Annotated in this window: 47 protein-coding genes (2 of these 47 running past the window's edge); 23 read left to right on the top strand and 24 right to left on the bottom strand. The window is 66.0% G+C overall.

Annotation, left to right across the window (positions count from 1 at the left end; all coding sequences use genetic code 11):
* Positions 1-2,576, bottom strand: the 5' portion of a protein-coding gene (gene polA, locus U5A52_RS02760; protein WP_321934165.1) for a DNA polymerase I. The gene continues 226 nt to the left of window position 1, outside the view; 2,576 of the gene's 2,802 nt are visible here — the first part of the coding sequence; it begins with the start codon at positions 2,574-2,576; its stop codon lies beyond the left edge, outside the window.
* Between the two features lies 1 nt (position 2,577).
* Between polA and U5A52_RS02765 the strand changes: the two genes are divergently transcribed.
* Positions 2,578-3,351, top strand: a complete 774-nt coding sequence (locus U5A52_RS02765; RefSeq protein WP_321909716.1) for a TIGR00730 family Rossman fold protein — start codon at positions 2,578-2,580, stop codon at positions 3,349-3,351.
* Between the two features lie 89 nt (positions 3,352-3,440).
* Here U5A52_RS02765 and U5A52_RS02770 read toward each other — a convergent pair whose 3' ends face one another.
* Complete coding sequence (locus tag U5A52_RS02770) at positions 3,441-4,367, bottom strand: transcriptional regulator GcvA (RefSeq protein ID WP_321933819.1); 927 nt, start codon at positions 4,365-4,367, stop codon at positions 3,441-3,443.
* Between the two features lie 100 nt (positions 4,368-4,467).
* On the opposite strand from U5A52_RS02770, the gene U5A52_RS02775 reads away from it, so the two are divergent.
* Entirely contained in the window at positions 4,468-5,079 is a 612-nt protein-coding gene (locus tag U5A52_RS02775) for a chromate transporter (RefSeq protein WP_321909721.1), read from the top strand.
* Entirely contained in the window at positions 5,076-5,603 is a 528-nt protein-coding gene (locus tag U5A52_RS02780; RefSeq protein WP_321909723.1) for a chromate transporter, read from the top strand. The genes U5A52_RS02775 and U5A52_RS02780 overlap by 4 nt, the downstream gene beginning before the upstream one ends.
* A 30-nt stretch (positions 5,604-5,633) precedes the next feature.
* Here U5A52_RS02780 and U5A52_RS02785 read toward each other — a convergent pair whose 3' ends face one another.
* Both U5A52_RS02785 and U5A52_RS02790 read right to left on the bottom strand, forming a co-directional pair.
* Positions 5,634-6,848 carry an MFS transporter gene (locus U5A52_RS02785; protein WP_321933821.1) on the bottom strand — a complete coding sequence of 405 codons (1,215 nt, stop codon included), beginning with the start codon at positions 6,846-6,848 and terminating at the stop codon, positions 5,634-5,636.
* A gap of 83 nt (positions 6,849-6,931) precedes the next feature.
* The gene (locus U5A52_RS02790; RefSeq protein ID WP_321909727.1) at positions 6,932-8,455 is read right to left on the bottom strand and encodes an AMP nucleosidase; all 1,524 of its coding nucleotides are present in this window, start codon (positions 8,453-8,455) and stop codon (positions 6,932-6,934) included.
* A gap of 215 nt (positions 8,456-8,670) precedes the next feature.
* Between U5A52_RS02790 and U5A52_RS02795 the strand changes: the two genes are divergently transcribed.
* From U5A52_RS02795 to U5A52_RS02805, 3 genes are all read left to right on the top strand, one after another.
* The gene (locus tag U5A52_RS02795; protein WP_321909728.1) at positions 8,671-9,078 is read left to right on the top strand and encodes a hypothetical protein; all 408 of its coding nucleotides are present in this window, start codon (positions 8,671-8,673) and stop codon (positions 9,076-9,078) included.
* A 173-nt stretch (positions 9,079-9,251) separates the two neighbouring features.
* Positions 9,252-10,259, top strand: coding sequence for a homoserine kinase (locus U5A52_RS02800; protein WP_321909729.1), 1,008 nt, complete (start codon positions 9,252-9,254; stop codon positions 10,257-10,259).
* On the top strand, positions 10,250-11,053 hold the full coding sequence (locus U5A52_RS02805) for a BPSS1780 family membrane protein (RefSeq protein ID WP_321909730.1): 804 nt from the start codon (positions 10,250-10,252) through the stop codon (positions 11,051-11,053). Before U5A52_RS02800 ends, U5A52_RS02805 begins: the two co-directional genes overlap by 10 nt.
* Positions 11,054-11,162: 109 nt before the next feature.
* Here the strand turns inward: U5A52_RS02805 and U5A52_RS02810 are convergent, their stop codons facing one another.
* Both U5A52_RS02810 and U5A52_RS02815 read right to left on the bottom strand, forming a co-directional pair.
* Positions 11,163-11,342, bottom strand: coding sequence for a DUF3563 family protein (locus U5A52_RS02810; RefSeq protein WP_321909732.1), 180 nt, complete (start codon positions 11,340-11,342; stop codon positions 11,163-11,165).
* A 101-nt stretch (positions 11,343-11,443) separates the two neighbouring features.
* Positions 11,444-12,625, bottom strand: a complete 1,182-nt coding sequence (locus U5A52_RS02815; protein WP_321933823.1) for a PHB depolymerase family esterase — start codon at positions 12,623-12,625, stop codon at positions 11,444-11,446.
* Between the two features lie 287 nt (positions 12,626-12,912).
* Here U5A52_RS02815 and U5A52_RS02820 point away from each other — a divergent pair, with 287 nt between their 5' ends.
* Entirely contained in the window at positions 12,913-13,614 is a 702-nt protein-coding gene (locus U5A52_RS02820) for a phosphatase PAP2 family protein (protein ID WP_321909735.1), read from the top strand.
* Between the two features lie 47 nt (positions 13,615-13,661).
* On the opposite strand, the gene U5A52_RS02825 is transcribed toward U5A52_RS02820, so the two are convergent.
* The gene (locus U5A52_RS02825) at positions 13,662-14,585 is read right to left on the bottom strand and encodes a TOBE domain-containing protein (protein WP_415773531.1); all 924 of its coding nucleotides are present in this window, start codon (positions 14,583-14,585) and stop codon (positions 13,662-13,664) included.
* Positions 14,586-14,671: 86 nt separating this feature from the next.
* Positions 14,672-16,327, bottom strand: a complete 1,656-nt coding sequence (locus tag U5A52_RS02830) for a CHAD domain-containing protein (protein WP_321933827.1) — start codon at positions 16,325-16,327, stop codon at positions 14,672-14,674.
* A gap of 236 nt (positions 16,328-16,563) precedes the next feature.
* Here U5A52_RS02830 and U5A52_RS02835 point away from each other — a divergent pair, with 236 nt between their 5' ends.
* Positions 16,564-16,782 (top strand): YdcH family protein, encoded by a 219-nt coding sequence (locus U5A52_RS02835; RefSeq protein WP_158760529.1) that lies wholly within the window; start codon positions 16,564-16,566, stop codon positions 16,780-16,782.
* A gap of 202 nt (positions 16,783-16,984) precedes the next feature.
* On the top strand, positions 16,985-18,076 hold the full coding sequence (gene ppk2, locus U5A52_RS02840) for a polyphosphate kinase 2 (RefSeq protein ID WP_415764510.1): 1,092 nt from the start codon (positions 16,985-16,987) through the stop codon (positions 18,074-18,076).
* Between the two features lie 45 nt (positions 18,077-18,121).
* On the opposite strand, the gene U5A52_RS02845 is transcribed toward ppk2, so the two are convergent.
* Positions 18,122-19,612, bottom strand: coding sequence for an intermembrane transport protein PqiB (locus U5A52_RS02845; protein ID WP_321933829.1), 1,491 nt, complete (start codon positions 19,610-19,612; stop codon positions 18,122-18,124).
* A gap of 96 nt (positions 19,613-19,708) precedes the next feature.
* Positions 19,709-20,347, bottom strand: coding sequence for a DUF3313 domain-containing protein (locus tag U5A52_RS02850; RefSeq protein ID WP_321934166.1), 639 nt, complete (start codon positions 20,345-20,347; stop codon positions 19,709-19,711).
* 166 nt (positions 20,348-20,513) lie between these two features.
* Here U5A52_RS02850 and U5A52_RS02855 point away from each other — a divergent pair, with 166 nt between their 5' ends.
* Positions 20,514-21,065 (top strand): TetR/AcrR family transcriptional regulator, encoded by a 552-nt coding sequence (locus tag U5A52_RS02855; RefSeq protein ID WP_321909742.1) that lies wholly within the window; start codon positions 20,514-20,516, stop codon positions 21,063-21,065.
* Between the two features lie 62 nt (positions 21,066-21,127).
* On the opposite strand, the gene U5A52_RS02860 is transcribed toward U5A52_RS02855, so the two are convergent.
* Positions 21,128-21,511: a tautomerase family protein gene (locus U5A52_RS02860; protein ID WP_321909743.1), complete on the bottom strand. Its 384-nt coding sequence runs from the start codon at positions 21,509-21,511 to the stop codon at positions 21,128-21,130.
* Positions 21,512-21,611: 100 nt separating this feature from the next.
* Between U5A52_RS02860 and U5A52_RS02865 the strand changes: the two genes are divergently transcribed.
* A complete protein-coding gene (locus U5A52_RS02865; protein WP_321933831.1) occupies positions 21,612-22,463 on the top strand; it encodes a LysR family transcriptional regulator in 852 nt (283 codons plus the stop codon).
* Between the two features lie 7 nt (positions 22,464-22,470).
* Here U5A52_RS02865 and U5A52_RS02870 read toward each other — a convergent pair whose 3' ends face one another.
* The gene (locus U5A52_RS02870) at positions 22,471-22,947 is read right to left on the bottom strand and encodes a hypothetical protein (RefSeq protein WP_321909747.1); all 477 of its coding nucleotides are present in this window, start codon (positions 22,945-22,947) and stop codon (positions 22,471-22,473) included.
* A 102-nt stretch (positions 22,948-23,049) separates the two neighbouring features.
* On the opposite strand from U5A52_RS02870, the gene U5A52_RS02875 reads away from it, so the two are divergent.
* Together U5A52_RS02875 and U5A52_RS02880 are read left to right on the top strand one after the other, a co-directional pair.
* Positions 23,050-23,478, top strand: a complete 429-nt coding sequence (locus U5A52_RS02875) for an MbcA/ParS/Xre antitoxin family protein (protein ID WP_321933833.1) — start codon at positions 23,050-23,052, stop codon at positions 23,476-23,478.
* Positions 23,475-24,176, top strand: coding sequence for an RES family NAD+ phosphorylase (locus U5A52_RS02880; RefSeq protein ID WP_321909752.1), 702 nt, complete (start codon positions 23,475-23,477; stop codon positions 24,174-24,176). Before U5A52_RS02875 ends, U5A52_RS02880 begins: the two co-directional genes overlap by 4 nt.
* Before the next feature lie 14 nt (positions 24,177-24,190).
* Here the strand turns inward: U5A52_RS02880 and U5A52_RS02885 are convergent, their stop codons facing one another.
* From U5A52_RS02885 to U5A52_RS02895, 3 genes are all read right to left on the bottom strand, one after another.
* Entirely contained in the window at positions 24,191-24,931 is a 741-nt protein-coding gene (locus tag U5A52_RS02885; protein ID WP_321909753.1) for a metallophosphoesterase, read from the bottom strand.
* Between the two features lie 191 nt (positions 24,932-25,122).
* Positions 25,123-26,526, bottom strand: coding sequence for a c-type cytochrome (locus U5A52_RS02890; protein WP_415773533.1), 1,404 nt, complete (start codon positions 26,524-26,526; stop codon positions 25,123-25,125).
* A gap of 212 nt (positions 26,527-26,738) precedes the next feature.
* Positions 26,739-27,044: a sugar dehydrogenase complex small subunit gene (locus U5A52_RS02895; protein WP_415773423.1), complete on the bottom strand. Its 306-nt coding sequence runs from the start codon at positions 27,042-27,044 to the stop codon at positions 26,739-26,741.
* A 206-nt stretch (positions 27,045-27,250) separates the two neighbouring features.
* Here U5A52_RS02895 and U5A52_RS02900 point away from each other — a divergent pair, with 206 nt between their 5' ends.
* The 8 genes from U5A52_RS02900 to treY all read left to right on the top strand — a co-directional run bounded on the left by U5A52_RS02900 (position 27,251) and on the right by treY (position 46,785).
* Entirely contained in the window at positions 27,251-27,907 is a 657-nt protein-coding gene (locus U5A52_RS02900) for a DUF1345 domain-containing protein (protein WP_321909759.1), read from the top strand.
* A 340-nt stretch (positions 27,908-28,247) separates the two neighbouring features.
* Positions 28,248-31,751, top strand: coding sequence for a maltotransferase domain-containing protein (locus U5A52_RS02905; RefSeq protein WP_321933837.1), 3,504 nt, complete (start codon positions 28,248-28,250; stop codon positions 31,749-31,751).
* Positions 31,748-35,212, top strand: coding sequence for a maltose alpha-D-glucosyltransferase (gene treS, locus U5A52_RS02910; RefSeq protein ID WP_415773425.1), 3,465 nt, complete (start codon positions 31,748-31,750; stop codon positions 35,210-35,212). The genes U5A52_RS02905 and treS overlap by 4 nt, the downstream gene beginning before the upstream one ends.
* Positions 35,205-37,421, top strand: a complete 2,217-nt coding sequence (gene glgB, locus U5A52_RS02915; protein WP_321933839.1) for a 1,4-alpha-glucan branching protein GlgB — start codon at positions 35,205-35,207, stop codon at positions 37,419-37,421. The genes treS and glgB overlap by 8 nt, the downstream gene beginning before the upstream one ends.
* Before the next feature lie 68 nt (positions 37,422-37,489).
* A complete protein-coding gene (glgX, locus tag U5A52_RS02920; protein ID WP_321933841.1) occupies positions 37,490-39,709 on the top strand; it encodes a glycogen debranching protein GlgX in 2,220 nt (739 codons plus the stop codon).
* 49 nt (positions 39,710-39,758) lie between these two features.
* Positions 39,759-41,660, top strand: coding sequence for a malto-oligosyltrehalose trehalohydrolase (gene treZ / locus U5A52_RS02925; protein ID WP_321933843.1), 1,902 nt, complete (start codon positions 39,759-39,761; stop codon positions 41,658-41,660).
* Positions 41,657-43,900: a 4-alpha-glucanotransferase gene (gene malQ, locus U5A52_RS02930; protein WP_321933845.1), complete on the top strand. Its 2,244-nt coding sequence runs from the start codon at positions 41,657-41,659 to the stop codon at positions 43,898-43,900. The genes treZ and malQ overlap by 4 nt, the downstream gene beginning before the upstream one ends.
* Complete coding sequence (gene treY, locus U5A52_RS02935) at positions 43,897-46,785, top strand: malto-oligosyltrehalose synthase (protein ID WP_321933847.1); 2,889 nt, start codon at positions 43,897-43,899, stop codon at positions 46,783-46,785. The genes malQ and treY overlap by 4 nt, the downstream gene beginning before the upstream one ends.
* A gap of 20 nt (positions 46,786-46,805) precedes the next feature.
* Here the strand turns inward: treY and U5A52_RS02940 are convergent, their stop codons facing one another.
* Both U5A52_RS02940 and U5A52_RS02945 read right to left on the bottom strand, forming a co-directional pair.
* Positions 46,806-48,212 (bottom strand): hemolysin family protein, encoded by a 1,407-nt coding sequence (locus U5A52_RS02940; protein ID WP_321909771.1) that lies wholly within the window; start codon positions 48,210-48,212, stop codon positions 46,806-46,808.
* A gap of 85 nt (positions 48,213-48,297) precedes the next feature.
* On the bottom strand, positions 48,298-49,065 hold the full coding sequence (locus tag U5A52_RS02945; protein ID WP_321933849.1) for a HAMP domain-containing sensor histidine kinase: 768 nt from the start codon (positions 49,063-49,065) through the stop codon (positions 48,298-48,300).
* A gap of 154 nt (positions 49,066-49,219) precedes the next feature.
* Between U5A52_RS02945 and U5A52_RS02950 the strand changes: the two genes are divergently transcribed.
* Both U5A52_RS02950 and U5A52_RS02955 read left to right on the top strand, forming a co-directional pair.
* Entirely contained in the window at positions 49,220-49,561 is a 342-nt protein-coding gene (locus tag U5A52_RS02950) for an FKBP-type peptidyl-prolyl cis-trans isomerase (protein WP_321909774.1), read from the top strand.
* Between the two features lie 54 nt (positions 49,562-49,615).
* Entirely contained in the window at positions 49,616-50,419 is an 804-nt protein-coding gene (locus U5A52_RS02955) for an AraC family transcriptional regulator (RefSeq protein ID WP_321933851.1), read from the top strand.
* A 15-nt stretch (positions 50,420-50,434) separates the two neighbouring features.
* On the opposite strand, the gene U5A52_RS02960 is transcribed toward U5A52_RS02955, so the two are convergent.
* The 7 genes from U5A52_RS02960 to accD all read right to left on the bottom strand — a co-directional run.
* Positions 50,435-51,310: an MOSC domain-containing protein gene (locus U5A52_RS02960; RefSeq protein WP_321909778.1), complete on the bottom strand. Its 876-nt coding sequence runs from the start codon at positions 51,308-51,310 to the stop codon at positions 50,435-50,437.
* Between the two features lie 80 nt (positions 51,311-51,390).
* The gene (locus U5A52_RS02965) at positions 51,391-52,587 is read right to left on the bottom strand and encodes an O-succinylhomoserine sulfhydrylase (RefSeq protein ID WP_321933853.1); all 1,197 of its coding nucleotides are present in this window, start codon (positions 52,585-52,587) and stop codon (positions 51,391-51,393) included.
* Between the two features lie 138 nt (positions 52,588-52,725).
* On the bottom strand, positions 52,726-54,270 hold the full coding sequence (gene purF, locus U5A52_RS02970) for an amidophosphoribosyltransferase (RefSeq protein ID WP_321933855.1): 1,545 nt from the start codon (positions 54,268-54,270) through the stop codon (positions 52,726-52,728).
* Positions 54,271-54,394: 124 nt separating this feature from the next.
* A complete protein-coding gene (locus U5A52_RS02975) occupies positions 54,395-54,889 on the bottom strand; it encodes a CvpA family protein (RefSeq protein ID WP_201696134.1) in 495 nt (164 codons plus the stop codon).
* 7 nt (positions 54,890-54,896) lie between these two features.
* Positions 54,897-55,823, bottom strand: coding sequence for an SPOR domain-containing protein (locus U5A52_RS02980; protein ID WP_321933857.1), 927 nt, complete (start codon positions 55,821-55,823; stop codon positions 54,897-54,899).
* Positions 55,824-55,885: 62 nt separating this feature from the next.
* Positions 55,886-57,196: a bifunctional tetrahydrofolate synthase/dihydrofolate synthase gene (gene folC, locus U5A52_RS02985; RefSeq protein WP_321933859.1), complete on the bottom strand. Its 1,311-nt coding sequence runs from the start codon at positions 57,194-57,196 to the stop codon at positions 55,886-55,888.
* A 189-nt stretch (positions 57,197-57,385) separates the two neighbouring features.
* Positions 57,386-57,671 carry the end of an acetyl-CoA carboxylase, carboxyltransferase subunit beta gene (accD, locus tag U5A52_RS02990; RefSeq protein WP_321909788.1) on the bottom strand. The gene runs 587 nt beyond the window's last position, so 286 of the gene's 873 nt are visible here — the last part of the coding sequence; its start codon lies beyond the right edge, outside the window; the stop codon is at positions 57,386-57,388.

Genomic DNA, 57,671 nt, shown 5'->3' on the forward strand with positions numbered 1-57,671 from the left:
TCGGCAGCCGTGCCCTGCATGGGCGCGTTGATGGCGGCGCGCTCGGCGGCCTGGCGGCGCGGGCCGTTGCCGCCATTGATCTCGGGCAGCCACAGACGGCGGCCGAACACGGTCTCCACATAGCCGCGCGACTTCGCATCCATGCGCGTTTCGTCCATGTAGCGCGCCACGCCCGGATAGCGCGCGAAATAGCGGTCGATATAAAGCTTCGCCGCGTCGCGCGTAATGCCGAGATTCGATGCGAGCCCGAACGCGCTCATGCCGTAAATCAGGCCGAAATTGATGACCTTCGCGATGCGCCGCTGGTCCGAGCTCACTTCGAGCGGCGTGACGCCGAACACCTCGGCGGCCGTGGCGCGGTGAATGTCGTCGCCGCGTGCGAACGCCGCGAGCAGCGACTCGTCGCCCGAGATATGCGCCATGATGCGCAGTTCGATCTGCGAGTAGTCGGCGGACACGATCTTGTGACCCGGCGGCGCGATGAACGCTTCGCGAATGCGGCGCCCTTCGCCCGTGCGCACGGGGATGTTCTGCAGATTCGGATCGTTCGACGCAAGCCGGCCGGTGACCGCCACGGCCTGCGCGTAGTTCGTGTGCACGCGGCCCGTTTGCGCATTGACCATGCGCGGCAGCTTGTCGGTGTACGTCGACTTGAGCTTGGCAAGACCGCGATGCTCGAGCAGGATCTTGGGCAGCGGGTAATCTTCGGCGAGCTTTTGCAGCACTTCTTCGTCGGTGGAAGGCGCGCCGCTAGGCGTTTTCTTCACAACCGGCAGTTGCAGCTTCTCGAAGAAGATCTGGCCAATCTGCTTGGGCGAACCGAGGTTGAATTCGCCGCCCGCGAGCGCATACGCTTCCTGTTCGAGCGCAATGAGCCGCACGGCGATCTCGGCGCTCTGCTTCTCGAGCCGTTCGGTGTCGATGAGCACACCGTTGCGCTCCATCTTGCGCAGCACGCGCGACGTAGGCAATTCGATGTTGCGATAGACGTAGTCGAGGCCCTTCTCCGGCGCGATCTGCGGATAGAGCGCGCGGTGCAGTTGCAGCGTGACATCGGCGTCTTCGGCAGCGTATTCGGCGGCCTTTTCCAGCGAGACATCATCGAAGCCGATCTGCTGCGCGCCCTTGCCCGCCACCTCTTCGTACTTGATCGTCTTGATGCCGAGATGGCGCAGCGCGAGGCTGTCCATGTCGTGACTGCGATGCGATTCGAGCACATACGATTCGAGCAGCGTGTCATGCTCCACGCCGTTCAGCTCGATACCGTAGTTCGCGAGCACCTGCTCGTCATACTTCATGTGCTGGCCGACTTTCTTGTGCTTTTCGCTTTCGAGCCACGGCTTCAGGCGCGCGAGCACTTCGCCCTGCGGCAGTTGATCGGGCGCGTCCGGGCCGCGATGCGCGAGCGGCAAATACGCGGCAACGCCCGGCTCCGTCGAGAACGACATGCCAACGAGCTTCGCGACCATCGGATCGAGCGCCGTGGTCTCGGTGTCGAACGCCGTGAGTTCGGCGGCCTCGATTCTCTTGAGCCACGTATCGAACTGCGGCCACGTCTGGATCGTTTCGTAATGGCGCGGCGCATCGACGAAGAGCGCGGGCTGCACGATCGCGTCTTTCTCGGGGGCGTCGCCTTGGGTTGCGGCGGGCACCGTTTCGCTCTGCTGGCTCGCTTCGGTCACTTCGCGCAGCCAGGTCTTGAAACCGTGGCGCGCGAAGATATCGCGCAGTTCTTCGCGCGCTTCAGGGCGCGTGGCGAGCGACGCTTCGATCGTCTCGAGATGCGGCGCGAGGTCACAAGCCGTTTCCACCGTGACGAGCTTGCGCGCCATCGGCAGGAAGTCGAGCGCGTCGCGCAGATAGCCGCCCACGGCGCCCTTGATTTCGTCCGCATGCGCGATCACGCCATCGAGCGAATCGTATTGCGTGAGCCACTTCACTGCGGTCTTCGGGCCGCACTTGTTCACGCCCGGCACGTTGTCGACGGTGTCGCCGATGAGCGAGAGATAATCGATGATGCGCTCGGGCGGCACGCCGAACTTCGCGATCACGCCTTCGCGATCGAGCGTTTCGTTCGTCATCGTGTTGATGAGCGTGACGTGGTCCGTGACGAGCTGCGCCAAGTCCTTGTCGCCCGTGGAAACGATGACCTTCATGCCGCGCTTTTCCGCCTCGCGGGCGAGCGTGCCGATCACGTCGTCGGCCTCGACGCCTTCGATCATCAGAAGCGGCCAGCCGAGCGCGCGCACCGCCGTGTGAATGGGCTCGATTTGTGCTGCGAGCGGCTCGGGCATGGAAGGCCGGTTGGCCTTGTACTCGGGGTACCAGTCGTCGCGGAACGTCTTGCCCTTTGCATCGAACACGCACGCGCTATACTCTGCCGTAACGTCCTTGCGCATGCGACGCAGCATGTTGATGATGCCGTATAGCGCGCCCGTCGGTTCGCCGTCGGGACCACGCAGGTCCGGCATCGCATGGAAGGCCCGATAGAGATAGCTAGAACCGTCGACCAGCAGCAGGGTCTTCCCTTCCAGCTCATTTTGTAGCTTCGTTTCCACGCGTAGTTCTTCAGGCATTATGGACAAGAGAAAAGTGATTCCGAGTCTGCGTTCACTCGCAGATCAAGAGCGCGCGACGGCCAAGAAGGCGCGCGCATCGTGGCAGATGTTCACGATTATGGCAGAGTTTATTGAGGCGACCGAGTACCTGTCCGAGATCCGGCCAGCGGTCAGCATCTATGGCTCCGCCCGCCTGAAACCGGAGTCGGAGTACTACCAGCTCGCCAGCACGATCGCGCGAAAAGTCTCGGACGCGGGCTTCGCCGTGATCTCCGGTGGCGGCCCCGGCATCATGGAAGCCGCGAACCAGGGCGCGCATGCGGGCAAGTCGCCTTCGGTGGGCCTGAACATCGAGTTGCCGCACGAGCAGTCGGGCAACCAGTGGCAGGACATTTCGCTGCGTTTTCGCCATTTCTTCACGCGCAAGGTCACGTTCGTGAAGAACTCGGACGCCGTGATCGTCATGCCCGGCGGCTTCGGCACGCTCGACGAACTGGCCGAGGTGCTCACGCTCATCCAGACGAAAAAGTCGCGTCACGTGCCCATCATTCTGGTGGGCAGCACGTTCTGGAAGGGCCTGCTCGACTGGTTCCGCTCGGCGCTCGTGCCGATGGGCCTCATCAATCCCGAAGACATGGACTTGATGCAGGTGATCGACGACCCCGACCAGGTGCTCGAAGCCGTTCTCAAGTTCTACGAAGATGCGGACACCGCCGAAGATGCCGGCAAGGAACACCCAGCGCGCCGCGACCGTGACCGCGACTCCGACGAAGACCGGATGTTCTACCTCTGATGCAGCGCTTCAAGCGCAGCGTGCGGATGGCTTGCGGTTAATGTTTCCGTAGGCCTGCGCACCGCTCGCGCTTGAGCGCATCACACTCCTCATGCTTTCTCCGCGCTTGCGGGCACGCCGGATGCACCGAGCGGCGCCCGCGCGCTCGCCTGCTCCTCCAGCCAGCGGCAAAACTGCGAGACGAGCGGCGCTTGCGCCACCTCGCGGCGCGCCACCCACCAGTAACCGCGCGCGTCGAGATGCGGTCCTGCCAGCGGGGTGACGAGACGCCCTGAAGCGAGTTCGTCGTCGAGCAGCGGCAGCGGGCCGAGCGCCACGCCAAGACCATCCACGGCAGCCTGCAAGGCCAGGTAGAAGTGGTCGAACGACTGCTTCTTCCGGCATTTGGCCTTTACCCCCGCGGCCGCAAGCCACGTACGCCACGCATCGGGACGCGTGTCCGAATGCAGCAGCACATGGCGCGCCAGATCGCCCGCCAGGTGAATCGGCGCGCGTTTGAGCAGCGCCGGGCTGCACACCGGCAGCTCCATCTCATCAAGGAAATGACCGGCCTCGCAGTCGGGCCAGTGGGCCGGACCGCGCCGCACGGCCACGTCGAAGCCTTCGAGCGTCTCGACCGGCGCGTTCGAGGTGGACAGGCGCAACTCGACGTTCGGCGCGAGACGCTGAAACTGCGAGAGCCGCGGCAGCAGCCATTTCATCGCGAAGGTAGGTAGCGCATTCACGCGCAGCACGTGCACCACGCCCGTGTCGCGCAACTGGTTGGTTGCGCGCGCGATGTCGTCGAATGCCGATTGCACAGCGGCCAGGTAGCGCCGCCCGTCCTCGGTCAGCGCGACCCGCTTGCCGTGACGATGAAACACCTGCACGCCGACCCACGCCTCGAGCGCGGCCACCTGCCGGCTGATGGCACCGTGAGTCACATTGAGCTCGCCCGCCGCGGCGGAGAAGCTGTTGTGCCGCGCTGCGGCTTCGAACGCGCGCAGCGCGGGAAAGGGAGGAAGGGAGCGTGCCATCCTTGTGAGTGTAGATCACAAGAGCGCGCCATAGAAATCGTTTTGCCGCGCGCGCGATTGGGCTTAATCTCCGAACTTGCCTCAGAGGTCCCTTCCATTCATGAAACAACCCATCTCATCGCCCGCCGCTACCGCTGCCGCGACCGGCACGGACGACGGCCTGCACACGCCCACGGTGCGCGATCTGTTCTACGGCTTCCTCGGTCTTGGCTTCACATCGTTTGGCGGCGCCCTGCCATTGGCGCGCCGCACCATCGTCGAGCAGCGCCGCTGGCTCAGCGCCAGCGAGTTCACCGACCTGCTCGGGCTCTGCCAGTTTTTGCCGGGCGGCAACGTCATCAACCTGTCGGTTGCGCTCGGCATGCGATTTCAGGGCTGGCGCGGTGCGCTCGCGGGCATTCTCGGCCTGATCGCGGGTCCGTCGCTCGTCGTGATCGGGCTCGGCGTGCTCTACGAGCGCACGCAAAACGACCCGCACGTGCGGCACTTGTTCGTGGGGCTCGCCGCGGCGGCCGCCGGGCTGCTCGTCTCGATGGCGCTGAAGATCGTGCTGCCGCTGCGGCGCGACCCCGCCGCGGCCGTCGTCGCCGCGCTCGGCTTCGTGGCCATTGCCGTGCTGCGCACGCCCCTTTTGCCCACCATGCTCGTGCTGACGCCAGTCGGCATCGCGCTCGCGGCCCGCGCGGCGCGCAAGGAAGGAGGCTCGCGATGACCGCCACACTCGTTGCGCTCGCTGCAATCTTCAGCCAGCTCTCGCTGCTCGCATTCGGCGGCGGCAACACGATCCTGCCCGAGATGCAGCGTCAGGTCGTCGAGGTGCACCACTGGATGCCCGCAAGCGAGTTCAGCGCGCTCTTCGCGCTTGCCCAGGCCGCCCCGGGGCCGAACATGATGGTCGTGACGCTGGTGGGCTGGCACGTGGCCGGCTGGGCGGGCATGCTGGTCACGTCGATTGCGAAGTTCGGACCGTCGTCGCTCGTCACGATCGCCGCACTGCATGCGTGGGACCGCTTCAAGGACCGCCCGTGGCGTCGCATCGCGCAAAAGGGGCTCGTGCCGGTAACGGCGGGCCTCGTGGCCGCGAGCGCGGTGCTGATTGCGAAGGCTTCAGATCCTTCGTGGATCGCGTGGGCGATTACCGGCGTGTGCGCCGTGCTCGCGTTTCGCACGAAGATTCACCCGCTGTGGCTGCTTGGCGCGGGGAGTCTGATCGGGTTGTTGGGGTTTGGGCAGTGAAGTGACGGCGGGGGTTGGGGATGGTGCGATTCAGGCTTCCTCGATATTCACCATCCACGCCGCACGCCTGCCGCCGATCGCCACCCGCGCGACCAGTGCGATTCCGATCAATGCCATGCACAGGGTCAGCGCGAGAATGACGGCCTCCGTTCCCAGGCGCGACGCGCAGAGCCCAACCAGCAGCCCGGCAAGCGGCTGGGTCAGATTGTTAAGTAGTGCGATCAGACCCACGGTCTTGCCGAAGTCCTCCGCGGGAATCAGCCGTTGCCGCACCCCACGCATGAATACGCTGAACATCTTGTCAAAGCCGATGACCGCGACAAAGCCTGCGACATAGACAAAAGGCAGCGATTTCCACCCCGTCAACAAACCGCCTAGCACGATCAGCAGATAGGAGACCGCGCCCGATACGCGCGCGGGCAGCTTCACATGAGCGACGAACATCAGCACGACGACCGTTGCGATCGAGCCGGCCACCTGCAGCCACGCATAGGCTGAAGCCGTCTGACCATACACCCCCGTGAACATGGCCGCCGATGTCGCGAGCGTCACGCCAATGACGAGATTCACCCCAGCCGCAAGCAGGATCATTTCCAGCAAGCCGGGTATCGCGACGATGTGCACGAACGCAATGCGATACGGGACGAGCCAGTTCCGGCGAGGATGCGCTTGATCGAACACCGGCACCTGCTGCCCCGCAGCCCAAAGTGAAAACGCGATATCGGACGCGAGGAAAATCGCGGCTGTGGCCAACACCACGTACTCCCAGCCCGAAACGCCCAGTAAGCCCGCTGCTGCGAGCGGTCCCAGGACGGTCCCCAACTGATCCGCGATCTGCGTGTACGAGAGACTTTTACGGTAGGCGTCGCCATGAAAGATGCGCGGCAACATGGCTTCGCGCGCCATGAAGCCTTGCGTCGTGAGGACGCCCGCGCCCGCCGAAATGACGATGAGCCACACGAGGCTGCCGTGTATCGCGAAAGCAAGCACGCCGCCAACGCAGACGATCGAGCGCCAATGCTGACTCCAGCGAATCAGCTTGAGCGTCGAAACACGGTCGCAAAGCGCACCGCAGACCGGAAAGGCCGCATAGCGCGGCAACGCTTCGCAGAAGAATGCGATGCCCGACCATGCAGCGCTCCCCGACAGCTTGAATACGACAAGCGGCACGGTGAATAGCAGGATCTGATCCGCGAGTCGCGTGAGCAGCAGTGAGAGGTAGAGGAGTCTAAGGTGCCCGCGCACGCCTGCGTTCCTGTCAGGTAAGCGAGAACGACAAGACAAACCGGCGGCGAGCCTGTGGCCAGCCGCCGTCGTTCAAGACGCGCCTACTGAAACGCCACCTCCGCAAAACTGCGCAATTTCCGGCTATGCAGCTTGTGCAAGCCGTTCGTGCGCAGAATCTCCATCGCCTTCACGCCGATCTGCAAATGCTGATCGACCTGCGCGCGATAGAACGAATCGGCCATGCCCGGCAGCTTGAGCTCGCCGTGCAGCGGCTTGTCGGAAACGCATAGCAAGGTGCCGTACGGTACGCGAAAGCGGAATCCGTTCGCGGCGATGGTCGCGCTTTCCATGTCGAGTGCGATCGCGCGGCTCTGCGAAAGGCGCAGCACCGGCTCGCGATGATCGCGCAGCTCCCAGTTGCGGTTGTCCACGCTCGCCACCGTCCCCGTGCGCATCACGCGCTTGAGTTCCACGCCGTCGAGCTTCGTGACGTCCGCGACCGCCCGCTCGAGCGCGAGCTGCACTTCCGCGAGCGCCGGAATGGGCACCCACAGCGGCAAATCGGCGTCGAGCACGTGATCCTCGCGCACATAGCCGTGCGCGAGCACGTAGTCGCCCAGGCGCTGCGTATTGCGCAGGCCCGCGCAGTGGCCAAGCATGATCCACGCATGCGGGCGCAGCACGGCAATGTGATCGGTGATCGTCTTGGCGTTCGACGGGCCCACGCCGATATTGATCATCGTGATGCCGCTGCCGTCCGCGCGCTTGAGGTGATAGGCCGGCATTTGCGGCAGGCGCGCCGGCGCCGTGCCCTCGTCGTCCTGCTCGCCCAGGTTCGCGTTGTAGGTCACCACGTCGCCGGGCTCGACGAACGAGGTGTATTCGCTGCGGTAGTTGCGCAGGTCGGCGTCGTCGGTATGCGCCATCATCGCGCGGCCGAGCTTCACGAACTCGTCGATATAGAACTGGTAGTTCGTGTAGAGCACGTAGTTCTGCACGTGCGTGGGCGACGTAGCCGTGTAGTGCTTGAGCCGGTGCAGCGAGAAGTCCACGCGCGGCGCGGTGAAGAGCGCAAGCGGATGCGGCTCGCCCGGCTCCGGCTCGTAAGTGCCGTTCACGATGCGGTCGTCGAGCTGCGCAAGATCGGGCACATCGAACACGTCGCGCATGGCGAAGAGGCGTTCGCGGTCGAGATCGCCTTCGAGGTGGATGCCTTCGGCGAACGCGAAGTGCACGGGAATCGGCTGATCCGATACGCCCACTTCGATAGCCACGTGATGGTTCTTCGCGAGCAGGCGCAACTGCTCGCGATAGTAATTGCCGAACAGGTCGGGCCGCGTGACGGTGGTCTCGAACACGCCTGGGCCGGCCACGAAACCGTACGAGCGGCGCGAGTCGATATGTGTGTTGACGTTGGTGCGGATGCGCACGAACGGGTAGCACGCGCGCACGCGACGGTCGAACGCCTCGCCGCGGCGATAGCGCGCAAACGCGTCGCGCAGGAAAGACGTATTCGCTTCGTAAATGCTCGAGAGGCGCGCCACGGCGTCGGCGGCGTCGTCGAAAGATTCGTCCGGGAAGTCGTGCGCCGGCGTCATGAGGGGCCGCAGGTAGTCGTTCTTCATCTTCGTTCGCCTCTCCGTTTGATGGGTCCACATTACCACGGAAGCCACGAATTTCTGGCGACGAACCTCGCCGCGTCCAGGGCTTTTGCAACACCGGCCACGCGCGGGCTGCGGGCGCCGCGCACCGCCCGCCGGGCGCGGGCCGCAGCGCCTGCGCGACATGGGGCGAAGCGCCCGGATTTGCTAGAATTGGGGCATCCCATCGGAGAATGACCATGAAGTCGCACCTTCTTGCCGCCGTCGCGGTGACACTCGCTTTCAGCAGGGTCGCCATGGCCGCGCCGGCCGACGACGCAAAGACCGCCGTCGAGGCACAATCCGCGCAGTCCGAGAATGAACGCGCGGGCCTGCCCGACCTGGCCGCGATCAACAACCAGCCGGCCGCACGCGTCACCTCGAAGGTCAACATCAACGACGTGCCGCGCGTGCCCAGCTATCACGAAGTGAGCCGGAATGGCACCGAAATCACCGAATACCGCGACAAGGGCAAGCCCGTCGAGATCAACGTGCATTCGAACTTCGGCACGCGCTACACGATGAGCGCGAACCCCGACACCTCGCCGCAAGTGCGCAACAACGGCCAGGCCAGCACGCGCCTGCCGTCGATCAACCTGCATTACTGAGCCATCTGAGCGCGGGCATGCCTTTATGAGGCATCTCCGCGCCACCGCCATGTGCGCCGCCCCATAAGTCGGGCCACCGCCATCGCGCCTGAGCCGGACACGCTCGCAAGCCCCTCGGGCAGCACGACGCAGCGTTCGCCGACCCGCCAATACCACTCAACCGACCTTCTTGCATGGCCGTCTTCACCGCTGTCACCGACCAAGAGCTTGCCCAATGGCTGCGCGACTACGATCTCGGCGATGTCGTCGAATTTCGCGGCATCCAGTCCGGCATTGAAAACAGCAACTTCTTCCTGACGACGACGCGCGGCGAATACGTCCTGACGATCTTCGAAAAGCTGACGGCCGAACAACTGCCGTTCTACCTCGACCTGATGCGGCACCTCGCCTCGCATCGCGTGCCGGTACCCGACCCCGTGCCGCGCAAGGACGGCGCGCTCTTCGGCCTGCTGCACGGCAAGCCCGCGGCCATCGTCTCGAAGCTCGAAGGCAAGCCCGAACTCGCGCCCGGCGTGGAGCACTGCGCGGAAGTGGGCCAGATGCTCGCGCGCATGCATCTGGCGGGCCGCGACTACCGCGGCGACCAGCCGAACCTGCGCAGCCTGTCGTGGTGGGAAGAAACGGTGCCGACGGTGCTGCCGTACCTCACCGACGCCCAGCGCACGCTCCTCACGAGCGAACTCGACCACCAGCGCGCGTTCTTCGCCTCGGCCGACTACGCGGCGCTGCCGGGCGGTCCGTGCCATTGCGACCTGTTCCGCGACAATGCGATGTTCGCGCACTCGCATCCGGCGCCGGGTCACGAAGTTCGGTTGGGCGGCTTTTTCGACTTCTATTTCGCCGGCTGCGACAAGTGGCTGTTCGACGTCGCTGTGACGGTCAACGACTGGTGTGTCGACCTCGCCACCGGCAAGCTCGACACGGCGCGCGCCGACGCGCTTTTGCGCGCCTACCAGACCGTGCGCCCATTTACGCCCGAAGAAGCGCGGCACTGGATGGACATGCTGCGCGCAGGTGCGTACCGCTTCTGGGTCTCGCGCCTGTATGATTTCCACCTGCCCCGCTCGGCCGAACTGCTCAAGCCGCACGATCCCGGCCACTTCGAGCGCATCCTTCGCGAGCGCCTCGCTGGCAGCGAGGCCGGCTCCCATCACGCCTTGCCCCATCGCCCATGCAACTAATTGAAGTCCCCGCGAAGACGGGCTACGTCTGGTTCCGCCAGGGTATCTGGCTGTTCCGCCGCAATCCGCTCGCGTTTCTCACGCTGTTTTTCGCCTATTTGCTGGCGATGACGCTGATTTCCGCCATTCCCGTGATCGGCGGCGTGCTGCCGCTCCTGTTCGTGCCCGGCGTGGCCGTCGGCTTCATGGCGGCGTGCCGTGACACGATCGCGGGCAAGCCGGTGTTCCCGACCATCCTGATCGACGGCTTTCGTTCGTACGGCAGCAACGTGGCGAAGCAGCTTCTGGTGCTCGGGGCGATATACGTGGTGGCGATGTTGCTGGTGCTGGCCGCGTCTGCGTTCGTGGACGGCGGCGCGCTATTGCGCCTGATGACGATCGGCGGCGACCTCGACGCCGAAGCGCTCGCCAACAGCGACGTGCCGCTTGCGGTGCTCGCCTCGCTGCTCTGCTACGTGCCGGTGTCGATGCTGTTCTGGTTCGCGCCCGTGCTCACGGCATGGCACGACGTGCCGCCCGTGAAGGCCATGTTCTTCAGCATCGTGAGCTGCTGGCGCAACAAGGGCGCATTCATGGTGTACGGCGCGCTGTGGTTCGCGGTCTCGACCGTCGTATCGATCGGCTTGTCGACGCTGCTGCGCGCGCTCGGCGCGGGCGACTTCACGGTGGCGATCCTGATGCCCGCGCTCATCATCGTGACGACGATGCTCTATTGCTCGTTCTACGCGACCTATCGCGGCTGCTACGGCGTGCAGGAAAAGCAACCCGCCGAAATGCCGGATTCGGGCCGCTGAACGGCGCGGCGATCCAGTACTCGTCACGCACGCTTGAACGCAAAAACGGCGCCCTGGGCGCCGTTCTCATTTTGCCCCTTCGTTATATAGAGGGGCACAGCATTCCTGCTTAGCCGTAGTGATTCATCCACGACGGGTGACGCGTGGTCTTCTCGCGATCCATCTTGCGCATGCGAAATTCGAGATCGTAGATGTCGACGGACTCCGCGAGATACGCTTCCTCGCGCTGCTGGCGGCGAGCTTCGGCGGTTTCGGAGAGGAACAGGAAAAGTCGGCTGAGCAGGTACATGATTTGGCCCTTCTTTGACGGGCACGTGCCCGCGAATCGAATGAAGCCATTATAGGGTAAACCCTGTTAAGGGTAAACACCTAAGTTGCCCGCAAACGCGTTTAACCTGCGTCCTGCGTCAATTCGTCGTCATAGGCCTCGTCGATCGCCTCGCGCCGATGAGCCTCGAAAAAGTCCCAGATCAGCGTGCTCGCGTCCGGTCCCGTCGACGAATGGAACGGCACGGTGTCGTCGCCGCCGCTCCAGGCGTGGTCGAGGTCCGCCACGCGGCACAGCCGCACGACGCTCGCGCCGTCGAGTTCGTAGTCCTGCTCGCGATAGCCGTCCTTGAACGTCTCGTGCGACACGACGCCCTGACGCACGCCGCGCGAATCCGCAAGACCGTTCAGGCGCAGCAGTTGCACCGCGAGCTGTTCCGCGTTCACGGGCGCGACGACCGCATCGGCGTCGCCCTGCACGACGATCGCCGGCATGCCCGGGTGGATGCGGGCGCCCAATTGAGTGTCGACAAGCGCCACCGGATCGTGGTGCACGCCGCGCCGCATCACGTCGAGCGCGGTCACGCCGGAGCGTGCCTCACCGAAAGCGGGGCCGGAATGCAGCGCGATGGCTGCAAAGCGGCTGGGCGAGCGCACCGCGAGCAGCATGGCGAGCCCTGCGCCCGCCGACAAGCCCGCCAGATAGACGCGCGAGCGGTCGAATGCATGCTCCTCGACGAGCGTATCGACCAGAGAAACAACGGCCGCTGCCTCGCCGCCGCCCGCCGCGTCGCGCGAGTCGTACCAATGCCAGCATTGGTGCGGGTGCGCGCGCTCGGACTGCTCGGGATAGACCACCGCAAACCCATGGCGGTCGGCGAGCAGATTCATGCGCGTGCCTTCCGCGAAAGAGTCCATCGACTGCTTGCAGCCATGCAACATCACGACGAGCGGCATGCCCTTCGTCTTGTGTCCCGGCGGCAGATAGAGCCCGTAAGGCAGCGAGCGCCCGGCATGCAGGGCGTTCGCCGGTACAAGGTGCTCAGCGCGCTGCCATTCGCCTGCGGCCCAGGCGGCCGCTCGCGGGCCCACGCGCGACTCGCGCACCGGCGCGCCGCTGCGCGCCTGCGCCGGCGTAACCTGCTTCGCCGCCTGATCGGCTGCGGCCTGAGCGGCGCGCCAGATTGCCTGCGGCTGGGGCATGTCGATCCCCGCGCCCTTCAGGGCGTCGCGGGTAGCCCGGGTCTGGATGGCGAGCAGACGTCGCATGCCACCTGCCCATAGCTTCGTCAGATTTTTCGTCATCTATGGCCTCGTAAAAGGGTCTGACACATCGTGGCGTTTTGCCGCGATCCGTCGTTGTGCAACGCACAATAACACCATTTGGACGCGGCTGCAGATCGGATCAGTTCGATTCCGTCCTTGCGTCCGTTCGACGGGGCACGCCTGCGTTTATGCGACGCAGCTATACTGGATACCTGTCTCGCGCGCGTGTCAGCCAGCCTGGCGGTTCGCGCGTTGAGTCGCTATCAGGTAGCGACTCACCACCTGCAATCCCTGGATCTTGTTCAGAAAGCCGGCAGTACGGACTCATGCCAGATTTACCGATTCACCTTTGGTACTCGATTACCAACCTCGGCGGCGCAGGCCTCACCCTGCCGCTCGCGTTGGCTATCGCGCTGTGGCTCGTGGTCGGCTACTCGTGGCGCATGGCGGCGAGCTGGGTGTTCCTGCTCGGCGTGGCAATCGGCCTCGTGACGCTCACCAAGATCGCGTTTCTGGGCTGGGGCGTAGGGGTAAGAGAACTGGACTTCACGGGTATCAGCGGCCACGCCATGCTTTCCGCCGCCGTCTATCCCGTCGCGTTTTTCCTGGTGCTGCAAGGCACGCCATCCTTCGTGCGCGCCGCAGGGGTGACCGTTGGGCTCGCGGTGGGGCTCGCGGTAGCGCTCTCGCGCGTAGTGCTCGACGCCCATTCGCCCTCCGAGGCTGTCACGGGCTGTGTGGTCGGGGCGCTTACCGCGCTGGTGTTCGTGCGGTACTGGTGGCGAGCGCAGGCTCAGCGAATTTCGGCGGCGGTCGTCGCGCTGAGCCTCGCGGCGCTCACTGTCGCATTGCACAACGTGCACGTGCCCACGCACCGCTGGGTCACGAACATCGCGCTGACGGTTTCGGGCCACGACCGGCCCTATGTGCGCGCCAAATGGAAGGCCAACCGCGTCAACCGGGCCCCCGTCGCGCCCATCTCTCAAACCCGCAACGGTCTCACGCCGCCCCCGCAACGCCGCGCCTGATCCCGCCTCGCTGACCGCACCACCCCGGTTAGCCGCTGCCCAGACGCTCAGCCGGCCACGCCCAGCAGCACACTCGAAGCCTTGAACACGGCCGTCGCCGCTTGACCCGCGGCGAGTCCGAGCGCGTCCACGCTCGCGTCGGTCACGATTGCAGCGATGACGGTGCCGCCCGGCATGGCAAGCGTCACTTCGGCGTTCACGGCGCCGCGCCGCACGACTTCGATCGTCCCGCTCAACCGGTTGCGCGCAGAGAGCCGCGCCGCATCCGCCGCACTCGCGACCAGCACGACCGAAGTCGCCTTCACGAGCGCCACCACGGGCGCACCTTCCACAAGCCCCAGGGCCTCGGCGCTTTCTCGCGTGACCGTCGCGACGAGCGCTTCGCCGCCGGGCAGCGCGATCGACACCTCGTCGTTCACTACGCCCCTCACGATTGCCGAAACGGTGCCAAAAAGCTGATTGCGCGCGCTCGTGCGCATCGCGAAGCGCCCGAGTACGGCCAGATCGCGCGCGAAACCGCCAGCCGGTGCATCGTCGCCTTCGTTCGAAACGGCCCCGAGCGCTTGCGCCGCATGCTCGATAAAGCGCTGGTGCTCGCGCTCGATGGCGCGAAACGTCTCGACGAGCCGCAACGCCCGCGGCGTGAGCGTCGTTCCGCCGCCGCCCTTGCCGCCCGTCGCGCGCACCACGAGCGCCTCGCCCGCGAGATTGTTCATGACGTCGACGGCGTCCCAGGCGCCCTTGTAGCTCATGCCGACCGCTTTCGCCGCGCCTGTGATCGAGCCGGTCGCGCGGATCGCTTCGAGCAGCGCGATGCGCGCCGCACCGCCGAGCATCTGCTGGCCGGACTGAAACCAGACCGAGCCGCCCAGACCCAGTTCCGGCGCCTCGGAGGATCGGGATGTGTCTGTGGAACCGGCATCTGCGTGGCCGGCGCCGGTGGATGGGGAGTGCGAGTCAGTGGGATTCATCATGCGTAATACAAGCAAAAACAAGACAAACAAGCGACGGTTCGGCGTGGCTCGCCGAAATCCGCCAGCGATTATAGAGACGCGCCTCAGGCGCCGCGCGGCACCTTCGGCTCGCCCAGTTCGCGCAACAGGCGCTCACCTTCCTTTGCGGTATAGCGCTTGACGGCCTCGCACCAGCCACGAGCGAACCCAAGCTGATACGGCTCGGCATCCATGCGCTCGAGATAGCGCAGGGCCACTGCCGCGTCGTTGCCGTCGCCGAGCACGGTCTGCAGCCGCGCGAGCGAGCGCGCCACCTCCACGCGCGTGCGGCGCGACGTGAGCGTGGCGAAGAATTCGATCGTGTAACGCAAATATTTCGCGTTGATGCGCGCGCGATGGCGGCTCGCCTCGTCGATGGCGGTGAGCTTTTGCGTGCTCGCGAGCCGCTCGTAGTAGCGCCGCACGCGCTTCTTCGCGTGGCGGTGCAGCGAGCGCCCACCGGCGCCGGCGTCGCTCGCGCGCCGCGCGAGCGTGTCGAGCCACCGGAGCCACGCCAGCGCCGCCCGCGCGTAGCGCGGCGAAGCCAGCCCCTCGCGCAGCCGCGCCCGCGCGGCGAGCCGTTGCGCGTTTGCCTCGTCGCGAATCGCGTTCCAGCGCCCCGGCTCGACGTCGGCGGCGGCGAGCGCCGGCAGCGTCGATTCGACGAAGACGTCGCGGTCGCGCGCATCGCCGAGCAGGCCGCCCAGCCACTTGAGCTCCGGCTCGATGCGTGTTTCCCAGGCCTCGTCGCACCAGTGCGAGAAGATGCGCATGGCGGTGCGCAACCGCCGCTGCGACACGCGCATCTGATGGATGAACTCGCCGTTCGTGCTGTCGCGCACGCCCGCGTCATTGCCGAACCACTGCGCGCTGATGTTGCGCCCGATTGCCACGAGCGCGGCTTCAGCGGTGGCCGCGGCGCCGAGATTCACGGCTTCGGCTTTGATGGCAGCGGCGTCGCCGGTCACGCTGCCCGAGGCGGCGCGCTCGAGCGCGTCGGTCAAGCGCACGAACGCGGGCAACGCCTCGATCAGGTCGCCGGCGCAGGCAAAAAGCGCGTCGACGACAGGCCGCTCGTCCTCGCCATCGGGCCAGGGCGCACTCACGCGTAACTCGTGCAGGCTGGGCAAGCCGGGCGCAGGCGATGCATCCGCGCCTTGCGTGCCCCCGGCCAGCGCGGTTTGCGGCAGAGCCGCCGGCTCGTGCAAATCTTCGTCGAACGTGAGCAGCACCTCGATGCCATCGCGCGGCCACTGCCAGCAACTGCGCGCGGCCACGAGCGTGGCCGCCGCAGAGAGATCGTCCGCGCTGCCCAGCGCCTCGCGAAACGGCTCGGGCGCGGCGTCGAAGAGCGCATGCGCGATCCCGTTCGCATCGAGCGCCGCCTCGAAGATCGGTGCGACCGCGGTGACACCGGGCGTATGGACGCGCCGCTTCGACACGACGACGCACTGTGTCTCGCCGCGCGATTCGACAGCGACGCGCCAGCCAAGCCCCGCAAGGACGCCGCCGCGGTCGAAGACGACCGTCGTCACGCGTTCGCGCGCATCGGACATCGGCACGAGCGACGGCACGGCGGCGCACAGAGCGACGCTCCACTCCGAAGGCGTCGGGCTGGCGTGCGGCCTCGACGCCGCGCCCGTGGCGGCGGCGTTTGAGCTTCTTCTATCCGGCGCTGCCGGGATCACGACATCCAGCACGATTTCCAGAACGCGATCCATGAACGCTCCAGGATGCTGTGGGTGGGCGCGAAGGCTTAGAACAGTGCAAGGGGATGGAGAGCCAGGAACAGCGACGACGCGATCGATGGTACACGCGAGCGCGCCTCGACGCCCCAGGTAACGTCCCTGACCCTTCCAGCGGGTCTCTGATGATGGTCAAGACTGCCACGATGAGACGGTGGAAAAATAATTACGTTTCAATTTCTCCCATTTTGACTATCTGTAAGGAGTGTTGAGTGTTCCCAGAATACCGAGATTTGATTTCGCGCCTCAAGATTCAGGACGACCATTTCGCCCGCATTTTTCATCGTCACAACGAGCTCGACCAGCAGATCAAGAACATGGAGGCCGGCGTCGTGGCTTCGCATGGCATGGAAGTCGAGCAGTTGAAAAAGGAAAAGCTCCAACTCAAGGACTCGCTTTACCTGATCCTGAGAAAAGCGGCGAACGCCTGAACCAGGCGGCGTCCAGCGCTGGCCGCCAGTGTGCCGGCGCTGGCCATCGACCGCCGGCTTTGCGCTGTCGCGCCTGCTAATCAAGCCGCGACGGCTTCCCTGCGCCCTGGTGCCGCTCACGCGTTATTCCTTTCGCTTCGATGCTCCCGCTTTGAATGCGAGTCACTTCGCACGCACTCCGCTCTCCGCGTTCGCCTACATCATGCCCAAATCCATTCCCTACTCCGCCTCCGACGACCCCAGCCCCGCCGCGCGCCTGCCGCTCGTCACGCCCCACAGCGCCGAGTTGCGCACCGTCGACAGTGCCGTCGAGTCCGCGAGCGAAGTCATCGCAGGCGCTGTCCATGATCTCGTCACGCGCGCTCACGCCGAGCAAAATCCGCCCGCCAGGTTGCTCGAGTCGATCGCGGCATTGATGCAAGGCATGTCACCCGACGAAGCCGCCCAGTTGCGCAGTCTGATTCTCGAAGGCAACCCTGCCGACTGGCGCAACTCACGCACGCGCCACCCCGACGAGGAACTTGCCGCTGGCTGGCGCGAAGGCGGCTATCCGTATCGTAATTTGATGTCGCGCCGCGCCTACGAGCGGCAGAAGTATCGGCTGCAGGTCGAGTTGCTCAAGCTTCAGGCGTGGGTGCGCGAAACCGGCCAGCGCGTGGTGATCCTGTTCGAGGGCCGCGACGCCGCCGGCAAGGGCGGCACGATCAAGCGCTTCATGGAGCATCTGAACCCGCGCGGCGCGCGCGTGGTGGCGCTCGAAAAGCCCACCGAAGTCGAGCGCGGCCAGTGGTATTTCCAGCGTTATGTGCAGCATCTGCCTTCGGCGGGAGAGATCGTGCTGTTCGATCGGTCCTGGTACAACCGTGCCGGCGTCGAGCATGTCATGGGCTTCTGCACGCCTGACGAATATGCGGATTTCATGCAGCAAGCGCCGGAGTTCGAACGGCAACTGATTCGCAGCGGCATCCACCTGATCAAGTTCTGGTTCTCGGTGAGCCGCGCGGAGCAGCGCAGGCGCTTCAAGGAGCGCAAGGTGCATCCGCTCAAGCAATGGAAGCTGAGCCCCGTCGATCTCGCTTCTCTCGACAAGTGGGAAGCGTATACGCAGGCAAAGGAGGCGATGTTCTCGCAAACCGACACCGCCGATGCGCCGTGGACCGTCGTTCGCTCCGATTGCAAGAAGCGCGCACGGCTGAATGCCATGCGGTTCGTGCTGCATAAGCTGCCTTATGCAAGCCGGGATGGGGAGGCGATTGGGGTAGTCGATCCGTTGCTGGTAAGTCGGGCGCTGTAGGGGCCGGTCGCCCATGAGGCCCCTTGCGCACTCGAACTTGCCGCTTCACCGGTCTGCGCGCTTCCCCCAAATCAGTGCCTCCGGGTGGCGTTCGAGATAATCGGACAGGGCGTTCAGGCTGGCCAGCGTACGCCGCAGCTCGGCCAATGCCTGATGAACATCGCGCTGCTGCGGTGAAGCCTGGTCGAGCATCTCGTGCGCCGAACGAAACGCCCGTTGCGCGGATTCGAGCGTCGAACGCGCAGCCGGCACGATCTGCGTATCGAGCCGCGCAAACAAGACATTCGACTGCCGCAACGAGGCGTCCAGATTGCGCCCGATCTCCTGCAACGGCATGCGGTCGAGCCGGCGCACGATGTTCGACAACTGGTCCTGCAGTTCTTCAAGCGAGTTGGGCACCGTCGGCAACTCGACTGGCGAGCGATCCGTGTCGACGCGGGCCGCGGGGGCGTGCGCAAAGACATCGAGTGCGACGTACTTCTGCCCCGTCAAAAGACTGCCCGTGCGTAGCTGTGCGCGCAGCCCCTGAGCAACGAGCTGCCGCAGCAGATCTTTACCCGCCGCGCCTGCGCCGTCGCCGAGCGCGGCGCGGTAACTGCGGCCGAGCCGCGAGGGAAAAAGGCTCAGCGTGACCAGCATGTCGAAACGTCCGCTTTCGGGTTTGAGGTCGATATCGATCGCCGTGACCGTGCCCAACTCGACACCGCGGAACTCGACAGGCGCCCCCACCGACAATCCCCGTACCGACTGCGCGAAACGCATGCGCACGACTGCAGGCGGACCTTCGTTCGCGCGCATGGCGTCTGTGCGGCTATCCGCGAGTTGAAATTCCTCGACGCTCGTGGCGGGCACGGCATGCACGCTCCCACGCGGCGTATCGAATGCAACTGCGCCCGCGAGCAGCGCCGCGGGCGCAGGGGTCTCCAGGCGCATGCCGCTGGAATCGACCTTGAGTTCGACGCCGCTCGCCTGCCACCACCGCGTATCGGAGGTCACCAGGCGATCGAAAGGTCTCCTGACGAAAACGCCGATGCGAACGGTGTCGCCCCTGCGTGCCAGCGAATAGCCGAGCACCTGCCCGACCTGCACACCGCGAAAATAAACGGGTGAACCAGCGTTCAGCGAGCCTAGCGTGGGGGCGCGAATCACGAAACGCGTGCCATCGTCGTCGCTCGTGATTGCCGGCGGCGTGTCGAAGCCGGTGAACGTGTCGCACGCCCTAAGCGAATTCGCATCGATATCGACGTCGATCCAGGTTCCCGATATGGCGGTCATGAGCCCCGAGATGTTCTTCACGTCAATGCGCGGACGCACGACCCAGAATTTCGTGCCGCACTTGGCGACGCGTTGCCCGGCGGTATCGAGCCTCAGTTCGGCATCGACACGTTGACCGTCTGCCGACACACGCAGATGTTCGAGCCGTCCAATTGCCACGCCTCGATATCGCACCGGCGTTTTCCCGGCAGCAAGCCCGGCGCCGGACGCAAAGCTCACCGTCACGCGAGTACCGCGCTGCGCCAGCGTTTGAGCCAACATCAGGCCGCCAGCCAGGTTCGCAAAAAGCCAGGCGACCCAGACAGCGGAGCGCCACCGCCGGCGGACATTCACAACGCCCTCACGACCGCCCGGCCGTTAGCGCAGTTGCTCGACGAGCGCATCGGCGCCCTTGTCGATGCCGGTCCTCGCCGCGCTCAGCGAGCCGAATGCGGCGGCCAGATTCATCGCATTCGGGTATTGCTTCGTCACATAGGCGCGCAGCAGATGCCCCGACGCACTGTCGTACACCTCCACGGCATACGACACCGATCCGCTGAACGCCCCCTTGCCGCCCCTGATCGCCTGAACACCGTTGTAGAGGTTGCCCGCGATGTCGAAGTGCATTGCCTGGCCAATCACGGCAGTCGTTTTCTCCGCGCCGGTCAACGTGAGCTTCACGCGCAGCGTAGCGGGCGACGGCTCGGTCGCGAGGTCGAAGCGCCTGGAAAGCGTATCGGCAAACGTCTTGTGCATGTAGGCGGCGAGCACGTCCTTGTCCGAATCCGACAAGTCGCCGAACTGATTGTCGCCGCCTTGATACACCACGACCGGATCGACGATGACCTGCGAATAGCGCGACCAAAGCACCGGCGCTGCGTACCGGAACGGCGTTTGGGCGGCGTCGCTGTCCCGGTTCTCCTTGAGTTGGGAAGACGAGGCGAGGCTGCCATAGGCAACGGGCTGCACGCCCGCACATGCGGATAACGTTAGGAATACTACGCAAGCCGATGACATAGGGAGAAGGCGGCTGTTGAGCACGAAGGCATCCTTTTAAAAATGACCGAATACCGCCTGGCATCCGGCCGGGTTCAAGACGAGACGAAGCGTAGCATCGGTCTAAAAAGATGTAAACCGTCTATCCGGTTTGTTTACGGAATCATGCAGGGGTACAATCACGCCCATGGATAACCAGACACGTTCCGAGATTTCCCGCAGAAAGGCGATTGACGCGGCGCTTGCCATCCTGACCCGCGACGGGGTCGGCGGCCTGACATTCGATGCGCTCGCGCGCGAAAGCGGCATCAGCAAGGGCGGGCTGCTGCACCAGTTTCGCAACAAACTGGGCGTGCTGCGTGCGCTGCTCGATCGTCAGCGGGAGCAATTTGCGCAGATCGCGCAAGAACACCTGGCCGCCGGCGGCGAGGCCCTCGCAGAACCGGTGCTGTCGGCGCAGATCGCGATTTTCAGGGAATCGATCAACCAGCCGGACTCTGTTGCGCGCGCGGTGCTCGCGGCTCTGGTCGAAAGCCCGGCGCTGCTCGAAGACCTGAAGGCCCAGGACACGGCCAAGATGGAACAGCTGCAGGCCGAGGCACGCGATCTCGAACTCTCGCTGCTACGCTACTTTGCCGCGAGCGGTATTGCGTTCAGCGCACTGCTCGGGCTTTCCGCCGTGCCCGACGCGTTGCGGGAACGGCTTTTCGACCGGCTGCTCGACGAGAAGAAGTGGTAATGCGGCGGCCTCGCGAAAGCGATCGCGAGGCACGTTGACGGCGGCAACACTACACCGCTCGCTCAGGTCGCGTACTGCGCCACCCCATTCCCAAACGACCAGTTTTCCCGCGCGACATCCACGAGGTTGACGAACACGTCCTCTCGCCGCACCCCTGGATCGCGCGCGAGGTTTTCGGCGATCTGCGCGAATAGCGCCTTCTTCTGATCCTGCCCGCGCGTATTGCTCACGGCGATCTGGATCATGACCAGATCGTCGCTGCGCTCGATCCCGAGGTAATGCCGGCCGAACACGAAATTATCGGCATCGTGCTCGGTGACGACCATGAAGATGTCGTCTTCGGGCGCCTTGAAAACCTCCATGAGCGCCTGATGAATGCCCTGCGTGAGCGCCTTGCGATACGTGGCGGGCTTGCCTGCACGAACAGCGATACGAGTGAATGGCATGTCGATCTCCTTCTTCGATGGGTTTGACGTGACATCAGCTTAGGCGCGATCTATCATAATAAACAGACATAGATAGATATTTCATCCATTTTCATCTGAAATGAAACCACTGGATCTCGACGCCGTGCGCGCCTTCGTGCTCGTCGCCGAGCTGCGCAGCTTCACGCGCGCCGCCGACGCCCTCGACACCACACAATCGGCCGTGAGTCTCAAGCTCAAGCGACTCGAAGCGCATCTGGGCAAGCAATTGCTCGAACGCACGCCGCGCGTCGTGCGGCTTTCGGCGGACGGTCTCACGTTCCTCGCCGCAGCGCGCGACCTTCTCGGCGCGCATGAGCGCGCGCTCGGGGCGCTTTCTGGCGACGAGCGGCGGCTCACGCTCGGCCTGAGCGAGCATGTCGCGGACGCGAACCTGGCCCGCCAGCTCGCCCAGCTTCGCATTCATGATCCCGGGCTCGTGATCGAGCTGCATCTGGGGCTTTCCGCGCAGTTGCTCGCGCAGTACGACGAGCGGCGGCTCGATGCCGTTATCGTCCGTCAGGAGGAAGAGGAGGCGCCGCGCGGCGATGCCCGGCGGCTCTTCGCCGAGCCGCTCGTCTGGCTGGCGGCACCGCAGTGGCAGTGGCAGCCCGGCACGGCGCTGCCGCTCGCGCTGCTCGCCGCGCCGTGCGCAGTGCGGGCCGCGGCGGTTCGCGCGCTCGACGCCGCAGGCGTGGCGTGGACGGAAGTATTTGTGGGTGGCGGCGTCGCGGCGGTGGGTGCCGCGCTGGCAGCGGGTCTTGCGGTGTCGCCGCTGGCACGCCGCGTCGCGCCGCGCGAACTCATCGACGTCGGTGCGCGGCTCGGCTTGCCCGCGTTGCCGGCTTCGCAAGTGACGCTTCACTCGCGGGTGCGCGAGCCCAGGACCGCCGCGACGCTGCAATTGTTCGCTTCGGGGCTCGGCACGGGCTGAACCACTCTCAGCTCAGGATGGGCGGCAGTGCGTGCGGCGCGGGAATCGCGCGCTGGATGTGCGGCGGCGGCGCATCCACCACGAGCTTGCGATGCGGCGCGGGACGCACCGCGGCCGGCTTCGGCGCGGGCCGCTTTTGCGTGACCGTTTTGGGCGCGGGTGCCGCGCCAGAAGCCGGATGATGCGTTCGTGCCGCCGCATGGACGTCACCGGGCGTATGCCGCTGCGCCGCGGTGTGACCCTTATCGTGCGATGGCTTGCCGGCCTTCACGGCGTGGTGCGGGGCGCTCGCATGCGCGGAAGCGCCTACATGTGTAGAGCGTCCAGTCGTGTGCGAAGCCCCAGCACCATGCGCGCCGCGCGCTTTGGATGCGTGCGCCCCATGCGCCCCTGCCGTTTTCGCCTGCCCCGATGCCCACACCGGCGCGGCAAGCATCATTGCCGCAACCATCAATACGCCTGCCCGCACCTCGTCTCTCCCCATATGCCGTCTCGATGTCCGGCGAGGATTATACCGAGTCAAAACTTGCAATTATCTACATATGGACTAATATCAACTAAAAGTTCATTTCGGGACTCGACCACCATGCCACCTGCCACTGCCTCCGTTACGCCGTCGCGCCGCCCCGGCGCCGAGCCATCGCTCACCGAAATGTCGGCGGCGGGGCTCAGGGCATTCTTCCGAATTGCGAGCGACTGGGACCTGAGCGCCGAAGAGCAGATTATTCTGCTCGGCTCGCCGGGCCGATCCACGTTCTTCAAGTGGAAGCAGTCCCCGCAAACCGCCCGGCTTGGCCGCGACACACTCGAACGCCTTTCGCTGCTACTCGGCATCTATAAGGCGCTGCAGATTCTCCTGCCCCAACCCACCTCCGCCGACACCTGGATCAAGCGCCCCAACAGCGCGCCGCCCTTTGGCGGCCGGCGCGCGCTTGACCGCATGCTGGCCGGCAATGTCAGCGACCTCGTGGCGGTGCGCCAGTATCTCGACGCAATGCGAGGCGGCTGGGCGTGACGCAATCGAACTGGCAAGACCGCTGGCGCAGCGCGCAGCTCACCTGGTCACCCGCGTTCAGGGTGATTCCCACTCGTTTTCCGGCCGTGAACCTGTTCGACCGCGTGGCCTCTGTCGAGGACTTCGAGGCGCTCTATGCGCTCGAAGCGCTCACCAACGACCGCCTGCGCACCGAAACCGGCGACCTCGACCTCGTGCCACGCGAGGAACGCCGCTTCGGCCCGGGCTATGGCCCGATCATGGCGGCCTTCACGCATCTGAATCCGCAGGGCAGCCGTTTTTCCGACGGCACCTACGGCGTGTTCTACTGCGCGCGCTCGCGTGCCACCGCCGTAGCGGAAACACGCTATCACTCGGCGCTTTTTCTTGCGGCCACGAATGAGCCGCCCATCCGGCAGCAAATGCGGCTCTACACAGTGATGGCGCAGGGCGAGGTGATCGATTTGCGCGGCGACCCCGCGCTCGACCCGAGCGTGCTCTCGCCCGACGACTACACAGCCGGCCAGGCGCTAGGCCGCGCCGCCCGCGAGGCGCGTGCGCCCGGCATTGCGTATCCGTCGGTGCGCGACGAGGACGGCGAATGCCTCGCCGCGCTCAGCACGACGCTGTTGCGCGCGTGCCATCACGCGGCGTATCTGGAATACAACTGGAATGGGCACATCATCGACATGGTGTTCGAGTTGAACCGCATCGTGTAGCCCGAAGGCAAGCCTCAGGGCAGCACGATCGCGGCCGCGCCGTGTGCGAGCGCTTCGACCTGCGAGACCGACCAGATGCGCGACGTGAGCGCCTCGACCATGGTAAGGCGTCCTTCGGTAATGAACGCGCCGGTGTCGATGAACACCTGCGAGCCGATCTGCCGCACTTCACGCACCGGCGTATGCCCGCAGAACGTGAGCGAGAGCGCGTGGCGCGCCGGATCGCCAGTGCCGAGCACGAGATCGCGTCCCCACAGCATGCGCTCGCGCACTTCGGAATTGAACTGGCCGCTGTCGAGTGCAGCATCGTCGCCGAAAAATTCTGCGTGAATGATGTTGAAGCGCTTTTCGCCTTCACCCACCACGCGTGCCAGCGGCAATTGACGCAGCCGGTGCGCATACTTCACGAGTTCGGCGTCAGGCACGCTCTGCGCCCAGCCGCCGCCGATGCCATACCAGCGATTGCGCGGCATACGCCCTTCGGCCACGGCGCACAACGCGTCTTCGTGATTGCCGAGCACGGCGTAGAACCATGGTTTATCGAGCAACGCGAGCGCCTGTTCGCACTGCTCGCGTTCGCCCCGGTCAACGAGATCACCCACCGAAAACAGCCGGTCCCGCGCCGTGTCGAACTCCACTTCGCGCAAAAGATAGCGCAACGCCTCCACGCAACCATGCAAGTCGCCTACAACGAAATCGCGACCTGCAAGGTTGGCGGCATGGTGCTGCACGAGAGCGTCAGGTGTATGCGTCATCACTTCATCATAGCGCTGTGTGAGTGGGCCATATGAGCGCCAAATATCGTTTCGACCTCGATTGCGAGGGGCGCGTCACGAGGCAGACTGCACGCAAGCGGCGTGCCTGCTCTTACAGCATACGCGCTTGTGGCCGTCGCTGGTGTTGCCGCCACCGTGCGCGTGGCGCAAAGTCCCGGCGCCCCCTGTAATTACTGGGGCTGAGCGCGCAGCGCCGCGACCTGATCGGCCGTGAGGGTGGCCTGCGGGTTGCCAAACCGCTTCGTCACGTAGTTGGAAATCGCCGCCACCTGTTCGTTGTTCAATTCATCAGCGAACGCTGGCATCAGCACGTCGCTGTCCTTCGTTTGGCGCCTCACGCCGTGCAGGATCACCATCGCGAGGTTGTCCGGGCTCGGCGCGCCCACTACGTTGTGGTGAAGGAGCGATGGAAGCGCTCCCAGCGCGTTTCCCCCCACGCCCTCGCCGGTCCAGCGGTGGCAGCTCGCGCAGTTCACCGCGAAGAGCTGCAGGCCGCTGACGGTGGTGATGGCCGTGCCGCGCAGGCTGGTAATGTCGTCAGCGGCCGGCATGCCCCACGCATCGCGCGGCCGCGTCACGCCGCCCGAAACCGGCGGCAGCGCACGCAGATACGCCACGATCGAGCGCAAGTCTTCGTACTTCAGATATTGCGTCGAATGCTGGACAACATCTGCCATCGGGCCCGCTGCGCTCGCGTGGCCCGCGGCGATGCCCGTGGAAAGGTAGGCGATCAGGGCGTCGTCGCTCCAGTTGCCAATGCCGCTCGTGCGGTCGGGCGTGATGTTGTACGCCTGCCAGCCCGCCTGCGTTGCGCCCGAGAAGCGCTCGGTCGTCTTGAGGCCCTGCATGAAATTGCGCGGCGTGTGGCACGCCTCGCAATGCGCAAGGCCTTCGACGAGATAGGCGCCGCGGTTGTATTGCGGGCTTTGCTTCGGGTCCGGCACGAAGCGGCCTTCGTTGAAGTTGAAGAGATTCCACACGATCATCAGCCAGCGCTGGTTGAACGGAAAGCGCAGCTCGTTCGCGGGCGGCCTGTAGTGCACCGGCGCGAGCGTGTTCAGATACGCGCGAATCGCGAGCATGTCCTGCTCGGTCATGCGCGTGAATTCGACGTAAGGGAACGCTGGATAGAGCCGCTCGCCGGCTTTGCCGATGCCTTCGTGCAGCGCGCGCACGAAGTCGGTATCGCTCCATTGGCCGATGCCGGTGTCGGGGTCCGGCGTGATGTTCGGCGTGTAGATTTTTCCAAACGGCGTGCTGATGGACCGCCCGCCCGCAAAGGGGCGGCCTGGGTCGGCGGTATGACACGCGGCGCAATCGCCTACGCGCGTGAGATAGGCGCCGCGCTTGATGAGGTCGGACTTGTCCACGTCCGCATTCGGTATGGAAGTATCATCGCCGCGCGCCGTAGACATCGGCAGTTCGTCGATGGGACGCGTTTGCGATTCGTGCGACGCATGCCACGCGATATAAAGCGCAAAGGCACAGAAAAGCGCGGCCGCGATGGCGGCACGCGCGCGTCTGTCTCGCTCGTGATTGGCGGTGGCCGTGGCGGGGGACTTCGCTATTTTCATCGTCTGGCTCGCTTCAAAGCTCGTGGCGCAGCCCATGATCGTCGTGCCCATGATGTGATGGTTGAGCGCGAAGGTGTCGTCGAGCGCAATGTCCATGCCGCCGAAAAGCTGCGCGATCTGCGCATACGTTGTCGACCTCTACCGTTGGCTTTCGTTGTGGGGACCTGGCGCGATCCGCTATATGCGCGCTTGTTGTTTCGCTTCTTGTTCCGCTATTCGCCAGCGGGTTTGTGCGTCCTGTAGAACGACACGTCGCGGCAATACGAAGCAATCGTGAGCACGTCGTCGACCGGGTCGAACATCAACGCCTTTTCGAAGGCCACCACCTGCACGTTCGGCGTCTCGCCCACGAGACCGAGATACCACGCGCGCATGACGTCGCCCACCATCGAGGCGAGTTCCGGCTGATCGGTCTTGAGCGCAGCGGTCACGGTATCGGAGGGCACGCCGCCATGACCTTGCCGCCCGAGGGGCGACGTTTGATGCCTGGCAACGACAAAAACGTTTGCTATCGTCATTGAACGCGGATCACTGCATATGCACCCGTCGTTGCGCTGATTTCGAAAGCACCTTGCCGCGTTGCGCAAGCAATATAGCCCGTTATGGCCCGATAAGACAAACCGAAAGCTTGCATGCCGGGCATAACAGCGCGCTACCGCTCGAGGCCTCGCACGGTAGAATCGCCGCAATCGTTCATCACCCCGCTCCCTTCGCGCGTCACGCCATGAAGCTCATCCCGCAGGTGCTGCGCAACCGGCCGCACATGATGATCGCCATCGCCGTGGGCATCGTGCTCGGCACGTTCGCGCCCGCCTCGATCCGCACTTCGGCGCGCGTGTTGCTAGGCTGGGACGCCACGGTGTGGACCTACCTTGTGCTGATCTGGCTGCACATGGTGTTCGCAAACGAAGAGAGCGTGCGCGCGAATGCCCGCCGCGAAGACCAGAACGCGGGCACCGTGCTGTTCCTGATCTGCACGGCCACGGTCGCGAGCATCGTCGCCATCGTCATCGAACTGGGCACGACGAAAGAACTCGGCACGGCCTCGAAAGTGCTGCATTCGCTGCTCACAGGCGCAACGCTCATCGGAGCGTGGTTTCTCATTCCCACGATATTCACGCTGCACTACGCGCGCCTTTACTACGGCTCCGATCCCAACGAGCCCGCCCTCGTGTTTCCCGACAAAAAACTCACGCCGAATTACTGGGACTTTCTGTACTTTTCGTTCACCATCGCGTGCGCCTCGCAAACCGCCGATATCGGCCTGCGCGGGCGCAGCGCGCGGCGCGGTGTCCTTGCGCAATCGATTTTGTCGTTCTATTTCAACGTTTCTGTGCTAGGGCTATGCGTGAACATCGCCGCAAGCATGGTCGGTAGCTAAGCCTTCCTTTTTCCTTTTTTCGCCGGTGCAACGGATACCGGCAATCCACGCGGGTTTCTCCTGTCGATTCGCCTGTCCTTGCGCCCAGGACCCTGCGAATGTCCATCTGCGCGCAGCGGCGCGCGCCCTCATGCATCATGGGCATGTGCCTTGCTGCCCTTCCCCGCAAGTCGCCACGCGGCGCAAGCGGTTTGGTTCCGGCCTGCTCTTGCACTACTCTGAACAGGTGCCTGTCCACACGCGCAGCGCGGCACGCTCCGGCAGCCCCCGGGCGGCGCGATCGCATTGCGGCTCACCCCGTCGTGCATCCCCTTCGCCTGACGTACCTGGAATACGACCGATGGAACCTCCCCACGCCTATGCGCCGCGGATCTACTTCGTCCATTCCGTCCTTGCAGGACCCCTCGACGCGTGGCCGGCCCACATCGCCCGCGCGGCGTCACTGGGCTTCGATCACGTCCTGATCGGCGCGCTGTTCGCCGCGGGCGCATCGGGCGACGACCGCATCGTCGCCGACCATACGCGCCTGCACGCGGCCTTCGGCTCCCCGCTTTGCGTCGACGATGCCATGCGCGAACTCGCCCTCGCGGCGCAATCGCGCGGCGTCACGCTGCTCGCGGATCTCGTGCTCGACCGCAGCGCCGCCGACGGTGCGCTCTACGGCGCGCATCCTGAGTGGTTCCACCCCTTCGAGCCCGAAGACGCGCGCCTCGACCCACGCCACGGCCATCGCGAAGCCAACGTCGCCTATGCCGATTTCGAGCGCGCGAGCGCACCGCTCATTGCATGGTGGACCGCGCGCGCCACCGCGCTCGTCGAAGCGGGCGTCGGCGGCTTTCGCGTGGACTCGCCGCACCGCACGCCGCCCCATGTGCTGCGCGCGATTTTCGATGCCGTACGCGCACGCTTTCCACAAACGCGCTGGCTAGCCGCGACACCCGGCCTGCCGCGTGAGGCGCTCGCGCACCTCGAAGGTGCAGGCTTCGACGCAGCCTTTTCCTCGCTGCGCTGGTGGGACTTTTCGTCGAGCTGGATGGTCGAGGAGCACGCCGCGTTGCGCCGCGTGGGCTCGCCGATATCGTTTCCAGAAGCGCCCTATGGCGCACGCTACGCGCACGACCAGGAAGGCGCCGCCGATGCGCGCGCCGTCGAACGCGCGTATCGCCGCATGTTGCGCGCATCCGCCGCGCTCGGAACCGGCTGGCTCATGCCGATGGGCTTCGAATACGGCGTGGACGAAGCGACCGCGCACAGCGGCAACAGCGCGCAGGCGTGGGAAGCCGCGAAAGCGCGCGCACCCTTCGATCTGAGTGCCGATGTCGCGCACGCCAACGCGCTGCAACGCGAAACGTGGACACTGCAAACCAACGGCGAGCTGCGCGCGCTCAATGGCCCGGGGGCCAGCGTCGCGGCGCTCCTGCGCGGCGACCGTGCGGACCTGCGCGACGCGGGCGACGCCACGCTTACGCTCATCAATCCCGCGCTTGCCGCGCCTGTGCGTGTGGATCTCTCACGCCTGCTCGACGGCGTGCCCGGCGGGTTCACGCGCTTCGCGCCGCTCGATGCCGAAACACTGCGCGGCGCGCGCCTGCCCGCGTCGCGCGACGCGAGCGCGATCCCCGACACGTTCGCGCTGCCCGCGGGCGCATGCTGGATCTTCCGCGCGCTCGCGAGCCCGCTCGTGGTGCTCGCGCCGCCCGAAGATCGCGGCAAGACGGCAACGAGCGGCCACAAGAGCGTGCTCGAGGCGATCGCCGCGCCCCGCATCGCAATCGAGAGCACACAGCCCTCGGTCGATCACGGCCGCTTCGCCGCGAAGCGCACCGTGGGCGAACGCTGCGAAGTGCGCGCGGCGATCTTTGCCGAGGGCCACGACCGCATCGACGCCGCCGTGCTCTGGCGCGCCGCCGACGAAACCGCGTGGCACGAGTCGGCCATGACGCCCGTGCCGCCCGCCGGCACCGACCTGTGGGCGGGCCACATTCCGCTCGATCGCGTGGGACGCTACGAATATGTCGTGATTGCGTGGCGCGACGACTTCGCCTCGCTCGCCGAACATCTGCACAAGAAGCGCGTGGCGAACCAGCCCGTCGATCTGGAGCTGGAGGAAGCGAGCCGCCTGTTCGCTCTCGTGCTCGCCACGGCCGAAACATCGGGCACGGGCGACGACGACCAGAAGCGCATCAACGAAACACTCGATGCCATCGTCAAGCGCTTCATTGCTGCGGACACCGAAACACGTTGCGCGATCATCGCCGCGCCTTCCACGGCGGCCGCGGTGCGCGCCGCGCACCACCGCCCGTTCCTTTCGCGCGACACGATCGTGGGGCGCGTGGAGGTGGAGCGCACCGCGGCGCGCTTCGCAAGCTGGTACGAAATCTTCCCGCGCTCGATGAGCGACGACGAATCGCGCCACGGCACCTTCGACGACGTGATCGCGAAGATGCCGCGCATTCGCGAAATGGGCTTCGACGTGCTGTACTTCCCGCCGATCCACCCCATCGGCCTCGCCAACCGCAAAGGGCGCAACAACTCGCTCAATGCGCAGCCCGGCGACGTGGGCAGCCCCTACGCAATCGGCGCGGCCGAAGGCGGCCATACCGCCGTGCATCCGCAACTGGGCACGCTCGAGGACTTCTGCCGCATGCTCGCCGCGGCGCACGAACAAGGCCTCGAAATCGCACTCGATTTCGCGATTCAATGCTCGCCGGATCACCCGTGGTTGAAGGCGCATCCCACCTGGTTCGCATGGCGGCCCGACGGCACGCTGCGCTACGCCGAAAACCCGCCGAAGAAGTATCAGGACATCGTGAACCCCGAGTTCTACGCGCACGACGCGAAGCCCGATTTGTGGCTCGCGCTGCGCGACGCAATTCTGTTCTGGGTGGACACCGGCGTACGCATTTTCCGCGTGGACAACCCGCACACGAAGCCGCTGCCGTTCTGGGAATGGATGATCGCCGACGTGCGCGGGCGCCACCCCGACGTGATCTTCCTCTCCGAAGCCTTCACGCGGCCGCGCCTCATGTACCGGCTCGCCAAGCTCGGCTTCTCGCAGTCGTACACCTACTTCACGTGGCGCGAATCGAAGCGCGATTTCACGGAGTACCTCACGGAACTCACGCAAACCGACGTGCGCGACTTCTATCGGCCGAACTTCTTCGTCAACACGCCCGACATCAATCCGCGCCATTTGCAGACCGGCGCGCGCTCGAGCTTTCTGATTCGCGCAGCGCTGGCTGCGACGCTTTCGGGGCTGTGGGGCGTGTATTGCGGCTTCGAACTGTGCGAAGGACGCGCGCTGCCCAATTCGGAGGAATATCTGGACTCCGAAAAATATCAGTTGCGCGCCTGGGACTGGCATCGTCCCGGCAATATCGTCGCGGAGATCGCCGAACTCAATCGCATACGGCGCGCCAACCCTGCACTGCAATCCCATCTTGGCATCACGTTCCTCGACGCGCGCAACGACTCGCTGCTCTGCTTCGAGAAGGCCACGCCCGCGCGCGACAACGTGCTCGTCGTGGCCATCAATCTCGACGCCTTCAGCGAGCAGGGCGCCGACTTCGAACTCTCGTGGGCGACGTTCCAGCGCTGGCACCTCGACGACCACGCGGCGCTCAACGTCGTCGACGAAATGACGGGCGAGCGCTTCGAGTGGCACGGGCGCTGGCAGCACGTGCGGCTCGACCCGCACGCGCGCCCATTCGCGATCTGGCGTATCGAGCCTGCGAAGGGCCTGCCGCGCGAAGAACCGCTGCCCGAACATGCTGCTGAATACGATGAGCACATCGAGGGCCATCCCGAACTCGACGCCGACTTCCCGCCCGGAGGAGCGACATGAAACGCGACCCCGCTACGCACGAGCCTGTGGCAACCAACGTGCAGACCGTCACGCGAGACTCGACCGCACAAGACCCGCACCACGAGGAACGCGCCGCGCAACGGCGCGGCAAGCCGTCGATGCTTTCCGACGACCCGCTCTGGTACAAGGACGCAATCATTTACCAGGTGCACGTGAAGTCGTTCTTCGATTCGAACAACGACGGCGTAGGCGATTTCCCCGGCCTGCTCGCGAAGCTCGACTACATTGCGGGCCTGGGCGTGACGGCCATCTGGCTGCTGCCGTTCTACCCCTCGCCGCGCCGCGACGACGGCTACGACATTGCCGACTATCGCAACGTGCACCCGGACTACGGGCAGCTCGCCGACGTGCGCCGCTTCATCCAAGAGGCGCACGCGCGCGGCATCCGCGTGATTACCGAACTGGTCATCAACCATACCTCGGACCAGCATCCGTGGTTCCAGCGCGCGCGCCGCGCGAAGCCCGGCTCGAATCATCGCAACTACTACGTGTGGTCCGACACCGACCAAAAGTACCAGGGTACGCGCATCATCTTCATCGACACGGAAGCGTCGAACTGGACGCACGACCCCGTGGCTGGCGCGTATTACTGGCACCGCTTCTATTCGCACCAGCCCGACCTGAACTTCGACAATCCGGCCGTGCTGCGCGAAGTGCTGCAGGTCATGCGTTTCTGGCTCGACATGGGCATAGACGGGCTGCGTCTGGACGCCGTGCCTTACCTCGTGGAGCGTGAAGGCACGAACAACGAGAACCTGCCCGAAACGCACGGTATTCTGAAGCGCATCCGCGCGGCGATCGACGAGCACTACCCGAACCGCATGCTGCTGGCCGAAGCGAACCAGTGGCCGGAAGATGTGCAGGAGTACTTCGGCAACGAAGACGAATGCCACATGGCGTTCCACTTCCCGCTCATGCCGCGCCTCTATATGGCGATTGCGAGCGAGGACCGCTTCCCGATCCTCGACATCATGAAGCAGACGCCCGACTTGCTGCCAACCTGCCAGTGGGCGATCTTCCTGCGCAATCACGACGAACTCACGCTCGAAATGGTCACGGACTCCGAGCGCGATTACCTCTGGAACACCTACGCGAGCGACCGCCGCGCGCGCCTGAATCTCGGCATTCGCCGGCGCCTCGCGCCGCTCATGGAACGCGACCGCCGCCGCATCGAACTCATCAACTCGCTGCTGCTCTCCATGCCCGGCACGCCGGTGATCTATTACGGCGACGAACTCGGCATGGGCGACAACATTCACCTGGGCGACCGCGACGGCGTACGCACGCCGATGCAGTGGTCGTCGGACCGCAACGGCGGCTTCTCGCGCGCCGATCCCGAACAGCTCGTGCTGCCGCCGCTCATGGGCTCGCTCTACGGCTATGACGCCATCAACGTCGAAGCGCAAAGCCGCGATCCGCATTCGCTGCTCAACTGGACGCGTCGCATGCTCGCCACGCGCCGGGCCAGGCAGGCGTTCGGCCGCGGCACGATCCGCTTCCTGCGCCCCGCAAACCGCAAGATTCTCGCGTACCTGCGCGAAATGCCCGGTGAAGCGCCGATCCTGTGCGTGGCGAATCTCTCGCGCGCGCCGCAGGCGGTGGAGCTCGATCTTTCCGAATTCGCAGGCATGTCCCCCGTGGAAATGACGGCGGATTCCGTGTTCCCGGCCGTTGGTCAGCTCCCCTATCTGCTGACCTTCCCGCCCTACGGCTTCCTGTGGTTCCTCCTGAGCGCCGGCGATCAGCGGCCTTCCTGGAGCCAGCCGACCTCCGAGCAATTGCCCGAGTTCGTGACAGTGGTGCTGCGTGAAGGCCAGGCGGGCGCGACGCCTGAAAACGTGCGGCTGCTCGAATCCGAAGTGCTGCCGTCGTGGCTCTCGCGGCGCCGCTGGTTCGCCTCGAAGGACAAGCCGCTGCGCGCCGTGCGCCTCGCGGCACTGACGACGATCTACGGCGCGGGCTTCGCGTTCACGGAAATCGAAGCGGAACTCGCGGATGGCACGAGCGAACGCTATGTACTCCCCATCGCCATCACGTGGGGCACCGAGATCACCACGCCGCTGCACATACAGCTCGCGCTCTCGCGCGTGCGGCGCGGCCGCACCGTGGGCTATTTGACCGACGCGTTCTCGCTGCCGTGGTTCGCCTATGGCGTGCTGCGCAAGCTGCGCGAGCGCGCCGCGGTGCCCACCGTGCAGCAGAGCACCATCCGCTTCGAGCCGACAGAACGCCTCGACGAACTGGACCTGGGCGACACGCCGGAAGTGCGCTGGCTCGCCGCTGAGCAGAGCAACAGCTCGCTCGTGATCGCCGAAACCCTCGTGCTCAAGATCGTGCGCCGGCTGATGGCGGGCGTGCACCCCGAAGCGGAAATGAGCCGCTACCTCACGAAACTCGGCTACGCGAACACGGCGCCGCTTTATGGCGAAGTGGTGCGCGTCGACCCTGCTGGGGTGCCGCACACGCTCATCATCGTGCAGGGTTTCATCGACAACCAGGGCAACGCGTGGGACTGGGCGCTCGACTATCTGCGCCGCACGATCGACGAACTCGCGCTCGCCATGGACGACGACACGAGCGTCGATCAGGCACACGAGGAAGAAGCCGTGCAAGGCTACTGCACGGTGATCGGCGCCATTGGCAAGCGCCTCGGCGAACTGCACGCGTTACTCTCGCGGCCCAGCGACGATGAAGCCTTCTCACCCGTTGCCGCCACGCCCGGCGACGTGCGTGCGTGGGTTGCCGACACGAAGACCATGCTCAACGAAGCGCTCGACATCGTCGCGCGGCATACGGGCGAGGACGAACAGACGCTCGATGAAGACGCCCGCGACCTCGCGCGCAGCCTGATCGATCGCCGCAAGGCGCTCGTCGCGAAAGTCGACGAACTCGTGCCGGACGACACGAAGGCCGTACGCATTCGCATCCACGGCGATTTCCACCTGGGCCAGGTCCTGCTTTCGCAGGGCGACGCCTATCTGATCGACTTCGAAGGCGAGCCCGCGCGCGCGCTCGAATACCGGCGCGCGAAGACCTCGCCGCTGCGCGACGTGGCGGGCCTGCTGCGCTCGCTCTCGTATGCGGGCGCGGCAGCGCAATCGACGCTCGAAAACGCACCGCAGCAAGTCGTCGATCGCAAGCGCGCCCTCTTCGAACGCTTCCGCGGGTATGCGGCGGAAGCGTTCTTGAGCCAATACCGCGCGGCCGTGGCCGAAGGTCCGCTCACGCTCGTGAGCGCTTCGCAGGAGCAGGCGCTGCTCGACCTGTTCCTGATCGAGAAGGCGGCGTACGAAATCCGCTACGAGGCGGCGAACCGCCCCACCTGGCTCGCACTGCCGGTGCGCGGCCTCGCCGCGCTCGCGGCGCGCGTGCTCGGACTCACGCCCACGCAGTCCACGCAGCACACGCAAACGCATGGCGGCGGAGGTGGCCATGGTTGACCGCGCGCCCCAAGCCGGCCTGAATCCGCACGACGCCGACGCACTCGCCGGCGCCTACCACGCCGATCCTTTCGCCGTGCTCGGGCTGCACTGGGTGGACGGCGCGCCCTACGTGCGCGCGTGGTTGCCAAACGCCTCGGGCGCGAGCGTGGTGGCGCGCGACCGCGCCCATACGCTCGGCGAACTGTCGCTCGTGCATCCGGCGGGACTCTATGCAGGGCCGCTCGCAGAGGCGGTGCCGTACCGTCTCGTGGTCGACTGGCACGGCGTAAGTCAGGAAATAGAGGATACCTATTCTTTTGCACCGCAACTCTCGCACGAAGCGCTCGTGCGTCTCGCCGACGGCGACCCCTACGCGGTGCTCGAATGTCTCGGCGCGCGGCCCTTGACGTGCGACGGTGTGCCCGGCGTGCGCTTCGCGGTCTGGGCGCCGAATGCGAAGCGCGTTTCCGTGGTGGGCGACTTCAACGCGTGGGATGGGCGGCGTCACCCCATGCGGCTGCGCCACGAAGCGGGCGTATGGGAGCTTTTCATTCCCCGTGTGGCCCCCGGCGCGCGCTACAAGTACGAGATCCTTGGTGCGCGCGGCGTCGTCCTCCCGCTCAAGGCCGACCCCTGCGCTCTGCAAACGGAATGCCCACCGGGCACGGCGTCGATCGTCGCGCCCGTCGAAGCGATCGACCATTACGCGTGGCGCGATCAGGAGTGGCTGCAAACGCGCGCCGAACGCCAGAACGCGCGCGCGGCCATGTCGGTCTACGAGGTGCATGCGCCCTCGTGGCTGCCCACACAAGGCGCCGATGCTCCCGCGCCCGACTGGAGCGCGCTCGCCGAGCGTCTGATCCCCTACGCGCAGGGCATGGGCTTTACGCACATCGAATTGATGCCTGTGGCGGAGCATCCGTTTGGCGGCTCGTGGGGCTATCAGCCGCTTTCGCAGTTCGCGCCCACCGCGCGGCTCGGCGCGCCGGTGGACTTTGCGGCGTTCGTCGATCGCGCGCACGAAGCGGGACTTGGCGTGATTCTCGACTGGGTGCCCGCGCACTTTCCGAATGACGCGCACGGTCTCGTCGATTTCGACGGCACGGCGCTCTACGAGCACGCCGACCCGCGCGAGGGCTATCACCCCGACTGGAACACGATGATCTACAACCTGGGACGCCGCGAGGTGAGCGCGTTCCTGATCGCGTCGGGTCTCGCCTGGCTCATGCGTTATCACGTGGATGGGCTGCGCGTGGACGCGGTCGCCTCGATGCTCTACCGCGACTATTCGCGCGCGCAAGGCGAATGGGTGCCCAACCTCTATGGCGGCCGCGAAAATCTCGAATCGATCGCGTTCCTCAAGCGCCTCAATCATGAAACGCAATACGTTCCGCAGCGCCCGGGCGTCATCACCATTGCTGAGGAATCCACAGCATGGCCGGGCGTCACGGCACGCCCAGAGGATGGCGGCCTCGGCTTCCAGTTCAAGTGGAACATGGGCTGGATGCACGACACGCTGCACTACATGCAGGAAGACCCCGTTTATCGCCGCTATCACCATCACCTGATGACGTTCGCGATGGTCTACGCGTGGTCCGAGCGCTTCGTGCTGCCGCTTTCGCATGACGAGGTGGTGCACGGCAAGGGGTCGCTGCTCGGCAAGATGCCGGGCGACCGCTGGCAGAAGTTCGCAAACCTGCGCGCGTATTTCGGCTTCATGTGGGCGCACCCGGGCAAGAAGCTGCTCTTCATGGGCGGCGAGTTCGGGCAGATGGCCGAATTCGATCACGACGGCACGCCCCACTGGAACCTGCTCGACGACCCGTTGCACCGCGGCGTGCAAACGCTCGTGCGCGACCTCAACCGCCTGTACGCGGGCGAACCCGCGCTCTACACGCTCGACTCGGAACCCGGCGGCTTCGAGTGGCTGGTTGCCGACGACAACGAAAACAGCGTGCTCGCGTGGCGCCGCGTAGACGGCTCGGGCCGCGAAATCGTGGTCATCTGCAACTTCACACCGGTGCCTCGCCACGGCTACCGTATCGGCATGCCGCAACCGGGCCAGTGGGAAGAAGCGCTCAACACCGACGCCGAGGTGTACGGCGGCTCGAACATGGGCAACGGGGGTCTCGTTGCCACCGAGGGCGTGGCGAGCCACGGCAAGCCGCAGTCGGCCGCGCTCGTGCTGCCGCCGCTTGGCACGCTGATCCTGCGTCTGCGCCGATAAGGCTGCGCGGCGGCGGGATTTGATCAGGAACCCGATGCAAAACGAAGAACAACACATGGAGCATCGTCATGGCAAACGGTCCGCCTGAGCGTCTGCTGCCCGGCTCCCCCTGGCCGCTCGGGGCGACGTGGGACGGCCTTGGCACCAACTTCGCCGTGTTCTCGGCCCACGCCTGGCGCATCGAGCTGTGCCTCTTCGACCCCACCGGCCGCAAGGAGCGCACTCGCTACACCCTGCCCGAATGCACCGACGAGGTGTGGCACGGCTATCTTCCTGGAGCCCATCCGGGCACGGTCTATGGCCTGCGCGCGCATGGCGCGTATCAACCGCATCTGGGGCACCGCTTCAATCCGCACAAGTTGCTGCTGGACCCGTACGCGAAGCAACTCCTCGGCCAGTTCCGCTGGTCGGACACGCTGTACGGTTATCGCGCGCATTCGAACCGCGTGGACCTCTCGATCGACCGGCGCGATTCCGCGCCCGCCATGCCCAAATGCGTCGTGGTGAACGACAACTTCGACTGGTCGCGCGACCGGCGGCCCAATACGCCGTGGGGCGACACCGTGATTTACGAGGCGCATCTGCGCGGGCTCTCGATGCTGCGTCATGACTTGCGCACGCACATGCGCGGCACATTTGCAGGTCTTGCCGCGCCGCGTTTCATCGAGCATCTGCACAAGCTCGGCGTGACGGCCATCGAGATCCTGCCGGTGCACGCGTTTCTCTCCGAGCGGTTTCTGATCGATCGTGGACTGCGCAACTACTGGGGCTACAACTCGGCCGCGTTCTTCGCGCCCGAGCCCAGCTACCTGGTGGGCTATGGCACCGACGAAATGCGCATTGCCGTGCGGCAGCTGCATGCGGCAGGTATCGAAGTCTTTCTCGACGTGGTCTACAACCACACGTGCGAAGGCGGCGAAATGGGCCCCACCGTTTCGTGGCGCGGCCTCGACAACGCCAGCTATTACCGCTGCGTGCCCGGCGACGAGCGCCACTTCATCAACGACACGGGCTGCGGCAACACGCTCGACCTTTCGCATCCGCGCGTGCTGCAGATGGTCGCCGACTCGCTGCGCCACTGGGCCACGTCATACGGCATCGACGGCTTTCGCTTCGACCTTGGCGTGACGCTCGGGCGCGAACACGCGGGCTTCGACCCGAACGGCGGGTTCTTCGACGTGCTGCGCCAGGACCCCGTACTGTCGCAATGCAAGCTGATCTCCGAGCCGTGGGACGTGGGCCCTGGCGGCTACCAGCTAGGCAACCATCCGCCCGGCTTTTCCGAATGGAACGACCGTTTTCGCGACAGCGTGCGGCGCTACTGGCGCGGCGCGCCGGGCCAGCGCGCGGACCTCGCGGCACGCCTGACCGGCAGCGCGGACCTGTTCGACAAACGCAAACGCCGGCCGTGGGCGTCGATCAATTTCGTCACCTCGCACGACGGCTTCACGCTCGCCGACCTCGTTTCATACGAGCGCAAGCACAACGAGGCCAACGGCGAGGAGAACCGCGACGGCCACAACGAAAACTGGAGCGCGAACTGGGGCGTGGAAGGCCCCACCGACGACCCGGCCATCCTCGCCACGCGCGCGCGCGTGGCCCGCTCGATGATGGCCACGCTCCTTATCGCGCTCGGCACGCCCATGCTGCTCGCGGGCGACGAGTCCTGCCGCACGCAGCGCGGCAACAACAATGCGTACTGCCAGGACAACGATATTTCGTGGTTCGACTGGGCGCTCGCCGACACGCCCCAGGGCAAGGCCATGACGCGTTTCGCCGCGCGGGTGATCGCGCTGCGCCGCGAACACCCGCTGCTGCGCGAGACGCGTTTCTTGTTTGGCGAGCGCGAACTGATGCCCGGCGTGCACGACATCGACTGGTTTGACGAACGCGGCGAGCCGCTCTCGCCCGAGGCCTGGCACGACCCGGAAGCGAGCGCATTCACGATGCGGCGCGCAGGAGCGGGACTCCACGGCCAAATGGAAGTATTGTTGATGATGCTGAACGCTTCGCAGGGTGCGGTGACGTTCTCCGCGCCCGCGCCGCGCATGGCATGGGAGGTGCTGCTCGATACCGCCCGTCCCGATGCGGCGCCCTACGCGCTGCCCGACACGACGTACGAGCTGGCCGCGCGAGCGCTCGCCGTGCTGCGCGCCCGTCCGGCGCGTGCCGAAGCGCACCGGCCGCACGGCGCGCGCGACGACACGCCGACGCCGGACCCGCGCCGTACGCCGGGCGCGTCTGCGCCGGGCTCCCCCGCGGGCCCGGACGAAGCCGCGGCCGGATGAAAACTGGATGAGTCAGGCAAGCAACGAGGAAGCAAACCAGGAATCAACCATGTCCCCGCTTTCGCACGATCCGCACGCCCGCCAGTACATGCATTGCCTGCCGTTCGGCGCACAGCTGATCGGGGCGGCGCACACGCAGCCGCATACGCGCTTTCGCTTCTGGGCGCCTTCGTGTCGATCGGTGCAGATCGTTTTTGAAAACGTGGAGGACGCGCCCCCGCTCGACATGACGCCGAGCGGCAATGGCTGGTTCGAAGCGCAGGCGCCGTGCGGGCCGGGCACGCTGTACCGCTACTGCATCGACGGCCAGCAACGCGTACCCGACCCCGCATCGCGCTTCCAGCCGCAAGGTGTGCACGGCCCGAGCGAAGTGCTCGACCCGCGCGCCTACGCCTGGCAGCATGCGCACTGGCAAGGACGCCCGTGGGAAGAGACGGTGATCTACGAGCTGCACGTGGGCGCGCTGGGCGGCTATCAAGGTGTGATGAAACGTTTGCCCGCATTGGCCGCGCTTGGCGTGACGGCGGTCGAACTCATGCCGCTCAACGATTACCCGGGCGAGCGCGGCTGGGGCTACGACGTCGTGCTGCCCTACGCGCCGCACGCGGCCTATGGCAGTCCTGATGAACTGAAAGCGCTCGTGGACACCGCGCACGGGCTGGGGCTGCAGATGTTCATCGACGTCGTGTACAACCACTTCGGCCCGGACGGAAACTGGCTCGGCAACTATGCCAAGCCGTTTTTCCGCGAAGGCGTGAAGACGCCATGGGGCGAAGCACTCGACTTCGACCGCTTCGAAGTTCGCGACTTCTACTGCGACAACGCGCTCTACTGGCTCACGGAATATCGCTTCGACGGACTGCGCATCGACGCCGCGCATGCGATCGGCAACACCAACTGGCTGCGCGAGCTGGCCGATCATGTGAAGGCGCGCGTGGAGCCAGACCGGCATGTGCACCTCGTACTCGAAAACGAGCACAACGAAGCGAATCTGCTCGAATCGCACTTCAGCGCGCAATGGAACGATGATGCGCATCACTGCTTTCACGTGCTGCTGACCGGCGAATCGGAAGGCTACTACCGCGCGTTCACGGATTCCCCCATCGGCAAACTTGCGCGCGTGCTCGGCGAAGGCTTCGTGTATCAGGGCGAGCCGTCGCCCGTGCATGCGGGCGAGCCGCGCGGCGAACCGAGCGCGCACCTGCCCCCTACCGCGTTCGTGATGTTTTTGCAGAACCACGACCAGATCGGCAACCGTGCGCTCGGCGACCGCCTGCGCACGCTGGCCGACGACGACGCCTTGCGCGCGGCCACGGCCATGCTGCTGCTCTCGCCGCAAATTCCGCTGCTCTTCATGGAAGAGGAATACGGCTCGACGCAGCCGTTCCAGTTTTTCACCGCCTTCACCGGCCAGCTCGCCGAAGCCGTGCGCGAAGGGCGCCGCCGTGAATTCAAGGCATTCAGCGCGTTCAACGACGAGGCGAGCCGCGCGCGCATCCCCGATCCGAACGATCTGCAGACCTTCGTCAATTCGTCGCCGCCCGCCGATGCGCCGCTCGATGGCGAACGGCTCGAATGGATGCACTTCTACAAATCGGCGCTGTGCGTGCGGGCGCATTTGCTCATGCCGCGCCTGCGCCACGCTCGAGCACTCGGCGCCACCGTGCTGGCCGACGACGCCGCGAACGGGCTCGCCGCGCTCGTCGCGCGCTGGCGGCTCGACGACGGCGAAACGCTCACGATCGCGCTGAACGTGGGCCACGACGGCGTGCCGCTCAGTCCGCGGCCCGAGGGCATGGTGATCTTCGAAACGCCGCCACGTGCGCGCGACTACGCCGACAATGGCGTGCTGCCCGAGAGCGCGTGCATCGCGTGGCTCACCGGAGACGTACCCGGATATTCGAGCGAGCACGATGCGCGCGTCGTTCATCGCGAGGAGCCCTACGCATGAGCACGGCGCGCCGCAGCGAAACGCTCGCGAGTCTCGCCGCCCGCGCGGGCTTCGAGGTCGAATGGACTGACGCGCACGGCGCCGTGCAGCGCGTGCCGGACAGCACGCTCGCCGCGCTGCTCGAATGCGCGGGCCTGCCATGCGCCAATGCCACGCAGATCCGCCAGAGTGCTTCCGCGCTGAACGCCGAGCAGTCGGCGCGGCGCCTGCCGCCGCTCATCACCGCCGAATACGACAGCGCCATCGAACTGCCGCCTTCGGTCGTGCGCGCGGGCAGCCACTATCGTGTCGACCTTGAAAGCGGCGAGCATATCGAAGGCCGCTTCACCTCGCCGCGCGGCGAGAGCGCGCTGCTCGCGCCGCTTGCGGAGCCGGGCTACCACACGCTCACGGTCAACGACCATCGCCTGACGATCGCGGTCGCGCCGCCGCACTGCCATACGGTTGCCGACGCCTGGCGCGCGCGTCATGGCGACAGCGGCACGGTGCCGCCGTTATGGGGGCTCGCCGCGCAATTATATGGACTCCGACGCAAAGGCGATGGCGGTATCGGCGACTACACCGCGCTCGCCACGCTCGCAACGCAAAGCGCGCGGCGCGGCGCGCAAGCGCTGGCAGTGAGCCCGACCCATGCGATGTTCAGCGCCGAGCCGGGCCACTTCAGCCCCTATTCGCCTTCGTCGCGCCTGTGGGTCAATGTCGCGCATATCGACCCGGCCGCGGTCTTTGGCGCCAAGGCCGCGCACGACGCGAGCGTGGCCGCGAATGCGGGCGACGCCTGGCGCGAACTCGAAGACGCACCGCTCGTGGACTGGCAGCGTGCGTTGCCGCTCAAGCTCAAGGTGCTGCGCGCGCTGTACGAACGCTTCGACACGGACGAACGTGCAAGCGGCTCGCCGCGCGCCGCTGCGTTCGCCGCATTCTGCGCGCAGGGCGGCGAAGCACTCGAAGACCACGCGCGTTTCGAGGCGCTGCAAGAGGCCATGCTGCACGGCCCCGGCGGCGAGCGCCATTGGCGCGACTGGCCCGAACCGCTGCGCGACCCGCGCAGCGCCGACGTGGCGACGTTCGCGCAGGAACATCGGCGCGAAGTCGACTTTCATTGCTTCCTGCAATGGCTCGCGGCAGAAGGGCTTTCGGGCGCACAACGCAGCGCGCGAGAGGCCGGCATGGCGATCGGCCTCGTCGCCGATCTCGCCGTGGGCTGCGATGGCGGCGGCTCGCACGCGTGGTCACTGCCGCAGGACATGCTGCAACGCGTGTCGGTCGGCGCGCCGCCCGACATCTTCAACCAGGCCGGGCAAAGCTGGGGCCTCACCACGTTCTCGCCGCGCGCGATGCACAACAATGGCTTTCGGGCGTTCATCGACATGCTGCGCGCGGCGTTCGCCCATGCGGGCGGCGTGCGCATCGATCATATCCTCGGGCTGCGGCGGCTCTGGCTCGTGCCCGAAGGCGAAAGTGCGCGCCACGGCGCGTATCTGCGCTATCCGTTCGACGACCTCGTGCGGCTCATCGCGCTCGAGTCGTGGCGTCATCGCGCGATCGTGATCGGCGAAGACCTCGGAACCGTGCCACCGGGGCTGCGCGAGCGGCTCGCGGCGCACGGCCTGTATGGCATCCGCGTGCTGTGGTTCGAGCGCGACGGCAAGGGCTTTCTCGCGCCCGCACGCTGGGACCCGCACGGCGTCGCGACGACCACCACGCACGATCTGGCGACCGTAGCGGGCTGGTGGAGCGGCGCGGATATCGACTGGCGCAACCGCATCGGCCAGACGCTCCCGCGCGCCGATGGGCTCGACCCCGTCGCGCTCGACCACGCGCAGCGCGCGGAAGATCGCGTCGCGCTCTGGCATGCGTTGCAGCAAAGCGGGCTCGCACCGCACGACGCCAATCCGCCGCCAGCCGACGACCCGCCCGTGAATGCCGCACTCGCCTATGTCGCGGCAACGAGGAGCCCGCTCGTCACCTGTCCGCTCGAAGACCTGCTCGCGTTGGCCGATCAGCCGAATCTGCCCGGCTCGATCGACGAGCATCCGAACTGGCGCCGCCGCCTGCCGCTGCCCGTCGAGTCGCTGTTCACCGATCCGGCCGTTGCCGCGCGCGTTCAAGCCGTCGTACACGCACGCGAGGCCGTCGCGCGTACGCAGGTCGACCCGAGCGCCGGTGCAGGCGCGCATGACGCCCACCCAACCGCCAGCGGCGCGCCATACGCGCCCGAAAAGAAGCCGACGCCATGACATACCCTCGCGCGACGCTGCGCCTGCAGCTCCATCACGGCTTCACGTTCGACGACGCGCTCGCGCAGCTCGACTACTTCGCCGCGCTCGGCGTGAGCCATCTCTACCTTTCTCCGGTCACGACCGCGCAGCCCGGATCGATGCACGGCTACGACACCGTCGATTACGGCGCGGTGAGCGCGGAGCTGGGCGGCGAAGGCGCGTTGCGCCGCTTCGCCGCGAAAGTGCACGAGCGTGGCATGGGCATCGTCGCCGACTTCGTGCCGAATCATATGGGCGTGGGCGGCGCTCACAACGCCTGGTGGCTCGACATTCTCGAATGGGGGCGCCACAGCGTGTATGCGCGCCATTTCGACGTGGACTGGCACTCGCCCGACCCCGCCCTGCGCGGCAAGGTGCTGATGCCATTTCTCGGCGCACAGTACGGTGAAGAACTCGCGGCAGGCCGTATCGAACTGAAGTTCGACCCCGTCGCCGCGCGCTTTTACGTGCAATACGGCCCGCACGTGTGCCCGATCTGCCCGACCGACTATGCAGCGCTCCTGCAGTCCGCCAACCGCGCCGATCTCAACACGCTCGCCGGTCCGTTCCAGGGCCTCACGACCCAGCCCGACGATCAGGAGCGCGCCGCCGCCGGGCGCGATGCGCTGCGCGCGTTCGTCGAACGGGCCGGCACGGACCCCATCGAATTCGTTCTGGAATCCTATTCAAGTAGCGACCCGGTGCCGCGCGACCGGCTGCACCGCTTGCTGGAGCGCCAGCACTTCCGGCTCGCCTGGTGGCGCACCGCCACCGACGAGATCAACTGGCGTCGCTTCTTCGACGTTACCGCGCTCGCAGGCGTGCGTGTGGAACGCCACGACGTGTTCGAGGCCGTGCACAAGCTCATGTTTCGCCTCTACGCCGACGGCGTGATCGACGGCTTGCGCATCGATCATATCGACGGGCTCGCGGACCCGCGCGAGTACTGCGAACGCCTGCGGCAACGGCTCGCCACGCTGCGTGCCACGCCGCCGTACATCGTGGTCGAGAAAATCCTCGCGCAAGGCGAAACGCTGCGCGACGACTGGCCCGTGCAAGGCACGACCGGCTACGACTTCATGAACGACGTGGGTGCGTTTCTGCACGATCCCGCGGGCGCCGCGCCGCTTGCCGAAGCGTGGGCCGCCATTTCCGGCGACGACCGGCCGTTCGCGGCCTACGCGCTCGATGCGCGCCGCGAAATGCTGGCCGCCTATCTGCCCGCGGAGCTCGACCATGCGACGCGCGCGCTGCACCGTATCGCGCGCGAACTGCCGGGCACGCGCGACACCACCTATGCGTCGGTGCACCGCGTGGCCGCTCATCTGGCCATGTACTTCCCGATCTACCGGATCTATCCGGCGAACGGCTTGCGCAGCGCGCTCGACAACCGCTATTTCGACGTTGCGCTCGAAGCCGCGCGACGCGCACTGCCGCGCGCGAGCCTGGCGGCGCTCGACCTCGTCGATGGCTGGCTAGGCGGCCGCGCCCCCGAGCCGGCAGCGAACAACGCCGGCAGCGGCAGCGGTAGCAGCAACAGCGGCGGCGGCAGTGCCAAGCCGCCACGCGCCGCGCCGGCCGGCGCAAACGCGAATGCGGGCAACAGCCAGGCGAATACGCCGCTCAGCCATGCGCTCATTGCGCAACGCACGGCGCTTGCGCTGTTCTCGCAGCTCACCGCGCCGCTTGCGGCAAAGGCCACGGAAGACACCGCGCTCTATCGTTACGGACGCCTGCTCTCGCGCAACGAAGTGGGCGCGGACCCCGACGATTTCGCGCGCACGCCACATGACTTTCATGCGGCGAACCGCCTGCGCCAGCGCCGCCCGTATGGGCTGCTCGCTACGGCCACGCACGACCACAAGCGCGGCGAGGACGTGCGCGCGCGGCTCGCCGTGCTAAGCGAGATCGCGCTCGACTGGAGCAACACGTTGCGTGCCTGGTCGGCGCTGAACCAGACGCATCGCCGTACCGACGCGAAGGCCGGCGCGGCATGGTCGCCTGGGCCCGCCGCTGAGGCGATGCTTTATCAAACGCTCGTGGGCTGCTGGCCGCTCGAACTGGACCCCGGCGACAAAGCGGGCGTGCATGCGCTGGCGGAGCGTGTGTCGAAGTGGCAGCTCAAAGCGTTGCGCGAAGCGAAGCTGCGCACGAACTGGCTCTCGCCCGATGAAACCTATGAATCGGAGTGCCAGGCATTTCTCTTCGATATCCTCGCACCGCAACGGCGCGACGGCTTCTTGCAGGCACTTGCCGGGTTCGTCGCGCGCGTGGCGCCCGCGGGCGCGCTCAATACGCTCGTGCAAACGGTGCTTCGGCTCACCTCGCCGGGCGTACCTGACCTTTATCAGGGGACCGAACTATGGGATTTCAGCCTCGTCGATCCCGATAACCGGCGCCCTGTCGACTACGCGGCCCGCGCAGCCGCGCTCGACAATCAAGCGCCTGCCGCAAAGCTGAAAGACTGGCGCAACGCACACGTGAAGCTGGCCACCGTGCATCGCCTGCTCGCGCTGCGAGCGAAAATGCCGGAACTCTTGCGCGAAGGCGAGTATCTGCCGCTCACGGTGAACGGCGCACAGGCTTCACACGTGATTGCGTTCGCGCGCCATCACGGCAACGCTTGGGCCATCGTGATCGGCACGCGCCACGCCGCGGGGCTGCTGGATGGCGACACGCCGCTCGTCGCACCCGCACGCTGGGACGATACGACCGTTGAACTGCCCAAGGGCTGCACGCAAGCCACGTTGCACGACTGGCTCAGCGACGCAACGCACACGGTGCCCGAAGGCGGCACGCTTGCAGTGCGCGACATCCTGAGCGCCATGCCGGTGGCCGTGCTGTCGACGCTCACGCGCAGCTAAGATGCGCGCTCGAGGCACGCTCAACCGCCTTCGTCGTCGAGATCTTTCGGATACACGCGCACGAGCACGATACGCGGCCCCTTCATCTTCTTCACGACAATGTCGAAGCGGTCGAACTCAACGCGCTGCCCTTCGGTGGGCAGATCGTTGAGCGCATGAATCACCAGACCGCCTACCGATTCCGCACGCCCTTCGTCGATGTCGATGCCGAGCGCCTGTTCCAGCGACACCACGGGCAGACTGCCGCGCCCCATCAGCGTGCCGTCGTCCATGCGGGTCCAGTCGGTGTCGGCCTGGTGAAACTCGTCGTGAATCTGGCCCACGAGCGCGCCAAGCAGATTGTCGAGCGTGAGAAAGCCGAGCGGGCGCGCGCCCTTGTGCCCCACCAGCGCGAAATGCGGCGCACCTTTGCGAAAGCGGCGAAAGAGCGCCAGCGCCGGCGTATCGGGCCGCACGTACTGCACAGGGCGCACGAACTTGCCGAGATCGCTGAGAGCGTTGCCCGACTCGCGCGCAAGCAACAGGTCCTTCAGGTGGATGAGACCCGCCACGCGTTCGCCCGTCGCGTCTTCGAACAGCGGGTAGCGGCTGAAGCGATGGCGCGCCACGATCTGCATGTTCTCGCGCAGCGGCAGGTCGCGGCGCAAGCCCACCATTTCGTGCGTGGGCCGCATGAGGTCGGAAATGGTGAGGCGCGAAAAGTCGAGCGAATGGGCGAGTGTGTTCCATTCGTCGGCGTTATAGGCGTTCGCGGCTGGCGCGGGAAGCAGCGGCAGTGCGCCGTTTTTGCCGTTTGTACCCCGCTGCTCGTGCATTGACTCGTTCGCCTCGGCCTGTGCGGCGGCGCGGCGGCTGCGCAGGATCAGCTTGAGTTCGTCAGTCGAATAGTGCGTGTCGTGGCCGTGCTCCGAGGCAAGGCCCGCGAGACGCAGCACCGCGTTCGCGCTCGAATTGAGCAGCCAGATCGCGGGATACATGGTCCAGTAGAAGCCGTAGAGCGGCATGGCCGTCCATAGTGAAATCTTCTCGGCCTGGCGGATGGCGAGCGACTTCGGTGCAAGCTCCCCCACCACGATGTGCAGGAACGAGATCACCGTGAACGCGAACACCAGCGAAATGGCATGGACGAGTTGCGCCGATTGCACGCCTAGCAGTTCGAACACCGGCGCCAGCAATTGCGCGAACGCCGGCTCGCCGATCCAGCCGAGGCCGAGCGACGCGAGCGTGATGCCGAGCTGGCACGCGGAAAGATAGGCATCGAGCTGGCCATGCACCTTGGCGAGCAGCCGGCCGCGCAAGCCATGCTGCTGCGCGAGGCTCTGCACGCGCGTGGCGCGCAGCTTGACGAGGCCGAATTCGGCCGCGACGAAGAAACCGTTGAGGGCAACGAGCAGGAACGCCCCAATGAGGGCGAGAAGCTGGATCAAGACAAATGGCTCCGAAGGACGAAGCGCTCAGTATAAATGTGCAAGGTGGATGAAAGGCGATGACGCGCGCACTACGGCCTGCGGCTCACGCCCCGTTCAGCGGCGGCACATCCAACACCAGCGCCGTCTCCTCGCCCTCGCCCACGAGAGCCGGCGCCGCGAAGCGTCCGCCGTGCGCTTCGGCCACGCGCTGGCACAGCGCCAGCACCCAGGCGCAGCGCCCCGCTTCCTGCTGCTCGCTCGCCTGGGCGCGCGCGAACGGTTCCAGCACGTGCGCAAGCGCATCGTCGGTGAGCGCCTGGCGGGTGGCGCGCCATTTCACTTCCAGGTGGGCGCCGGTTGCGCTCGCGCTGGCCGCGAGCGTCACGCCCGTGCCTTGCGCGCTCGTTTCCGCCGCGAACACCAGCATCAGCCACAGCGCCTGTGCAATGCGTTGGCGGTCGCCGTCAAGCGTCGCCGCGCCGGTTGTGTCCTGCACCGCGAACGTCACGCCGCGCGCGTCGCCAAGCGCGGCGCGGGCATCTTCCACGGCTTCGCCGATCAGCGCCGCGACGGCAAACGGCGCGCGCTCGATGCGCAGCTTGCGCGTTTCGGCGCGCGTGGTGTCAACGAGCGTTTCCAGCAGCCGAACCTGCTGCTCCACGCCCGTGCGAATGCCGCCCAGCGCGCGCTGCGCGGCGGCGTCGGTGTTCTCGATCTTGCGCTCGAGCACGTAAGCCCAGCTATGGATGGCATTGAGCGGGCTGCGCAGATCATGCGAGACGCGCGAGAGCACGTGGTCGCGCATGAAAAGCGCGGTCTCAGCGCACAGGCGCGCCGTGCGCTCGGTACGGTTTTGCGAAGTCGGCTCCATCTGATTCCTCTTATTGCGCCTCAAGCCGGGCGAGCGGTCCCCCATTATAGGCAGCGGCTAGCGAGCAACCGGCGTGCCCGGCAGGCTGCCGCCCGCCCCGGCCTGCAAAGCGCCTACAATAACGGGTTCAACTATTCGAATCAGGAGTTTTTCCATGTCTACCGTGACCACCGAATCCGGCCTCAAGTACGAAGACCTGACCGAAGGCACCGGCGCCGAAGCCAAGGCCGGCCAGACCGTCAGCGTGCACTACACCGGCTGGCTGACGGACGGCCAGAAGTTCGATTCGAGCAAGGACCGCAACGACCCGTTCGCCTTCGTGCTGGGCGGCGGCATGGTCATCAAGGGCTGGGACGAAGGCGTGCAGGGCATGAAGGTGGGCGGCGTGCGCAAGCTGACGATTCCGCCGCATCTGGGCTACGGCGTGCGCGGCGCGGGCGGCGTGATTCCGCCGAACGCCACGCTCGTGTTCGAAGTCGAGCTGCTCGAAGTTTGATGCCCGCTTGATGCTTCACAGCGCTCGCCTTTTTTGCAACCGCAACCGGTCATCATGAATCCGCATTACCACGCTCCCGTCACCGCGCCCGGCGTCGAATTGCGCCGCTACGGCGCGATCGAGGAAACCGATCTGCACGATTTTCACCAGATCGTGCTCGGCCTCGACGGCGAGATGGAGATGACCGTGAACGGCCAGGGCGAGCGCATCGACAGTTGTTCCGCCTGGCTCATTCCGGCAGGCGCGCGACACGATTACGTGGGCATTGGCGATAACCGCCAGCTCGTGCTCGACCTGCCCGCGGCCACGCTCGCGGTGCCCGAACGGCTGTTCGACAAGGCGCGCGCCGTGCGCCTCGACCCCGCGCTCACGCAGCTCGTGAGCCAGATCGCGCAGCGCGCCGCGATGGCCGCGCCGCCTCGCGACAGCGCCGACCTGCGCGCGCGGCGCTTTCACTGGGACGCCTCGGCGCGTCTGTGCGCGGCATTCATCGCGCAAACCGGCGTGGCCGCTGGCGAGCAGTTCAGCGCGGCGGCCGGGTTGGACTTTGCCCGTATCGACCGGTGGCTGCGCGCGCATCTCGCCCAGCCGTTGCGCATTGCCGATCTCGCCGCGCACTGCGGCTTCGGCATGCGGCGCTTTCATCAGCTTTTTATCGAAGCGTTCGGCGAAACGCCGCATCGCTACTTGCAGCGGCTGCGGCTCGACACCGCGCTCACCCTGCTCGCCGACCCGCGCGCCTCGCTCACCGACATCGCGCTCGAAGTGGGCTTCGGCGACCAAAGCGCGTTCACGCACGCGTTCACGCGCCGCTTCGGGCTCGCGCCCGGCCAGTGGCGCGCGCTGCCGCCACACTGAGCGCGCACGCGCCGCTCATTCGTCGAAGCGGTATTCCCACTGTGCGCGTGCGCCCACCGCCACGTGCTTGCCCGCGCCCGTCACCACCATCGCGTTCTGGCCGAACGTCAGGCCGCCATCCACGCGCGGATCGGCGCGAAATACCTGCAGCGTGTCGAGCGGTTCCGTGGGCCATTGCGCGTCGCGCTCGCCCGTCTCCTGATCGATCGTCGTGATCGGGCAGCGCGCGCACGGCTTCACAAAGCGCAGCACGATTTCCTCGCCGCCCGATGCGGATTCGATGGCGAGCGTGTCGATGAAATCTTCCTCGAATGCGTCGCCGATATCGCCGACGACGATGTTCGGACGAAAGCGCGCCATCGGCACGGGCGGCGCGCCCTTCGCGGCGAGGCGCGCGTTGAGGTCCGCGAGCGACGCCTCGCTCGTCACGAGAATCGGAAAGCCGTCGGCGAATTGCGTGGGCGCGTCTTCGCCGTTCGTCCACTTCCGGCTCGCAAGACGCGTCACGTCATGCGCGAAGCGCAGCAGGCGCACCGGCGCGCCAATCGCCTGCGTGAACCATTGCGCCGCGTGATCGCCCTCGTCGAGCGCCTCGAAGTCGTCGTCCCAGACCGAGGCCGGCACGCGCGCCTCGCCGCCGCGCGGCGCGAACGGCAGATGGAGCGCTTCGCTCATGCCTTCCATGGTGAGGCGCACGCCGTCTTCGACGAACGTGGGCACGATGCACGCCATCGCCGCGTACTGGCGCTGCGTGACGAGCCGGCCATTTGCGTCGGCGACCATCCAGTGACGGTCCCACTCGATGCCCTTCAGGCCGAGCTGCGCATTGTCGAGCGCGATCGCGCCGCACGACTTCACGGGGTAGACGAACAACGCACGAACTGTGGGCATGGCGAACTCGCGGGAAAACAAGATGGAAATGGGCCGAACGGCGCTCGACCCACGATCATACAACCGTTGCTTTGCAGCGCTTACTCCACCACATCAAGCCCGCGCGCCAGATCGTTACGCACGTCCTGGGCGTTTTCAAGGCCAACGGCGAGGCGAATCAGCCCTTCGGTAATGCCTGCCGCCGCGCGCGCTTCAGGCGTAATGCGGCCGTGCGTCGTCGTGGCCGGGTGCGTGATGGTCGTGCGCGTATCGCCGAGATTGCCGGTGATCGAACAGATCTTCGTGCCGTCGATCACGCGCCACGCGTTCGCGCGCTGCTGCTCCGGCGTGTCGCCCTTCACTTCGAACGAGACGATCGCCCCGCCCAGCTTCTGCTGCCGCATGGCGAGCGCATGTTGCGGATGCGATTCGAGCCCCGGATAGAACACGCGCTTGATGGCCGGATGTGTCTCCAGCCAACGTGCGATCTGAAGCGCGTTGTCCGACTGCTTCTCCACGCGCAGCGACAGCGTTTCCATGCCCTTGAGCAGCACCCACGCGTTGAACGCGGAAAGCGTCGGACCCGCGGTGCGCACGAACGGAAACACCTTCTCCATGATGAACGCCTTCGAGCCCACCAGCGCGCCGCCCAGCACGCGGCCCTGACCGTCGAGGAACTTGGTGGCCGAATGCATCACCACGTCCGCGCCGAACTTGAGCGGCTGTTGCAGCGCGGGGCTGCAGAAGCAGTTGTCGACCACGAAGAGCGCGCCCGCCGCCTTGGCGATCTTGCTGACCGCCTCGATGTCGGCCACTTCGGTAAGCGGATTCGACGGCGTTTCGAGGAAGAACATCTTCGTTTCCGGGCGCACGGCGTGCTTCCACGCGTCGAGATCGGTCGGGTCGACGAAGGTGGTCGCGATGCCGAACCGGCTGAAGATCTGCGAGAACATGGCGAACGTCGAGCCGAAAATGCTCTGCGAACTGACGATATGGTCGCCCGCCTGCAGCGCAGCCATGACCACCGACATGATCGCGGCCATGCCCGAAGCCGTGGCCATGCACGCTTCCCCGCCTTCGAGCGTGGCGAGGCGCTCCTGGAACATGGTGACGGTCGGATTCGAAAAACGCGCGTACGTATAGGCGGTTTCGGAGTTTTTGAAGCGCTCGGCGGCCTCTGCGGCGCTGCCGAAACAGAAGCTCGACGTGAGATAAAGCGCTTCCGAATGCTCGTTGAACTCGCTGCGCAGCGTGCCCGAGCGAACGGCCAGTGTGTCGAAGTTGAAGGTGTCGTCCATGTTCGAGTTCTCCTTGTCCTGAACCATCCTGCTTCAATCCTGCACGCACACGCGCAAAAAAGCCCGCTTTTGCATCGGCAGAAAGCGGGCTTTCGGATTCGGCGAGAACGCGAGCCTCACGCTCGCGTTTGCCGGGGATCACTCCACCGAGAGTTGCAGGTGCAGTTGCGAGCGGGAGCCGCCGTCCATCGCGTCGCTTGCGGCGTCGCGGTCCGACTGCGCCTGCGGTGCGAGGCGCGCCGTCTCGATGTTGTCGAGGTAAGTGCTCGTGATGTCGCCGGTGATGTAGTCGCCGTCGAAGCACGAAGCCTCGAACTCCTTCAACTCCGGATTGATATCGCGCACGGCCTGCTTGAGCGAATCCACGTCCTGATACACGAGGTAGTCCGCGCCGATGATGCGCGCCACTTCGTCATCGGTGCGGCCATGCGCCACGAGTTCGCCGCGCGTGGGCATGTCGATGCCGTAGACGTTCGGGTACTTCACGGGCGGCGCCGCCGAAGCGAAGATCACCTTGGTCGCGCCGGCGTCGCGCGCCATCTGCACGATTTCCTGCGAGGTGGTGCCGCGCACGATCGAGTCGTCGATGATCAGCACGTTCTTGCCCTTGAACTCGATGCCCATGGCATTGAGCTTCTGGCGCACCGACTTCTTGCGCATGGCCTGGCCCGGCATGATGAAGGTGCGGCCCACGTAGCGGTTCTTGAAGAAGCCTTCGCGGTATTCCACGCCGAGCTTGTTCGCAACCTGCATGGCAGCCGGGCGCGACGAATCGGGAATCGGCATGACCACGTCGATCTTCACGTCGGGCAACTCGCGCTTGATCTTCTCGGCGAGATAGTCGCCCATGCGCAGGCGCGCGTTGTACACGGGCACGCCGTCGAGCACCGAGTCCGGACGCGCGAGGTACACGAGTTCGAAGATGCAGGGGTTCAGCGTCGGCGCCGTGGCGCATTGCTGCGAGTGGAAGTTGCCGTCGAAGTCGATGAACACCGCTTCGCCCGGGCGAACGTCGCGCACGAATTCGAAGCCGATGCCTTCGAGCGCCACCGATTCCGATGCGAGCATCCACTCGGTGCCTTCCGGCGTTTCCATCTTGCCGATGCACAGCGGGCGAATGCCGAACGGGTCGCGGAACGCGAGCAGGCCGTAGCCGGCGATCAGCGAGACGATCGCGTAGGAGCCGCGCAGGCGGCGGTGCACGCCCGAAACCGCCTTGAAGAGCGCCGCCGGATCGAGTTCGAGGCCGGTGGTGGCGAGCTGCACTTCGTGCGCGAGCACGTTGAGCAGCACTTCGGTGTCGGAATGGGTGTTGATGTGGCGGCGGTCCACACGGAACATCTCTTCCTTCAACTGTTGCCAGTTCGTGAGATTGCCGTTGTGGGCGAGGACGATGCCGAACGGCGCGTTCACGTAGAACGGCTGGGCTTCTTCTTCGCTCGACGCCGAGCCGGCCGTCGGGTAGCGCACCTGGCCGATGCCGCTGGTGCCGGGGAGGCTACGCATGTTGCGCGTGCGGAACACGTCGCGCACCATGCCGTTGGCCTTGTGCATATGGAACGTGCTGCCGTTCGCGGTGGCAATGCCGGCCGCGTCCTGACCGCGGTGCTGCAGGAGCAGCAGCGCGTCATAGAGGAGCTGGTTGACGGGAGAGCGGGAAACTACGCCTACGATGCCGCACATGGCAGGTCCTTCAAAAAAGCGAAATCGGTAGCGGGCCACCCCGGCTTGCATCACCGGTCGGGCGCCGCAAATGGGCAGTGTTGCCGGGAAGCTTCGCCTCGCATCGCGTCCGATCAGTTTCTGATCAGACGTGAACGTAGGCCGCGAGCGCCTCGGGCAACAACGGTTTCAGTTCGAGCACGCCCTGCACGGCATAAGGCCGCAGCAGCGCGTGGCGCCAGAAGTCCTGCTGGGGCAGCTCGGTCAGCCCGCCAAGGACGACGAGGATCAGCACCAGCACGACGCCTCGCACGAGGCCGAACATCATCCCGAGCGAACGGTCCACGCCGGACAATCCGCTCACCTGCACCAGACGGCCGATCAGTGCGTTGCCCACGCCGGCCACGAGCACCACGGCAATGACGATCAGCGCAAAGGCGATCAGCCATTGAGTGAGCGCCCCGCCCGGCCAGTTCGCCGGAATCCAGGGCACCACGTGGTCCACGTAGCGGCAGGCCACGAGCAACGCCGCGATCCAGCCAATCAATCCAAAAATCTCGCCGATCAAGCCGCGCCACGCACCGCGCAGCGCCGACAGGCCGATCACCGCCATTACAGCGTAGTCGAATGCGGTGAACATCGACGGCTTATTCCGCGTTGGCGTTCGAGCCCGCCATCAGGCCGGCGCCGCGCACCTTGGCGATCGCCGCCGTAGCCGAGGCGCGGTCCGGGAACGGACCCGCGCGCAGCAGCGTGCGCGTCGTGCCGTCCGCTTCCTTACGTTGCTCGGTATATGCGGGTACGCCCGCCGCTTTCAACTTCGTGACCCAATTGTTCGCCGTCGTGCTGTTCGAGAATGCCCCGAGCTGCACGGCGAAACGCGCGCCCGGGGGCGCCGCCGGCGTGCTGGTTCCGGCTTTCGCGCCGTTGCCTTCGCTGGTGTCGTCGCTGTCGTTGGCGGCGGTCGTCGTCGGTTTGCTGGTCGCGGCGACGGCCGTGCTGGCCGAAGCCGCAGGCTTGGCAGCGGGCTTTTGCGCCTGCGCAGTTTGTGTCGATTGAGCCGGAGCGGTTGCCGCCTGGGCGGGCTTTTTCGCTGGCGTTGCCGGCGTTTGATCCGTGTTCTGGGCGTTTTGCGTGGCCGCGGCGCCCGAAGCGGCCGCGAGACCCGATGCGCCAGGCGTCGCTTCAGCGGCTGCGGGATTGTCGGGGGCGACGCCGGCTTGCGTGTCTTCGGCGTCGTGTTGGCGCGCGGCGGCCTTGTCAGCCGGGCGGCTCGGAATGTCGATGGCGATGTCGTCGGTGACGGGCTTCGGGTGCGAATCGAGCACCATCGGCAGGATCACGATGGCCGCGAGCACCAGCGCGATCGCGCCGACGAGACGGCGGCGCGCGCGTTGCTTTTCAGGAAGCGTGGGGTCGAGCAGCATTGCCTCGGCGTCGCCAGACCGGTCCGGCCGGCGGCTGCGCCGCTCCACGCGCGCGCTCTGATTGCTGCGCCGGCTGGAGCCGGACTCGGTGCCGCGCCGGCGGGGCGCGTCAGCGTCATCTTTCTTGCCGAACGAGAAAATTCCCATGTATGGCTTGCTGTTGGCCTACCTGGCCTGTCTTACGTGGGCGGCGTGCGGGTGCCGGGCGGTCAGTGTTGCTGTGACTTTCGCCAGGCCATCACCCCGGCAACCGTCAGGAAACTTCCGAAAACAAGAATTCTATCATTTTCGGTAGCGCGTTTTAGCGCATCTTGAAACGCGGCAGCGGGGCTTTCATAGCGCGTCACGCTGCTGTCGGGGCCGTCAGTCACGCCCGCTTCGCGCAGCACTTCTTCGAGCTGTTCGGCCGTGGCCGCGCGCGGCAGCGGCAGATCGGTCACGCACCAGTGGTCGATCTCGCCCTTCAGGTGCTCGATCACGCCCGCAATGTCCTTGTCGCGCATCGCGCCGAACACGGCGTAGGTGTACGGGAAGTAGCCCATACTGCCGAGGTTCTGCCCCAGCACCGCCGCCGCGTGCGGGTTGTGGCCGACATCGAGAATGATCGAAGGCTTGCCCGGCAGCACCTGGAAGCGGCCCGGCAGTTCGACGTTGGCGAGGCCGAGGCGAATGTCCTGCGCGGAAACCGGCAGCCGGTCGCGCACCGCCTCGAGGCCCGCGAGCGCAGCCGACGTGTTGATCAACTGATTCGCGCCACGCAGCGCAGGATAGGCGAGCGCCGAGCGTCGCATCGTCGGGCCCACGTAGCTCCATTGCTGGCGCTCGCTGCCCGGCTGCCCTTCGTAGCGGAAATCGCGGCCGAAGAGCCACAGTTCGGCGCCGATCGCCTCAGCATGGTCGATGAGCGACTGCGGGGCCATCGGGTCCGCGCAGATTGCGGGCTTGCCCGCACGGAAGATGCCGGCCTTCTCGAACGCGATCTTCTCGCGCGTGTCGCCGAGGTATTCCGTATGGTCGAGGTCGATGCTCGTGATGATCGCGCAGTCGGTGTCGAGCACGTTGACGGCGTCCAGACGCCCGCCCAGACCCACCTCGAAGATCACGGCGTCGAGGCCGCGCGAGGCGAACAGATGCATGATCGCGAGCGTCGTGAATTCGAAGTACGTGAGCGTCACGGGCTTGGCGAGCGAATTGCGCGCCGCTTCGACGGCTTCGAAGTGCGGCAGCAGATCGGCGTCGCTGGCCTGCTGGCCGTCCACGCGCGCGCGCTCGTTGAACTCGAGCAGATGCGGCGAGGTGTGGCAACCCACGTGGTAGCCCGCCTTCAGCAGGATCGTTTCGAGAATCGCGCAGGTCGAACCCTTCCCGTTCGTGCCGCCCACCGTGAAGATCGGGCATGCGAACTTGAGGTCCAGCGCGTCCTTCACCTGACGGATGCGGTCGAGCCCCATGTCGATGCCGACCGGATGCGCGGTTTCAAGGTGCGTGAGCCACGCGTCGAGGGTGGGAAAGGTACTCATCGGGCTAGAAATTACCTGGTGCTGCGCGTGAGACGCCGCCTAAGGCGGCGGGTTCACACGAATGATCCGCTTCGAAAGAACGGCATTATCGCGGAAATGACAACGCGCCGCTTGCTTTCGCTCGCGGCGCGTTGGGTAAAGCGTTGCGGCTGCGGCTCGTGCGGCACCGCAGATCGCTCAATGCGAGGCTCAGGCCACCGCGTCGGCGGGCTGACGCTGCAGCAGCGCCAGCATTTGCGCGATTTCGTCGCGCAGCTTGCGGCGGTCCAGGATCATGTCGATCGCGCCCTTCTGCAGCAGGAATTCGGCGCGCTGGAAGCCTTCCGGCAGCTTTTCGCGCACGGTCTGCTCGATCACGCGCGGGCCGGCAAAGCCGATGAGCGCCTTCGGCTCGGCGATCACCACGTCGCCCAGGAACGCGAAGCTCGCCGAAACGCCGCCCATCGTCGGGTCGGTCAGCACGGAAATGAACGGC

The sequence above is a fragment of the Paraburkholderia sp. J8-2 genome (genome assembly GCF_905220195.1).
GTDB lineage: Bacteria > Pseudomonadota > Gammaproteobacteria > Burkholderiales > Burkholderiaceae > Paraburkholderia.

Excerpts from the sequence above, each read along its gene's own strand:
- glgX (WP_321933841.1), top strand. The coding sequence starts at position 37,490 with ATGGCAAACGGTCCGCCTGAGCGTCTGCTGCCCGGCTCCCCCTGGCCG.
- U5A52_RS02775 (WP_321909721.1), top strand. The coding sequence starts at position 4,468 with ATGAAACAACCCATCTCATCGCCCGCCGCTACCGCTGCCGCGACCGGC.
- U5A52_RS02965 (WP_321933853.1), bottom strand. The coding sequence starts at position 52,587 with ATGGACGACACCTTCAACTTCGACACACTGGCCGTTCGCTCGGGCACG.
- U5A52_RS02975 (WP_201696134.1), bottom strand. The coding sequence starts at position 54,889 with ATGTTCACCGCATTCGACTACGCTGTAATGGCGGTGATCGGCCTGTCG.
- U5A52_RS02805 (WP_321909730.1), top strand. The coding sequence starts at position 10,250 with ATGCAACTAATTGAAGTCCCCGCGAAGACGGGCTACGTCTGGTTCCGC.
- U5A52_RS02955 (WP_321933851.1), top strand. The coding sequence starts at position 49,616 with ATGAATCCGCATTACCACGCTCCCGTCACCGCGCCCGGCGTCGAATTG.
- U5A52_RS02845 (WP_321933829.1), bottom strand. The coding sequence starts at position 19,612 with ATGTTGGCTCAAACGCTGGCGCAGCGCGGTACTCGCGTGACGGTGAGC.
- U5A52_RS02895 (WP_415773423.1), bottom strand. The coding sequence starts at position 27,044 with ATGACGATAGCAAACGTTTTTGTCGTTGCCAGGCATCAAACGTCGCCC.
- U5A52_RS02810 (WP_321909732.1), bottom strand. The coding sequence starts at position 11,342 with ATGTACCTGCTCAGCCGACTTTTCCTGTTCCTCTCCGAAACCGCCGAA.
- U5A52_RS02865 (WP_321933831.1), top strand. The coding sequence starts at position 21,612 with ATGAAACCACTGGATCTCGACGCCGTGCGCGCCTTCGTGCTCGTCGCC.
- malQ (WP_321933845.1), top strand. The coding sequence starts at position 41,657 with ATGAGCACGGCGCGCCGCAGCGAAACGCTCGCGAGTCTCGCCGCCCGC.
- U5A52_RS02795 (WP_321909728.1), top strand. The coding sequence starts at position 8,671 with ATGAAGTCGCACCTTCTTGCCGCCGTCGCGGTGACACTCGCTTTCAGC.
- ppk2 (WP_415764510.1), top strand. The coding sequence starts at position 16,985 with ATGCCCAAATCCATTCCCTACTCCGCCTCCGACGACCCCAGCCCCGCC.
- U5A52_RS02790 (WP_321909727.1), bottom strand. The coding sequence starts at position 8,455 with ATGAAGAACGACTACCTGCGGCCCCTCATGACGCCGGCGCACGACTTC.
- U5A52_RS02905 (WP_321933837.1), top strand. The coding sequence starts at position 28,248 with ATGGAACCTCCCCACGCCTATGCGCCGCGGATCTACTTCGTCCATTCC.
- U5A52_RS02890 (WP_415773533.1), bottom strand. The coding sequence starts at position 26,526 with ATGAAAATAGCGAAGTCCCCCGCCACGGCCACCGCCAATCACGAGCGA.
- U5A52_RS02900 (WP_321909759.1), top strand. The coding sequence starts at position 27,251 with ATGAAGCTCATCCCGCAGGTGCTGCGCAACCGGCCGCACATGATGATC.
- U5A52_RS02855 (WP_321909742.1), top strand. The coding sequence starts at position 20,514 with ATGGATAACCAGACACGTTCCGAGATTTCCCGCAGAAAGGCGATTGAC.
- U5A52_RS02875 (WP_321933833.1), top strand. The coding sequence starts at position 23,050 with ATGCCACCTGCCACTGCCTCCGTTACGCCGTCGCGCCGCCCCGGCGCC.
- purF (WP_321933855.1), bottom strand. The coding sequence starts at position 54,270 with ATGTGCGGCATCGTAGGCGTAGTTTCCCGCTCTCCCGTCAACCAGCTC.
- U5A52_RS02825 (WP_415773531.1), bottom strand. The coding sequence starts at position 14,585 with ATGAATCCCACTGACTCGCACTCCCCATCCACCGGCGCCGGCCACGCA.
- U5A52_RS02885 (WP_321909753.1), bottom strand. The coding sequence starts at position 24,931 with ATGACGCATACACCTGACGCTCTCGTGCAGCACCATGCCGCCAACCTT.
- U5A52_RS02800 (WP_321909729.1), top strand. The coding sequence starts at position 9,252 with ATGGCCGTCTTCACCGCTGTCACCGACCAAGAGCTTGCCCAATGGCTG.
- U5A52_RS02830 (WP_321933827.1), bottom strand. The coding sequence starts at position 16,327 with ATGGATCGCGTTCTGGAAATCGTGCTGGATGTCGTGATCCCGGCAGCG.
- U5A52_RS02780 (WP_321909723.1), top strand. The coding sequence starts at position 5,076 with ATGACCGCCACACTCGTTGCGCTCGCTGCAATCTTCAGCCAGCTCTCG.
- U5A52_RS02765 (WP_321909716.1), top strand. The coding sequence starts at position 2,578 with ATGGACAAGAGAAAAGTGATTCCGAGTCTGCGTTCACTCGCAGATCAA.
- U5A52_RS02820 (WP_321909735.1), top strand. The coding sequence starts at position 12,913 with ATGCCAGATTTACCGATTCACCTTTGGTACTCGATTACCAACCTCGGC.
- U5A52_RS02870 (WP_321909747.1), bottom strand. The coding sequence starts at position 22,947 with ATGGGGAGAGACGAGGTGCGGGCAGGCGTATTGATGGTTGCGGCAATG.
- U5A52_RS02960 (WP_321909778.1), bottom strand. The coding sequence starts at position 51,310 with ATGCCCACAGTTCGTGCGTTGTTCGTCTACCCCGTGAAGTCGTGCGGC.
- U5A52_RS02945 (WP_321933849.1), bottom strand. The coding sequence starts at position 49,065 with ATGGAGCCGACTTCGCAAAACCGTACCGAGCGCACGGCGCGCCTGTGC.
- glgB (WP_321933839.1), top strand. The coding sequence starts at position 35,205 with ATGGTTGACCGCGCGCCCCAAGCCGGCCTGAATCCGCACGACGCCGAC.
- U5A52_RS02980 (WP_321933857.1), bottom strand. The coding sequence starts at position 55,823 with ATGGGAATTTTCTCGTTCGGCAAGAAAGATGACGCTGACGCGCCCCGC.
- treZ (WP_321933843.1), top strand. The coding sequence starts at position 39,759 with ATGTCCCCGCTTTCGCACGATCCGCACGCCCGCCAGTACATGCATTGC.
- U5A52_RS02770 (WP_321933819.1), bottom strand. The coding sequence starts at position 4,367 with ATGGCACGCTCCCTTCCTCCCTTTCCCGCGCTGCGCGCGTTCGAAGCC.
- U5A52_RS02815 (WP_321933823.1), bottom strand. The coding sequence starts at position 12,625 with ATGACGAAAAATCTGACGAAGCTATGGGCAGGTGGCATGCGACGTCTG.
- U5A52_RS02950 (WP_321909774.1), top strand. The coding sequence starts at position 49,220 with ATGTCTACCGTGACCACCGAATCCGGCCTCAAGTACGAAGACCTGACC.
- treS (WP_415773425.1), top strand. The coding sequence starts at position 31,748 with ATGAAACGCGACCCCGCTACGCACGAGCCTGTGGCAACCAACGTGCAG.
- treY (WP_321933847.1), top strand. The coding sequence starts at position 43,897 with ATGACATACCCTCGCGCGACGCTGCGCCTGCAGCTCCATCACGGCTTC.
- U5A52_RS02860 (WP_321909743.1), bottom strand. The coding sequence starts at position 21,511 with ATGCCATTCACTCGTATCGCTGTTCGTGCAGGCAAGCCCGCCACGTAT.
- folC (WP_321933859.1), bottom strand. The coding sequence starts at position 57,196 with ATGAGTACCTTTCCCACCCTCGACGCGTGGCTCACGCACCTTGAAACC.
- U5A52_RS02850 (WP_321934166.1), bottom strand. The coding sequence starts at position 20,347 with ATGTCATCGGCTTGCGTAGTATTCCTAACGTTATCCGCATGTGCGGGC.